Origin of the sequence: Lysobacter hankyongensis (assembly GCF_039543145.1) — a bacterium.
Classification (GTDB): Bacteria; Pseudomonadota; Gammaproteobacteria; order Xanthomonadales; family Xanthomonadaceae; genus Lysobacter_I; species Lysobacter_I hankyongensis.
In genome coordinates this window covers 173015-230218 of sequence record NZ_BAABJE010000014.1, presented here as the reverse complement: position 1 = coordinate 230218, position 57204 = coordinate 173015, and the positions used below count along the sequence as shown (strand labels likewise).

Genomic DNA, 57204 nt, shown 5'->3' with positions numbered 1-57204 from the left:
CCTCCGTCGATGCCGATCCACACGAGGTCGCGAGACTCGCCGAGCGTCTTGGTCGAAAGAAGGATGCGCACCACTGGTTTCGCGTCGCGGCGACCGAGGGCGATATCGAAGCGATGCGGGTGTTGATCGAAGATTACGATCATCGCGACCCCGTCGCCTGCTGGACCTGGCATCACCTCGCACTGAAACTCGGCGAGGACCTCACCGTCGACCGTCATGTCGCGATCAACGAGGATGGATCGCTCTGGGATGATGATATCGGCGGACCGGCCTATGTCGGTGGCGTGGATGGGGTGCGGTTGCCGAAAATCGAGGAGGCGGCGCACGCACTGGCGATCCGCGAGGCGGACAGGCTCTACGCCGCGATCCCGGAAGATGATCCCGATATGGGCCGTCTCAGTTCCTGAGACGGCACTGGCGTACATCGTGGCCCCTCGCTGCCGGGAGCCACGATGTATCCGCTGATCCATTCCGAAGTCTCCGACACCGGCGTGATGCCACATGCCGGTGCGGGGCTCGCCGCACGTCTCTCGGCCAAATACCCCGACCGCATCACCGGGGCGTTGAAGATTCCCGGGCGGGCCGGGCGTTACGCCGAATTCCCCGACGATCTGCCGGCGCGTCTGGCCGATGCGCTGCGCGCGCGCGGGCTGACCCGTCTTTACAGTCATCAGGCCGAAGCCTGGGCGGCGACGCAGCGCGGCGAGGATGTCGTCGTGGTCACGCCCACCGCATCGGGCAAGACCCTGTGCTACACGTTGCCGGTGATCGCCGCGGCATTGAACGATCGCGCCAGGGCGCTCTATCTGTTTCCGACCAAGGCGCTGGCGCAGGATCAGGTGGCCGAACTGCTGGAACTCACGAAGGCCGGCGAACTCGGCATCCGCGCCGCGACCTTCGATGGCGACACGCCCGGCGACCAGCGCCAGGCCATCCGGCTCAACGGCGACATCGTCGTCACCAATCCCGACATGCTGCATCAGGGCATCCTGCCGCACCACACGAAATGGGCGCAGTTGTTCGAGAACCTGCGCTACGTCGTCATCGACGAGATCCACAGTTATCGCGGCGTGTTCGGTTCGCATCTGGCGAACCTGTTGCGGCGGTTGAAGCGGGTCTGCGCGTTCTACGGTGCGCAGCCGCAGTTCATCCTCTGCTCGGCCACCATCGGCAATCCGAAGCAGCACGCCGAAGCGCTGATCGAACGCGAGGTCGTCGCGATCACCGAGTCCGGCGCGCCCACCGGCGACAAGCACGTGCTGCTGTGGAATCCGCCGGTGACGAATCCCGATCTCGGCCTGCGCGCCTCCGCGCGCTCGCAGAGCACGCGGATCGCGCGCATGGCGATCAAGGCCGGCCTGAAGACGCTGATCTTCGCGCAGTCGCGCACGATGGTCGAAGTGCTCACCAAATATCTCAAGGACGTGTTCGATCACGATCCGCGCAAGCCGGCGCGCATCCGGGCCTATCGCGGCGGCTATCTGCCGACCGAGCGTCGCGACGCGGAACGCGCGATGCGCGCGGGCCGCATCGACGGCATCGTCTCCACCTCCGCGCTGGAGCTGGGCGTCGACATCGGCAGTCTCGATGTGGTCGTGCTCAACGGTTATCCGGGCAGCATCGCGGCCACCTGGCAGCGCATCGGTCGCGCCGGTCGCCGGCAACAGCCGTCGCTCGGCGTGCTCATCGCCAGCTCCGATCCGCTCGACCAGTACGTCGTCCGCCATCCGGAATTCTTCACCGGCGCATCGCCCGAGCATGCGCGGATCGCGCCGGACCAGCCGGTGATCCTGCTCGATCACATCCGCTGCGCCGCGTTCGAGCTGCCGTTCCGCGAAGGCGATGGCTTCGGCCCGATCGAACCGCGCATGTATCTCGACCTGCTGACCGAGGACGGCGTGCTGCACGCCGAAGGCGCGGTATGGGAATGGATCGCCGACAGCTATCCCGCCAATGCGGTCAGCCTGCGATCGGTCGCGGACGGCAATTTCGTGGTCGTCGATCGCAGCGACGGCCGCCAGACCATCATCGCCGAAGTCGATTTCAGCTCGGCCCCGCTGATGCTGTACGAAGGCGCGATCCACATGGTCCAGTCCACGCCCTACCAGGTCGAACGGCTGGACTGGGATGGCCGCAAGGCCTATGTGACCCGCACCCACGCCGACTACTACACCGACGCCATCGACTACACGCGGCTGAAGGTGCTGGAGCAGTTCGACGGCGCGGTCGCCGGCACCGGCGCCAGCCATCACGGCGAAGTCCACGTCGTGCGCCGCGTCGCCGGTTACAAGAAGATCCGCTATTACACCCACGAGAACATCGGCTACGGGCCGGTGAGCCTGCCCGATCTCGAAATGCACACCACCTCGGTGTGGTGGCAGTTGTCGCAGCCGGTGCTCGACGGCCTGTTCGCATCGAAGCAGGACGCGCTCGACGGCTTCCTCGGCGCGGCGTACGCGTTGCACGTGGTCGCGCGGATCGCGGTGATGGCCGACGGTAGCGATCTGCAGAAAGCGGTCGGCAGCGGAGACGGCGCATGGTTCGCGGTCGCGGATGCGCGCGGACGCGGGCAACTGCGACGCGGCGAAGCCGCCGCCGAACGTGCGGGCGAGCATCCCGACGACATCGCCGCATTCACGCCGACCATCTTCCTCTACGACAATTTCCCGGGCGGCGTGGGCCTGGCCGAACCGCTGTGGACGCGACAGGCCGAACTGGTGCATCGCGCGACCGCGCTGATCGACGGCTGCGACTGCAGCGGCGGTTGCCCGGCCTGCGTCGGCCCGGTGTCGCCGCTGATCGAGCCGACGCGCGAAGCGTCGGCGAAGACGCACGCGCGCCGCGTGCTGGTGGCGCTGTCGGCCGCGCCGGAGCCGGCATGACCCTCGCCATCGAACGCCTGCGCACGCTGCGTCGACAGGCCGGGCAGGGCGCTGCGTCGCCTGTCGCGTCGCCGGCGACGACCGCGATGCCGGTGCGACCCGCGGCGCAGACCGTCGACGATCTGCGTCGATTGTTGCGCGTGCGTGCGCCCGAGCGTGTGGCGCAGGCGCACATTGCTGCGGATCGCGCACTGCCGGGTGTCGAGATCGCGCCGGGTCTGCGCCTGATCGAAACGCGGTTTCCGCGAGAACCGGTGCCGCACGCGTTCTGCGCCGCGTTCGATCGCCGCGACGCACCGATCGCGACAAGCGATCTGCTGTTCTTCGATACCGAAACCACCGGCCTCGCCGGCGGCACCGGTACCCGCGCCTTCATGATCGGCGCCGCGCAATGGTGCGCGGCCGGCCTGCACCTGCGGCAATGGCTGATCACCACGTTGTCGGCAGAACGCGATCTGCTCGCGGCGTTCGCCGGGGCGGTGTCGCCGGACGCCGTGCTCGTCAGCTACAACGGCAAGAGCTACGACGCGCCGCTGCTGGCGACGCGCTATCGCCTCGCGCGAATGACGAATCCGCTGGCCGGCCGCGACCATGTCGACCTGTTGTATCCGACCCGCCGCCGCTGGCGCGGACGCTGGGAGAACTGCCGTCTCGCCACCATCGAACGCCGTGCGCTCGGTATCGTCCGCGAGGACGACCTGCCGGGCAGCGAAGCGCCCGCGGCGTGGCTCGGCTATCTGCGCGGCGGTTCGGCGCGCAACCTGCGGCGCGTGGCGGACCACAACCGTCAGGATCTGGTGTCGTTGTCGGTGTTGCTCGCGACGCTGGCGGGCGAGCGCAGTGGATGACGAGGTTGCGGGGCGTCACGCCTGGCCGGTCATCGCCAGCGCCACCGCCTGCGCCACTTCGATGCCGTCGATCGCCGCGGAATAGATGCCGCCCGCGTAGCTCGCGCCTTCGCCGGCGGGATACAGGCCGCGGGTGTTGATGCTCTGATAATCGGCGCCACGGGTGATGCGGATCGGCGACGAGGTTCGGGTTTCGACGCCGGTCAGCACCGCATCGTGCATCGCGAAGCCCTTCAACTGGCGATCCAGTGCCGGAATCGCTTCGCGGATCGCTGCGATGGCGTAATCGGGCAGGGCGGTGGACAGATCGCCGGGACGCACGCCGGGCTTGTACGACGGCAATACCTCGCCGAAATCCTTCGACGGCCGGCCGCGCAGGAAATCGCCGACCCGTTGCCCCGGTGCCCAGTAATCGCCGCCGCCGAGTTCGAACGCACGGCGTTCGAGCGCGCGCTGGAAATCGAGGCCGGCCAGCGGGCCGCCGGGATAATCCGCGGGGCTGATGCCGACCACCAGGCCCGCATTGGCGTTGCGCTCGTTGCGCGAATACTGGCTCATGCCGTTGGTGACGACCTGGCCGGGTTCCGAGGTCGCCGCGACCACGGTGCCGCCGGGGCACATGCAGAAACTGTAGACGCCGCGGCCGTTGCTCGCGTGATGCACGAGACGATAGTCGGCCGCGCCGAGCAGCGGATGGCCGGCGAAGGGACCGAAGCGCGCCTGGTCGATCAGCGACTGCGGATGCTCGATGCGGAAGCCGATCGAGAAGGGCTTGGCTTCGATATGCACGCCGCGCGCGTGCAGCATCGCGAAAGTGTCGCGGGCGCTGTGGCCGATGGCGAGCACGACGTGTTCGCACGGCAGTTCTTCGCCGTCGGCCAGTACCAGTCCACGCAGGCGGCCATCGACGATGCGCACGTCCTCCACCCGCGCGCCGAAGCGGATCTCGCCGCCCAGCGATTCGATCGTGCCGCGCATCTTCTCGATCATGCTCACGAGTCGGAAGGTGCCGATGTGCGGCTTGCTGACGTACAGGATTTCCTCCGGCGCGCCGGCCAGCACGAATTCCTCCAGCACTTTGCGGCCGTAATGGTGCGGGTCCTTGATCTGGCTCCAGAGCTTGCCATCGGAGAAGGTGCCGGCGCCGCCTTCGCCGAACTGCACGTTCGATTCCGGGTCCAGCACGCTGCCGCGCCACAAGCCCCAGGTGTCGCGGGTGCGCTCGCGCACGGCCCGGCCGCGTTCCAGCACGATCGGGCGGAAGCCCATCTGCGCCAGGATCAGGGCCGCGAACAGCCCGCAGGGCCCGAAACCGATCACCACCGGACGCGACGCGAGTGTGGCCGGCGCCCGGGCGACGAAGCGATAGCGCATGTCCGGGCTGGGTGCGACATGGGCGATGGCGCGGGCCATCACCGCTGGCTCGGCCGCGTCGCGCAGGGTGACGTCGACCGTATAGATGAGGGTGATGACGCCGCGTTTGCGCGCGTCGTAACTGCGCTTGTGCACCGTGAACCCGGCGATGTCGTCCGCATCCACCCCCAACCGCTGCGCGATCGCCTTCGGCAGATCGGCCTCGGGGTGGTCCAGCGGCAGTTTCAGTTCGGTCAGGCGCAGCATCCGCGGGCTCGGATCGGGAAGACCGCACATGCTCGGCGAGGTCGCGGGCGGGCGCAAGCGCCGCCGCCTACAATGGCCGGCCGCCACCCGCCCCAGCCCACAGCCCCACAGCCCCATGCCGCCTGCGCAATCGCCATCGCCATCGCCATCGCCATCGCCATCGCCATCGCCATCGCCGGACGCCCGCGCCGATACCCGGGTCGATGTCGTCGTCATCGGCGGCGGCGCCGCGGGCCTGATGTGCGCCCGGGTCGCGGGTCTGCGCGGACGCCGCGTGCGCGTGATCGAGCACGCCAACCGCTGCGGCAAGAAGATCCTGATGTCCGGCGGCGGCCGCTGCAATTTCACCAACACCGGAACCACCGCCGCCAATTTCATTTCGCGCAATCCGCATTTCTGCAAATCGGCGCTGGCGCGGTTCACCTCGCAGCACTTCATCGATCTGGTCGAGCGCCACGGCATCGCGTATCACGAGAAGGAACTCGGCCAGCTGTTCTGCGACGACTCGTCGAAGTTGATCGTGAAGATGCTGATCGACGAATGCGCCGATGCCGGCGTGCGCATCGACACCGGGTGCAGCGTCGAGGCCGTGGAGAAGAGCGGCGAGGGCTTCCGCGTGCGCACCACGCAGGGCACGCTGCAGGCGACGTCGCTGGTGGTGGCCACCGGCGGGCTGTCGATTCCGAGCATGGGCGCCACCGGCTTCGGCTACGAGCTCGCGCGCAGTTTCGGCCACACCGTGCTGCCGACTCGCGCCGGCCTGGTGCCGCTGACCCTGACCGGCAAGCATCAGGAACGGCTGGCCGATCTCAGCGGCGTCGCGTTTCCGGTCACCGCCGAATGCAACGGACGACGTTTCACCAATGCCATGCTGATCACCCATCGCGGCGTCAGCGGCCCGGCGATCCTGCAGATCTCGTCGTACTGGAATGTCGGCGACGGGCTGCATCTCGACCTGTTGCCGCACGGCGACGCATTCGAATCGCTGAAGGCGCTGCGCACGCGTCGACCGGCGGCCGAGTTGCGCACCATGCTCGGCGACCTGTTTCCGAAGCGCTTCGCCGATCGGCTGTGCGACCTGTGGTTTCCCAGTCGCCCGATGCGTCAGTTCAACGATCCCGAGTTGCGCGCCATCGCCGCGCAGCTGCAGCGCTTTCCGGTGATCGCCAGTGGTACCGAAGGCTATCGCACCGCCGAAGTCACGCTCGGCGGTGTCGACACCGATGAATTATCGTCGTCGACCATGCAGTCGAAACGCGTTGCCGGTCTGTATTTCATCGGCGAAGTCGTCGATGTCACCGGATGGCTCGGCGGCTACAACTTCCAGTGGGCCTGGGCTTCGGGACACGCGGCAGGCTCGGTCGCATAAGAACGTACGTCGCCGGGATCGATCCGGTCGCCGTCGAATACCTGCGGCGGTGACCCTTCACTCGCATGGCGCTGTCCGTGCGGGTGCGTATGGGGAATGACGCGCATTGAACAAGGGGCGTGACCTGCGCGACGCCCACAACCTGTGCGGTGACGGTGTCGGTGTCGGTGTCGTTGGATCGCATGTCGTCATGAAGAAAAGACATGATTTCGATGTTGTACTTTCGTCCAAGTCGGGAGGTGCAGGCGCCGCGCCGCGCGAGGATCGATGACTGCGAATGGACATGCGATTCACCGCTGCATCGCCGACGTTGCGATGCGAACGCTTCACGCCGGAATGGAAAATCACGCCATGCAGACCGCTATTTTCGGCAAATACGCGATCAAACCGGCACGAACAATGCGATTGATCGAAACAAGCTTTTTTTGTGTCGGCAACTTCGGTGATCGGAATCCAGGGCCGCGTTGGCGCACGTGCGGACGCAGAAGAGAACGATCATTTTTTTGATTTGCAATCGCGTAATTTCGTGATTATAGTCGGTGCGAGTCGACATCCCGATGATTGCAAAGCACAGAGCGCGGATATCTCGGGAAAATAAAGCCGTATATACAGTTGTGCATTCGTTGCGTGTGGTTCGCGCGACGGAAACGGGTGCGTCGAGGTCGAATTTCCGGCGTATTTCGGGAATACCGATCCTGGATGCGCATGCATCGGACGGCAAAGCGGTCGGCGTTGATCCAGATCAAAGCACGCCCGGCGTCGGGTGCCATATGATCGGCCTGCCATCGAAGCTCGCGAATTGACGGTCGCCTGTCGAAATGCGCGTGCAGTACGCTGCAGTATCTTGCAAGGCAATGGACTTGGAGTGGTTTTTTGGATCCAGCGTCGAATGGCAGCGCGTTCATGCCTGCCCGGATCGTCGCCAAGAAAGGAATGCACAGGGGAAATGGAGAATTTGAATATCGCATCGTCCTTGTCCCGCCGAAGGGGCAAATGTCGATCCCGTATCGGACATGGGGATTCGCCGCGCCACGAATGGCCGATCGCTTTTCCGACGGGCAAAGATCCGGCGACACGGCGCTGTCACGCGCGACAATGACAATGACCCGCCATCGCGTGAAGTAATCGCGCACTCGCGCGCGCGGATCGAGGGGATTCCATTTCGCTGATTCGAGCCGGCTTCGACGCCGGATCGATGGTGCCGCGCGTCTTCGTGCAAGGGTCTCGATGATGTCGCGCGCGATGCGGACGATCTCGATAGGGGATCCTGCGTCGGTCTTCGTCATCAATCGTGGCGGAACGATCGGCGACAGAACGGAAAGCATTTCGAACAAGGAGAAGTGAATGTCGAAACGACCTTGCCTGGTGGTCGGAGCAAGCGGAAACATCGGCGAAGCCATCGCGCTTCGCCTGCTGCAGGATGGCCGTCGCGTCGCGCTGACCCATTCGCCGCGATCCCGCCCCTCGGAGCGCGTTCCCGCGGACGATGCGAACGTTCGCTGGTACGGCGTCGATGTCTGCGACAGCGCGGATGTCGTGCGTCTGGTGCAGGCGGTCGAAAAGGATTTCGGGAGCGCGCCGGATCTCGTCTACAGCGCCGGCATCGTCAAGGACGGATCGATCGCGCTGATCACCGACGAGGCATGGAATGCGGTGATCCAGACCAATCTCACCGGCGCCTTCAATTTCGTGCGCGCGCTGTCGAAATCCCTGATGGTCGCGGGCGACGGTCGCATCGTCCTGATCGGTTCGGTGACCGCGACGAAGGGCAATCCCGGGCAGCTCAGCTATGCCGCCGCGAAGGCCGGCATGGAAGGCATGTGTCGAGTGATCGCCGTGGAGATGGGCAGGTTCGGCGTGACCTGCAACGTGGTCTCGCCGGGCGTCATCGAGAGCCGGATGATCGAGGAAACGCCGGCGGCGTCCGTCCAGCGCCTGCTCAAGAGCACACCGCTGCGTTCGCTTGGAAAACCTTCCGACGTGGCGGGCCTGGTCGGTTTCCTGCTCGGGCCGGATGGGCGTTACATCACGGGACAAACGCTACAAATCGACGGCGGCATGACCGCACTCTGAACTCTGACAAGGAAAGGTGGAAGATCGTGACTGACATCAGCATCGGTGAAATCAAGGAAATCGTTGAAATCGCCCTGGATCGGGAACTCGACGAGTTCGCCATGGACGCCAATTTCTACGAGGCCTATTCGATGGACTCCCTCGGCGCGGTGGCGCTGGTCGTGGAGGTCCAGAAACGCTTCGACGTGCGCATCCCGGACGACAGGATGCCCGAGGTGAGGACCGGCGAGCAGCTCAAGACGATCGTCGCCGAGCTGATCCAGGCGAAGGAAGAAGAGAGCGTGCCCGCATGACGGACGCCGAAGTCGAATACCCGCAGACGCTCGATTACCACCAGATCGTCCGGCTGGTGCCGTATCGCTCGCCATGGCTGTTGCTGGACAGGGTGATCAGCTGGGACAAGAAGCGCATCGTGGTGCAGAAGGCGATCTCCGGCGCCGACCCGATGATGGCGGCGCATCTCGCCGACGGCCCGTCGATCATGCCGGGCGTGCTTTACATCGAGTTCGTCGGACAGGCGACGATGCTGTTGGATGTGCTGTCCAGCGGCGGCAAGCGCGGTTCCGGCGGCGTCGGTGTTCTGGCGCGCTGCAAGGGCGAATTCGTGTCTCCCGCGTTCATCGGCGAAACCATCACGGCCGAAGTGACCGTCAGCGACGTCATCGCCGGAAAAACCATCTACGAAGGTGTCGTGCATGCGGGCGAACGGCTGATCTGCCGGGTCTCGGGCATGGGCGCACTGATCAACACGCCGGTCGTTTCCGGCGCGCTTTGATTCCACCCCATTCGGACGGTGCCATGATAGAGCCATACAAGAAACCGATTTCCATCTCCAGACACTGCTGCGCGATCGCGAACATCGGCAGCAGCTGGGAGGAATGCTGGCAGTCGCTGCTGGAAGGCAAGCGGGTCTTCTCGAACGGAGCGGACCTGATTCCCAACTGGCCGGACAGTCCGCCGTTGTCCGCGATTCTCGATTTTCCGGGCATCGATGGGCAGCCGCCGTTCAACTGCCGGACCGGCGTGCTCGCGAAGATCGTGGGCACGCAGATGCGCGCAGCCGTCGACGATCTCCTCGATGCCAACCCGCAGACCCGGCTGTCGCTGATGATCGCGACCTCGCACGGCGATCCCGGCCCGTTGTCCGAGGTCGTCGATCATCGTCAGGCGAGCATTCCCGACGAGACGATCTCCATGTCCACCTGGGAAGGCGTGGTGGTCGACAACCTGATCAGGGAAGTCAATGCGGGTCTCGGCCGTTCGCTGCCGGGAACGACCACGTCCGCGGCGTGCGCGTCCTGTCTGGTCGCGCTGTCCTACGCGGCAGACCGGATCAATGCCGGTCTGAGCGATGCGGTGCTGCTGGTCGCCATCGACACGCTGTCGCGGGTCGCGTCCGTGGGCTTCAACAACATCGGCGCGATGTCCAAAAACGGATGTCGTCCGTACGATGCCGAGCGCGACGGAACGACCGTCGGTGAAGGCGCCGTGGCCATGCTGTTGACGCGCGACGGTCTGATCGCCGCGCAGGATGTCCTGGGCTTGATCACGGGCACGTCCGTCTTCTGCGATGCCGCGCACATGGTCGAGCCCAATCCGGTCGGCGTGGCCAGCGTCGTGCAGACCGCGATCCAGCAGGCGGGTCTGGAACCTCCCGACGTGAGAGGCATTTTCTGGCACGGCACCGGGACGCGTCAGAACGACAAGACCGAGGCCGCGGTCGCGCAGATCGTCTTCGGCGACAAGTCGCCGCTGTGCACGTCGACGAAGGGCTCGCTGGGACACACCATGGGCGCATCCGGCGGTTTCAACGTTCTCGCCGCCTGCGAGGCCAACAAGCGGGGCATCTTCCCCCACGTCGTCGGCACCAGAAATCCCGAATACGCGAACATGACTCTGGCGTTGGACCGGCCGCATGCCGTCGAACCCGGCCCCATGCTCGTCACCGCGCTCGGATTCGGCGGCATCAATGCCGCTGCGGTCATCCTGCCTCCGGAGACAGTCCAATGAGCATCGTCATGCTTGAGAATGGGCCATACATCAATTCGATCGGCTGGACGCGCAAGCCGGACCATGCCGCCGTCGCCGCGACCCATGCGGCGTATTCGGCCATGGCGAACCCGGTCGAATTCGACGGCGCCGGCGGCTATCGACTGAAGAATTCCGATGCGGTGTGCACGCCGACCGATCTGTCGCTGCCGCTGATGCGCAGCAGCGGCGTCGCCCGCGCGCGATCGGCCGCGAAAAGCACCATCCTCGCCGCGCTGCTGGGAAGGGAGCTGATCGCGACGGTGTCCGCACGCGACGACTACGACGGAAACCGCACAGGGGTCGCCGTCGCATCGTGTACCGCGATCACCCCCATCGCCTGGGAGTTCGAGACCGTCGGCATGCGCAACGGCTGGCTGAAGACCGACACGATGCTGCTGCCCAGTTCGATCCCCAGTGCGATCACGACCCAGACCTCCGCCGTCTTCGATACGCACGCCACGGCGATCGCGTTCCAGGACGGTGCGTTCGGGTTGTGCGCAGCGCTCGAACACGCGTATCTCTCCTTCGCGCACAACCGGTCCGATCACTTCCTGGTGATCGGATCCGAGGAAATCTGCGGTGTCCAGTGCGACGCGCTGGATGCGTTGAACGACGATCGGCCGCGCATCGATGGCGCTTCGGGGCTGGTGCTCGGCAAGTCGCCGTGCTCGCCCGACGACTGGCGGCTCGCGTTCTGCTCGAACATCGCCGGCGACGCTGATTTCGAACTGCCCGAAGGCTGGAGCGGTGCGGAAGTCCTGGCGTTGGCGCTCGCCGGCGGCCCGACGGTCTTCACCGCGCCGCTGGTGCCGTACGCGCTCCATCACCTCTTCGAGCGTGCGGGCGGACAGGCGGTGCTGGTGTGTTCGATGCCCGAGCGCGGGACGTACGTCGTCGGATTCGAGCGGCCGAGACACTGACGCCGACCGCCAACGGACGCGTCGCCGGCCAGCAACGCGCTGCCGGTGACCGTCGCCCGATGCGCGATCGATCGTGCCGTCCCGACGATCGCGGCCGCGGCGGCGACTGCGGTCGTGGCGCATGCGCGCGACCGCCGGCATGCGACCGATGCGGGAGAGGCGCGCGCCACGCGGTCGCCGCAGCGCATCGGCGGAATGGAATTGAATGGATCTGTCTGGAAGAAACGCAGAATGGCCAGTGCCGAAGAGATCGCAGCGAATGTGGAAAAGGACGAGAAGGAGACGCTGTTTCCGGTGCTCTTCATGTTCCTGTCCTTCGGGAGCATGATCGTCGGCCTGGGTCTGATCTCGCTGTTCCAGGATTACTACGCGTACGCCATGTGCGCGTTGCTTTACGTCGCGGTGGTCGCGATCGAGTTCCGATTCCAGATCAGGTCGCCCGTTTCGATCTCGATGCTCGTGCTCTATACGGGGTTGGCGATCCTCGACTACGTGACCAAGGACTACACGGGCTACGCCGGCATCATCATTTTCGCCTGGTTGACGGCGCTTTCGACCGTCCTGCTTCTGTTCGGAAAGCCGTTCACGGCGTTCTATTCCAACGGCAAGGGGCTGCGGTCGCTCCATATCGTGTCCTCGCTGATCTGGACCGCCGCCTATGCGCTTTCGCTGCTCGCCAGCGTGCTGCTGATGCCGGACGTGCTGTACCTGATCATTCCGTATGTCCTGTGCATTTCCTTGGGGCTGCTGACGATTTTCCTGAACCTCGTCTGGTTCGGTCGGGGTAATGGCCGCCAGGAACGCTTCTCGATCCAGGAGTTCGAGTTTCATCGCCTCCTTGTCGACTCGCCGGAATTTCCAACGTTCTGCGATTTCTTCGCGCGGCAGATCTACCGTCCGGGCGATGATGGCAACATGAAGACGGTCGCCGAGATCGCCGAGATCGTCTCCAAGACGGAAAAGGAGCTCGCCGCCGATTCCTACATTTTCGTCGCCAAGGACGCGGGTCGCATCGTCGGCTGCATGCGCTGCATCCTCGACCGGAAGGGCCGGCCGTTTCCGCTCGAAATCGAGATGGGCTCCTCGCTCGATCGGCTGAGACAGGTCGGCAGACTGATGCACGTCGGCCGTCTGGCGGTCGACGATCATTATCGCGAGCGTCCGGCGGTGCTCAACGGACTGTTCAAATGCTTCCTCGATCTGTCGCTGAGCCGGGATGTGTCCTTCGTCGTCGCCGAAGGTTATCGGCATCGGCTGCCGACGTATCTCAAGCTCGGATTCGAGATCATGTTCGATCGATCCGACCGACGGCATGCGGTCAAGATGGCCTACGGTTACGTCTGCTATCCGATGTTCATGAATTTTTCGTTCCTGGTGTTCAACCGCGGCGACGCGTCGCTGAAGCGCTATCACTTCTCGGACTTCATCAATCCGTATCTGGCCGAGCGGTGGTACAAGCGCGCGGGGCTGCGCTATTACTTCAGGCCGCGACGGCTCTGGCCGTGGCGCTTCACGCTGCGGCAGGTCAAGGAATTGGTTTAGACAGTTGTTGGAGGACGCGCCATCAGGCGTTCGGGCCGGCGCGTTCGAGTCGCGAATCGGGGATCGCCCGGATCGCATCCGACGGATCGGCCGCTCGCGCGTCCGGTTCGTCGCCGCTGCCATCTCCGGCGGCGGCAGCACACCGTGACCGGCAGCCTGCCGGCAACGGAATCGAAGGAGAGGTTCGGTGGGACATTCGCGATACTCAGTGTGTCTTGCGGTCGCCATGCTGGTGGCGTCGTTCGTCGCGTCCGCGCAGCAGATTCCCTATGGCGTCGTGGACCGGCAGAAGCTTGAGGCGGTGCTGCGGCAGGCCAGAACGCAGCTTGCGTCCAACGCCGATCATGCCGGCTGGCTGAAGGCGGCCGGCATCGCCAGCCATCAACTCGCCTGGCTGCGGGTGGATTCGGCTTCGGAAGACGCGGTGAAATATCTGAAGCGCGCTTCCGCGATGAATCCGGCGGACGCGGAACTGCTGGCGTATCTGGGAAGCGCCCATGCGATGCTCGCCAGGGACAGCAGCCTGACGGTCAACAAGGTCGGCAACACGAACAAGGGCCTGGCCCTGCTCGATCGCGCGGTCAGACGGGCGCCGGACAATCTGACCGTGCGCATCATTCGCGGCAGCGTCGCCTACGAGCTGCCGCCGATGTTTTCCCGGGAGAAGACCGCGCAGGACGACTATCTGTTCGTGGTGAAGGCGGCGCAGGCGGGTGCGCGCGTCGCGCCGGAGCGGCTCTCCGAGATCTACTTCAAGCTGGGGCAACTGGTCGCGAAGCGCGGCCAGGTCGATGTGGCGAACAAGTTCTACGCCAAGGCCCGCAGCGTCGCTCCACGCTCCGTCTGGGCCGAGAAGGCGAGAAAGGCCGTTCGATGATCGAGCTTGACGGCGTTTCGCACACCTATCGGATCGGCGAGCAGCGCACCAGCGCGATTCGCGAGGTGGATTTCCGCGTGGACCAGGGCGAGATCGTTTCGATCGTCGGGCCGTCCGGCAGCGGCAAGTCGACCCTGCTGAACGTGATGGGCTGCCTGCTGACGCCCGACAGCGGTGCCGTCAGGATCATGGGCAAGGACATGTCGCGCCTGAGCGACGCGGCGAAGGCCGAGATCCGGCGTCTCCACATCGGCTTCATTTTCCAGTCCTTCAATCTGATTCCGGTCCTGAACGCGTTCGAGAATATCGAATACCCGCTGATCATCGGCGGAGCCGCCGCTGGCGAGCGGAAACGTCGCGTCGGCGCGATCCTCGAACGGGTCGGGCTCGCGCAGCATCAGCACAAGCGTCCGGATCAATTGTCGGGTGGACAGAAGCAACGGGTCGCGATCGCACGCGCGCTCATCACCAATCCCGGGTTCGTCCTCGCCGATGAGCCGACCGCGAACCTGGACAGCCATACGGCGACCGAGATCCTCGCGCTGATGTCGGAGTTGAACCGCGAACTGAAGACCGCGCTGATCTTCTCGACCCACGATCCGAAGGTCTCCGCATTCGCCCACAAGCAGGTTCGCATCGAAGACGGGACGCTGGTCGCATGAATACGTGGAAGCTCGCGCTCCGGAACGTGTTCCGGAACAAACGACGGACAGCGATCACGTTCCTGTCGATCGTCTCGGCGGCGTCCGCGATCATCGTGTTCGGCGGATTCATCGACTTCTCGTTCGAGGGATTGCGCGAAACCACGATCAGGACCCAGTTGGGCCACTTCCAGATCGCGAAGAAAGGTTACTTCGAACAGGGGGCAGGGCTTTCGGAGCAGTATCTGATCGACGATCCCGCGGCGATCGAAGCGGACATCCGGCGCTCCCCGCTGGTCAGCGCGACGACCTGGCGTTTGTCCGGTTCCGGCTTGATCAGCAACGGCGAGACCACGCTTTCCGCCCGTCTCATCGGCGTCATGCCCGAGCGGGAAGAGGAATTCTCGGCCTTCGAGATCGTGCTGGAAGGCCGGCAGCTGGACGAGGATACGCCCGACGGCTGCGTGATCGGGTCTGGGCTCGCGAAAGGACTGCACGCCAGCGAAGACGCGTCGCTCACCATCCTCAGTACGACGCTGGATGGCGTGGTCAATGCGATCGACTGCAGGGTGGTCGGCATCATCCGCACCGCATCGAAAGAATACGACAACGTCTACGTGAAGGTCCCGCTGCCGCTGCTGCAGCGCCTGGTCGATACGCAGAAGGTCGAGAAGATCCTGGTGCTGGCCAACGAGACCCGGCAGACGCCCGAACTGCAGACGGTCATCGAAACGTCGCTGAGGAATCGGCCGGGACTGGAATACCGCACCTGGCTGCAGCTCGCCGAGTTCTATCGCGGCGTCGTCAACCTGTACACCAGCATCTTCGGCCTGACTTCGATCGTGCTCGGGATCGTGGTCTTCCTCAGCATCGCCAACACGATGGGCATGTCCGCGTTCGAGCGGTTCCGCGAAATCGGCACGCTGCGGGCCATCGGCCAGACGCGCGCCGGCATCGTGAAGATGTTCGTCTTCGAAGGCGTCCTGATCGGCATCATCGGCGGGCTTCTCGGTCTGACCGCTGGCGCTTTGTTGGCCTACGGCATCAACGCCCTCGGCGGCATCGATGTCGCGGCACCGCCGGGCATGTCCTCGGGGTACACCGCATTCATCAATCTGAGCCCGAAAGCCTTCCTCTACGCGTTCCTCACCTCGGTCGCGGCTTCCACCCTGTCGTCGTTCTATCCCGGGTATCTCGCGTCCCGGATGGACATCATCAAGGCGCTGCATCACTCATGACATTCATCAAGATCGTTTCCGTCTGCCTTGCGATCGGCCTCTGCGCCGCAAGCGTGCGCGCACAGGACATGGATGCGGCGGACATCCTCCGGAAGACGGATGCCGTCCGCTCGCCCTCGCCGAATTTCGCCTTCACCGTGCAGTTGCAGTCCAGGACGCGGAGCGGGCAGAGCGAGAGCGAATTCGAGGTGTCGGTCCGCGAAAGCACGAAGAGCCTGGTGCTGTACCGCCAACCGCTCAAGCAGCGTGGGCGCGCGTTGCTTCTGGACGGACCGAACATGTGGATCCATATCCCCGGAACCAATCGCCCGATCCGCATTTCGGCGCAGCAGCAGCTGGTCGGCGCGGTGTCCAACGCCGACGTGGCGCGCGTGGTCTTCAGCATCGACTACGGCACCGAGCGCATCGAAAAGGTGCGCGTGGGCGAGACGCCGGCGCTGAAGCTGTCCCTTCGCGCGAAGCAAGGCACTTCGAGCTATCAGACGATCCAGCTCTGGGTCGGCGAGCAGGACTATCGACCGCTGAAGGCGGAGTTCTTTTCGTTGTCCGGCAAGCTGGTCAGAACGATCCAGTACGGCGGCTACAAGTCCGTGCTGGGTCGACAGCGGCCGACCGTGCTGGAGATCACCGATGCGATCAATCCTTCGGTCAGCGCGACGCTGACGTTCTCCAATTTCAAGATCAAGGAAACGCCTGCCGAGTACTACCAGCCGTCGTATCTCGGGAGACTGTCGCATTAACCGCTTCGGATGCCTCTGCCTGCTCGTCGCCTGCCTGCATGCAGGCGTTTGCGTGGCCGCGCAGCAAGAGGCGCCTGCGCCGGCTCCGATGGCGTCCGATGAGTCGGGCGTCGAAGCGGAGAAGAGCGACGAGGCAGGCGACGCTGCAGGGTCCGGCCTCGATCTGTCCGGGTATGCCAGCGTGCGCGCCCGGCACGATCTGGAAGAGCATGGCGACAATGCCAGCCGGGCGTCCGTCGTCGCGGTGATCCGGGCGAATCTCGCTCTCGATGTCGGCAAACTCTCTGCGCAGCTGCGCCCGGAGTTCGTGCGGTCCTCGCGCTCTGGCGACCGGGTCGCGCAGGTCCGCGTGGACGAGGCGAACTGGGAAAAGGAGATCGCGGCGTCCTCCTTCGTGTTCGCGGGTCGCAGGCGGATCGTGAATGGCGTGGCGCTCGGACGGAATCCCACCGATTTCCTCAACCTCGACAAGCCGGAAGACCGCACGCTCGCCGACGAGGATCGTCGTGCGGAAAAGAAGGGGGACGATCTCGTCGGCTGGTCGCATTTCGGTCAGGCCTACAGCGTGCAGGCGGCGGTGGTTTCGCCCGAGGACGGGAGCGATCGCGTCCGTGCGCTCGTGCAGTTGACCGGAAGAATCGACGCGGTTTCGACCGATTACTCGCTCATCGGCTATTACGCCGAAAACCCGGGCGTGGGGCTCAATCTGTCGACGGTCATCGGCGACAAGATGACGGCCTATGCGGAAATGGCCCTGCGCAGCGACCGCGATCGGCCGCGGCCCGTTGCGGATGCGCAGAATGCATTGGTCGGGACGGCGGAAGATCGGGACGGATGGTTCGCGGACGTCGTCGTCGGCGGCCAGTACACCTCGGATGCGGGGTGGACGTTCACGGCCGAGTACTGGCGCAACGCCAACGGCTATTCGGATGCAGAGTTCTCGAGTCTCGAGCGCTCGCTGCGCACCGGGCTGGGCGATCCCGGGTTGGCCGGCAGCCTGATCGCGACGCCCGAACTTCGGCGGGAAAAGATGTTCTTCAGGATCAGCGACGTCAAGCTGCGCGACAACGTCGAGCTGGAAACCACGATGATCCATGGCTTCGACGACGACAGCCGATTCGTCCGCGGCGCCGTCATCTGGGATGTCGCGGACGCCGATGCCATCAAGGCGGGCGTGGACGTCTTGTCCGGGTCGGCATTCAGCGAATACGGCGCGAGCCCTGTCGAGACCAGGATTTTCCTCATCTACAAACGATACTTCTGACCCCCATGTCCAACATCCAGAGCGTGCCCGACGACGGGCTGATGTCGTTTCCGATTTCCGAGCGTTACTCCGCGGAGCACGATGCGTCGCTGCATCTCCTGTGGTCCACCTGGCGCGCCTGCGGGAAGCCATGCTTCAGCCGCGAGTTGCTGCAGGACATGGGCTACGGTGTCTCCACCCTGATCGACGGCACTTCTCCGGCCTCGCATGCGCTGCGCTATTTCGTGATGCGTTCCCGCTGGGATGGGGTGTTCACGCTTGGCGCGGATCTCGGGTATTTCCAGGAGATGATCCTGACCCTGGACCGCGACGCGTTGATGGCGTATGCGCGGCAGTCGGCGGACATGATGTACGCGCTGCATTCCGGTTTCGGGAAAGGCGTGGCTTCCATCGCGCTGGTGCAGGGTCGCTGCATCGGCGGTGGATTCGAGGTCGCGGTCGCCTGCGACTATCTGTTCGCCGAGCGGCAGTCGGAATTCGGTTTTCCGGAAATCCAGCTCGGCATCTTTCCCGGCATGGGCGCGCTTCCGATCCTGGCACGGCGCTTGTCGCGTAGCGATTACGAGGCGGTCTGCCACACCGGCAAAACCTTCAGCGCCGACGAACTGAAGGCCATGGGGATCGTCGATGTCGTCGTCGAGACCGGCGAAGGCGAGGGCGCCGTCGTCGACTTCGTGAAGAAGCGCCATGGCGCGTTCCGGTCCCACCAGGCGATGGCGGACATCCGCAGGCGCGCTTCACCGCTGTCGCGCGCGGATTTCCATGCCGACCTCGATGCCTGGGTGGACATCGTGATGTCTCTCGACAGGAGACGGCTGGCCCTGCTGTCCTTGGCGGCGCAGAAGCAGCAGACCGCATGACCGGCAAGCCGACAGCCTCGCCCCTCGTCGGGCTTGCGTCCCATCTGCTGCAGTTCCTCCCCCTGAGCGGCTTCCTGTTGGTCGCGTTCCGGCACGGAGCGCCCGGCCTGGAGGATTGGCTGATCGCCTTCATGGCCGGCGGCGCGATCGCCGTGCTGCAGGTCCTGCTCACGCTGGCGTTCGCGCGCGGTCGCCCACTCAATCGCATGCTCCTCGGCGTGAATGCGTATCTCGTCGTCGGCGGCTTTTCCGCGCTCACGAACCAGCTCTGGATACTGCAGTCGCTCAACGATCTGCGGGAGAGCGGCCTGTTCCTCTGCATCCTCGCGGTGGGCGTTCTCACCACGCTCGGCACGCCCGCCGGTTTCGTCGGGCGCGAGGATCGTTCCGGCGCCGGGCGGACCGCCCGCTATTCCTGGGTACTGCTGGCGCTCGCTGCGATCGCCACGATCCCTTCCTTTCTGCTCAGGGAGCAACTGCTGTATTCGGCGGTGATTCCCCTGACCGTCCTGAGCATGCTGCACCGGCGGTTGGGGAATCGCATCGAGACATCGTGAATGCCGCCGCCTCCGGTCGCGATGGCATCGATCGTCGGCAGGCGATGGCGAAGACGAGGAGGACGAGGCGGAAGTCTTCCGCACCGATCGCGCTTCGTGGCCGGGCCCGCGAAAGACGCGGGCCCGGGATGACACGAATGCGAACCATCGCATTCCTTTCGTGCGCACGCCTGGTCGCGACGACCTGCGTGGGGTTTACTTGCCGTCGCGATCGAAATCGCCCGGCATGGCGCGCTCGACACGGTCCCACGCGGCACGCGCCGCCGTGCGTGCACGATCCCACGACAGCGTGGATTGGCCACGCTGCGCGTCGTATTCGCGCTGCAGATCCGTTTCCACATCCTCGAAACGGCGGTCCGCATATCGCGCGCGGGCTTCATAGCCGGTGCGATAGGCCGGCGCGTAGTCGTCGTAGCTGTGCTCCTTCGCGTAGTAGGGTTCGTTGGGATACTGATTGCGCCAGTAGGCGTCTTCGGCGGTCGGATTCACGACTTCGCCGATGCCCTTGCCGGCCAGGCCGCCGACGACCGCGCCGATGGCCGCGCCCGCGAGCGCGCCCGCAGGGCCGGCCACAGCGCCGATGGCCGCGCCGGTGGCGCCGGCCGCGGCTGCGCCGATGCCGGTGCCGACCGGATGCGAGCCGGGCGTACCGGTGATCGGATCGCGGTTGAGATCCTTGTCCAGGGTCTTGTCGATGTTCTTCTCGTGTTCGTTCATGGGGATACCTGCGTCGGGGGAAACCACGGCGAAGTGCCGCAGCCATGGAAATAGGTGCAAGTTCCATGCCATCGGCGAATCCACCGCGCCATGCGCTTCCGCGGCGATCGCAACGAAACCTTCACGCGCATTTCGCATCGTCCGATCACGCGTTCGTGCAATACGCGGGCTGCGCATGTGCAAGCGCGCGTGCGCGACTCGATGCGAAGACGATGGCCTCATGTGCGCAGGCGTGTGCGTACGTGCGTGAATGCGTGTGCATGCGATGGGGTCGGCCTGCAGCATCGCCCTGCGGATCGCGCACGCAGGATCCGCCGCGGTGCGGCGGACGGACGTCATTCGTGTGCGGAACCGTCCGTGTCGTCGCCCTGTCGCGTCTTGAGCCTCGCCGAAATCCTGCGTTCGATCCGATCGAGCGCGGTCAGGACCAGCAACGTCAGCGCCGCGGCGCCGATGCCCAGGACGTAGTAGCGGAAGGCGATCGCGATGCCGATCACGGCGACGATGAGCAGCGACGCGGCGGTGGTGATGCCGATGACGGTGTTGCGCTCGCGGCTGGCGAAAATCGTGCCGGCGCCGATGAAGGCGACGCCCGCGACGACCGCCTCGACCAGACGGAGCGGATCCACAACGACATTCGACATGTGCGAGAAGCGCGCGTCGGCGAGTACCGATTGGCCGATGCAGACGAGCAGCGCGGCACTGCCCGCGACGAGGGTGTGGGTGCGGAATCCCGCTGGACGATCCTTGATTTCACGCTCGAGACCGACGATGCCGCCCAGCGACATCGCCAGGGCCAGGTCGACGATCATCCACAGCGGAGATGCGGCCATCAGGCGCCGGCCTCCTGCGGCGATGCCTGCAGCATCCGCGCGCCGCCACTGGCGGCGTGCCCGCATCCCGCCCTCATCGTGGCATCGCCGAGACACGCCACACGGCGTTGCCCACGTCGTCGGCCACCAGCACGCCACCGCGCGCATCGATGGCGACACCGGCCGGCCTGCCGCGCGCGTTGCCGGCATCGTCGACGAATCCGGTCAGGATGTCCTGCATCGCGCCCTGCGGCCTGCCGGCGGAAAACGGCACGAAGACGACCTTGTAGCCATTGAGCGGTGTCCGGTTCCACGACCCGTGCAGGCCGATGTAAGCGCCGCTCGCATCGAATGCCAAGCCCAGCGGCGCCACGTGCGATCCGAGCGCGAAGTCCGGAAGGATGGCGGGCGGCGGTGCGCCGCCTTGCGGCGGTGCCGGCGCGCGCGGATCGGGACGACCGTAGTAGCGATAGGGCCAACCGTAGAACGCGCCTTCGCGCACTTCGGTCAAGTAATCGGGCACGAGGTCGCTGCCCAGTTCGTCGCGTTCGTTCACCACCGTCCACAGCGCGCCGCTGGCCGGTTGCCATGCCAGCCCCACGGGATTGCGCAGGCCGGAAGCGAACACGCGTCCCTTGCCGCTGCGGAGATCGAATTCCCAGATCGACGCGCGACCCGCCTCGGCGGCCATGCCGTTCTCGCCGACATTGCTGTTCGAACCGACACCGATGTACAGCCGCGAGCCGTCGGCGCTGGCGAGCAGACTCTTGGTCCAGTGATGATTGAGATCATCGCCCTTGCCCGGCAGGTCGAACAGCTTCACAGGCGCCGCGTCGATGCGTGTGTCGCCGACGGCATAGGGCACCCGCACCAGCGCATCGGCATTCGCGATGTACAGCGTGTCCTCGACCAGCGCCATCCCGAAGGGCGAATGCAGGCCGTCGAGGAGCACGCTGCGCGTCTCGGCCCGGCCATCGCCATCGGCGTCGCGCAACAGGGTGATCCGGTCGGCGCTCGACACACCGGCGCCCGCCCGCTTCATCACCGATCCCATGATCGCGCCCCGCAGCCCGCGGATGCCGGACTTGCCCGGGGGCGCATTGCTTTCCGCCACCAGCACGTCGCCGTTGGGGAGCACATGGAGCCAGCGCGGATGCGACAGATCGCGCGCGAAGGCGGTGACCTTCCAGCCGTCCGCCGCGACCGGCAGCGACGATGCGGACCAGCCGACGGCGGGGGCGATATCGATGGTAGGGATGAGGCGTTGCTCCGGCGCGACGATCTTGGGTGTGGCTCCGGAGTCCTCGTTGGCCAGGAGTTGCGCCCGTTCACCGCACGCGGACAGCGCGATGGCGAACGCAGCCGCGGAGGCGATGCGCCATGGCCGCGCGCGCGATCGGAGCGTTCCGGGGCAAGCGGGGGTGGCGTCGTCGATCGGCATGGCGATTCCGATACGGGGCAGAGGGAAGGTATCCGAGGCTAACACCGCACACGGCGGCGGGAGATCCGCGCGTGTACGCGCTCGGCGCCGCTTCAGAAATGCGCATGACGACGTGCAAAACGCGCGATCGCTGTGCAAAACGCGCTGTGGAATCGCCATTCGTCGCGCGTTGCCGGACGCGCTCGCGGATAGGTATAGCATCTCCGGCCAACGCGCTCCGCGCGCCTCCGCACCGCAACGGGGCGCGAGGGCCGCGAGCGGCATCGTCGAAGAGGTGAGACTTGGCCTGGAGCAAAGGACGGATGCTGACCGTCATCATCACCATCGCCATCACGATCGTCATCGCCGCCATCGCGATGAATTTCGCCACGCCCGAAAAGCGCATCGAGCGCCGACTCGACCATCGCCATGCGATCGCGGACCCGCAGTTCCGCCGCGAGATGGGCGTCATGCTCGGTCCCGGCATCCTGCCCGGAAACCGCGTGACCGAATTGAACAACGGCGACGAAATCTTCCCGGCGATGCTCGATGCGATCCGCGGCGCGCGGCGCACCATCAATTTCGAGACCTACATCTACTGGTCGGGCGACACCGGGAAGGCGTTCGCCGAAGCGCTGTCGGAGCGCGCCCGCGCCGGCGTCAAGGTCAATGTCCTGCTGGATTGGGTCGGCAGCATCAAGATGGAGGACGCGCTGATCGAGCGCATGAAGGCGGCGGGCGTCGTCGTCGAGAAGTACCGGCCGCTGAAGTGGTACAACCTGGGCCGGCTCAACAACCGGACGCATCGCAAGATCCTCGTGATCGACGGTCGCGTGGGCTTCACCGGCGGGGTCGGCGTCGCGGATCAGTGGACCGGGCACGCCCAGGATCCGGAGCACTGGCGCGATCTGCATTTCAAGGTCGAGGGGCCCGTGGTGCTGCAGTTCCAGGCCGCGTTCAACGACAACTGGATCAAGACCACCGGCGAAGTGCTCAACGGCGAGGACTATTTCCCGCCGCTCGCCGAGGTCGGCGACATGCCGGCGCACATGTTCGTCGCATCGCCCTCCGGGGGCAGCGAAAGCATGCACCTGATGTATCTGATGACGATCGCCGCATCCACGAAAACCATCGATCTGCATGCGGCCTATTTCGTCCCCGATCCGCTGATCATCAAGGCGCTGCTCGCGGCGCGCGCGCGCGGCGTGCGCGTCAGGATCATGGTGCCCGGCAAGCACATCGATTCGGAAACCGTGCGTCTCGCCTCCAAGGCGCACTGGGGCGAACTGCTGCTCGGCGGCGTCGAGATCCACGAGTACCAGCCGACGATGATGCACAACAAGATGCTGATCGTGGACGAGGAACTGGTGTCGGTCGGATCGACCAATTTCGACGTCCGGTCGTTCCAGCTCAACGACGAGGCCAGCATGAACGTCTACGATCGGGCGTTCGCCACCGAAATGACCGCGGTCTTCGAAGCCGACATGGCGCATGCGAAGTCCTACACGTATGCGATGTGGGAAGCGCGCCCGTTCCGGGAGAAGTTCTTCGAGAAGCTGGTGCTGCCGATCAAGTCGCAGTTGTAGGTGCGTCGCCCGCGAACGAAGCGACCGCTTCGGATTCGACGCAGGCCACGAAGCGTTCGCCGTCCGCGATCTCGATCTCGCAGCCGCCCGTGAACAGCGAGAAGGCGGGCAGCACGGTCCGTTCGGGCCCGAGCCAGAAGATCGGCCAGCGCCCCGGAAGCGACGGCAGCCGCGACACCGGATGCACATGGCCGCAGACGACATGATGCGCAGCGACTGTCTCTGGCGCATGCCGGAAGGCGAGGCCGTCTTCGTCCACCGCAGGTCCCAGCAGCCCGACGCCGAGGCGTGCCGTCGCGAGCGCGGCATCGTGGTTGCCGGTCAGCACGCGGATGTCGAGCGTCGCATGGGCGTCGCGCCAGGCATGCCATCGGCTGCGCCAGGACGCCGCTTCGACCGCGCCATGCAGGAAGTCGCCGAGAATCCAGAGCTCGCGCGCGCCGGTGCGCGCCGCGAGAGCCGACAGGCGTTCGAGATCGAGCGCCGTTCCGCCCGTGGGCATCGCGATGCCGAAGCGACGGAACGCGTCGGCCTTGCCCAAATGCAGGTCGGACAGGATCAATCGCGAACGCGCGGGCCAGAACAGGGCGCGTTCGGCCAGCGCGCGCATCGGGTGCCCGCCGACCCGTACGCCGATGTCAGCGGGCATGGCGTTTCTCCAGTTGCGCCGCGGCGCGGCGGACGCGCGCCTGCCAGTCCTCGGTGCTGAGCCGCCCGCGGAACCCGTCGGTCCACAGCGGGAACGACAGCGGGGTGAAGCCGGACGGCGCGTGCAGCGCGATGGTGCGCCGCGCGCAGTCGTCCAGCGCCGCCTCGATGCGCTGCAGATCGAGCTGCACCTCCAGCACCTCGCGTTCCGCCTGGGCGAGCAGGACGTGGTCCGGGTCGAAGCGTCGCAACACGTCGAAGATCAGCCCGCTCGATGCCTGCACCGCGCGCATGGATTTCGGCGCGCCGCCGGGCAGCGACGGCACCAGCAGGCCGGCGATGCGCGCGATCTCGCGGAACTGGCGGCGCGACAGCTCGCCGAGATTCATGCCCTCGCGCAGATCGTCGAGCAGATGCGCCGGCGCCAGCATCGCGCGCACGGCGTCGACATCGAGCGCGACCGGATCGGCCGGCGAGAGCATGAAGCCGTAGTCGTTCGCGGCGTAGCGGAAGCTGTTCTTGCGTGATCGCCCCAGGCGCAGCGCGCACAGCGCCGCCAATCCTTCGTGTACGAGGCGACCCGCGAACGGATACACGAAGACGTGCTCGCCGTCGCGGGCGCGGATGCATTCCACCAGCAGCCGGCCCGGCGCGGGAAGATCGGAGAGGCGTCGCTGCAGCGCGAGCAGCCGCGCGATGGCGGACAGCTCCGGCACCCGCGGCGCGCCGTCGCGCGCGAGGCCGAACAGCGCCTCGGCTTCGTGCGCGAGCCGGTTCGACAGCGGCATCCGTCCGCCCTGCCACTGCGGCACGTCGCCGCCCGCGCCCTTCGCGATCTTCACGAATGCGGTCATGTCCTCCAGCCGGAACAGTTCGAGCATGCGGCCGGCGAACTGGAAGCGATCGCCGGGACGCAGGCGACCGACGAAACTTTCCTCGATCGATCCCAGGCGCGCGCCGCGCAGCAGCTTCACCGACACCGAGCCGTCGCTGGTGATGGTGCCGATCGAAAGCCGATGGCGCAGCGCGATGCGGCGATCGTGGACGCGGTACATGCCGTCGTCGTCGCGCACCACCCGATGATGGTCCGGGTACGCCTCCAGCGCCTGGCCGCCGCGAACGATGAAGTCGAGCACGGCCTGCCAGCGCCCGGCGTCCAGCGCCGCGTACGCATGGGTGCCGCGCACTTCGGCGAAGAGCGCATCCGCCGAGAATCCGCCGCCCAGTGCGAGGGTGACGCAGTGCTGCGCCAGCACGTCCTCGCACAGCGTCGGCGGCGGTCGCGGCTCGATGTCGCCGCGTCCCAGCGCGATCCGCGCGGCCGCGTATTCGACGAGTTCGAGCGCGTGGGTGGGCACGCAGATCACGTGGCCCGATTCGCCCGGGCGATGGCGCGAACGCCCGGCGCGCTGCTGCAGCCGCGCGATGCCCTTGGGGCTGCCGATCTGGAACACCTGGTCGACCGTGGGATAGTCCACGCCCAGATCGAGACTGGACGTGGCGACGACGCAGCGGATGCGACCGTCGCGCAGGCCCTGTTCGGCATCGGCGCGCAGTGATGCGTCGAGCGACCCGTGGTGCAGGGCCAGCGTCGACGGATCCTCCGGCCAGACCACGGACAGCGCCTGATGCCACAGCTCCGCCTGCGCGCGGGTGTTGGTGAACAACAGGCTCGTGCGCGCGGCGAAGATCCGCTCGACCACGCGCGGCAGTTGCCCCAGCCCGAGATGGCCGGCCCAGACGAAGCGCTCGCCGGCGTCCGGCAGCAGCGTCTCCACCGCCACCGCGCGCGGCAGCGGCGACGACACGATCGCGCCGTGCGGCGCATGCGGCAGCAGAACGTCGCGGGCTTCCTCGAGGTTGCCGAGCGTCGCCGACAAGCCCCACAGGCGCAGTACCGGCGACAGCGCGCGCAGCCGCGCCAGCCCCAGTTGCAGCAGCACGCCGCGCTTGTTGCCGACCAGTTCGTGCCATTCGTCGACGACGACCGCGCGCAGATGCGCGAAATTCTCCGCCGCCTCCGGATAGGACAGCAGCAGGGCGAGCGACTCGGGCGTGGTCACCAGCACATCGACCCGGCCGTTTCTGGCCAGACGTTTGTCGCGGGCGCCCGCATCGCCGGTGCGCAGGGCCACCTGCCAGTCCAGGCCGAGTTCGTCGATGGGCGCGCGCAGGGCGCGCAGCGTGTCCATCGCCAGCGCGCGCAGCGGCGTGATCCACAGCACCGCGAGTCGCCTCGGGTTCGCCGCGCGCCTGCGCGATGTGGATGCGGACGCCGCGCGCTGCGCTGCGCGTTGGCGCCGCAGCGCCTCGATCAGCGGGCCGCCGATCGCCGCGAGCGTCTTGCCGCTGCCGGTCGGCGTATGGATGAGACCGGATTCGCCGCGCGCGTAGCGTCGCCAGACCTCGCGCTGGAATCGCGCGGGCGTCCAGCCGCGCGCGGCGAACCATGCGGCGAGCGCCTTGCCTGCGGCGTCGCGCTCCACAGGCTCGCGATCGGCGCTCATTGCGCCAGCGCCCGCAGCGTGTCGAGGCGATCCGCCTCGGCGGCGGGCTTGTCGTGGCGCCAGCGCAGGATCCGCGGAAAGCGCACGGCGATCCCGGATTTGTGCCGGCGGCTGCGGTTCACGCCTTCGAAGCCGAGTTCGAACACCTGCTCGGCGCGCACCGACCGCACCGGCCCGAAGCGTTCGAGGGTGTTCGCCCGGATCCATTTGTCGAGCGCGAGGATTTCGCGGTCGTCGAGCCCCGAATAGGCTTTCGCGACCGGCACCAGCGCATCGCCATCCCAGACCGCGAAGGTGTAGTCGGTGTAGAGGGTGCTGCGGCGGCCATGACCCGACTGCGCGTAGATCATCACCGCGTCGATCGTGAGCGGATCGATCTTCCATTTCCACCAGTCGCCGCGCCGGCGCCCGGATTGATACGGCGAGGAGCGGCGCTTGAGCATCAGGCCTTCGACGCCGCGCGCACGCGCCTGCAGGCGCAGGCCGGCCGCGGACGCCCAGTCCGGCGCGCCGAGCACGGGCGACGGACGGATGCGGCCGTCGGGTGCTTCGCGCAGCAGCGCCGCCAACGCCGCCTGCCGTTCCGACAGCGGTCGCGGCCGCCAGTCTTCGCCGTCGAGCTCCATCAGGTCGTAGGCGAGCATCCGTACCGGGGTCGCGGCGAGCGTCTTCGGACCGGGTTTGAGGCGCTGGATGCGCGTCTGCAGCGCGGTGAACGGCAGCGGCGCATCGTCGTCGTCGCCCCACGCCAGCAGCTCGCCGTCGATCACGCAATCGCGGGGCAGGGCGGCGATCGCGCCTTCGATTTCCGGAAAGCGACCGTCGAGACGCTCTTCGCCGCGCGACCACAGCGCGACGCCGCCGTTGCGGCGGATCGCCTGCAGCCGGATGCCGTCCCATTTCCATTCCAGCGACCAGTCGGCGATGTCGCCGAGATCGGCCACGTCGGCGTCGAGCGGAGAGGCGAGGAAGAACGGATACGGCTGCTCGCGGTCGCTGGCGAGCGCCTCCGGATTGAGCAGGTCGGCGAGGAAGGTCGCGGTCGGCGTCCAGTCGCCGAGCATGCGCTGCGCGATCCGCGCGATCTCGATGCCGGACAGCGTCGACAGCGCCTGCTGCACGAGGCGCTGCGACACGCCGACGCGCAGCGCCCCGGTGAGCAGCTTGTTGAACAGCAGGCGTTCGTCGAAGGGCAGGCGCCGCCAGGCATCGACGACCACGGCGCGCCTGGCTTCGACCGGGGCGCCGGCCAGCGGCAGCAGCCGATCCTCGATCCAGTCGGCGAGGGATCGCGGTTCGCGGTCGGCCGCGACCGGATCGTCCAGCAGCAGCGCCAGCGTTTCGGCGAGATCGCCGACCTGGTCGTAGCAGTCGTCGACCAGCCAGTCGGCATTGCCGCTTTCTTCCGCGATCCACTGCCGCAGTTCGCGCGTGTCCGCGATCTTGCCGGCTTTGCCGCCGCCGGCCTTGCCGCCGCCGATCTTGCCGCCCGCCAGCAGCCACAGCGCCCATGCGGCATCGCGCGACGGCGCTTCGCCGAAATAGCCGACCAGCGCGGCGCGCTTGTCGAGCGTCGCGGTGCTGCGGTCGAGATCGCGATACAGCGCGGCGAAGCGTTTCATGCGTCGTCGTCGCCGAACCGGGTCGGAAACGCCTCCGCCGCGATGCCGCGTTCGTTGAGCGCGCGGATCAGCGCATCGGTATTGCCGTGGGTCGCGATCACCCGGGACGCGCCGGTGGCGACGATCGTGCGCAGCAGATCCGGCCAGTCCGCGTGATCGGAGATCACGAAGCCGCGGTCGTAGCCGCGCCGGCGCCGGTTTCCGCGCAGGCGCATCCAGCCGGAGGCGAATCCCAGCTGCGCGCGCCGGAATCGCCGCAGCCACGGGCTGCCGGCGGCGGACGGCGGCGCCAGCACGAGCGCACCGGCGAAATCCGCGCCGGCTGCGGACTCCGCGACGGTCCGCGTTTCCAGCATCGCGATGCCCTCGGCGCGATAGACATCGACGCCGGCCGCGATCGCGCCGTGGAGATGCGCCGGTCGATCGGTCAGCGCGCCCAGCTCGGCGAGAATGCGCTGCGCCTTGCCGAGCGCGTAGCACAGCAGCACCGCGGCATCGCCTTCGCGCGCGCAGTGATCGCACCATTCGAGGATCTCGCGCGCCACGTCCGTCGTCGCGGGCCAGCGGTAGACCGGCAGGCCGAACGTCGCTTCGGTGATGAACACATCGCAGGGCACGACCTCGAACGGCGCGCAGGTCGGGTCCGGCTGGCGCTTGTAGTCGCCGGACGCGACCCAGACCTCGCCGTCGCATTCGACCCGCACCTGCGCCGAGCCGAGCACATGCCCGGCCGGATGCAGCGACACCGTGGCCCGGCCGAGACGGAAGCGTTCGCCGTAGGCGTAGGCGTGGAAGCGCTGCTCGCCCAGACGCCATCGCAGGATCGGCAGGCCGTCGCGCGTGCCGTGATACTCGCCCATGCCGCCGCGCGCATGATCGCCGTGGCCGTGGGTGATCACGGCGCGCGCCACCGGCATCCAGGGGTCGATGTGGAAATCGCCGGCCGGACAATACAGGCCTTCGCGGCGGAGGACGATCAGATCGGGGCCGTGGGACGATCGCTGCATCGATCCAGTATAGCGACGCGCACGCGCATGCCGGCGGTCGTGCGAACCTCGTGGAATGCAGTGCAATGCGCACGGCCATGCCGCGCAGGATCGCGCTGCAGCGCACCTTGACGCCCGCCTGCGACCGCGCGACAGTCGATCGGTCCCGACAGGGGGACGCATGGAACACTCAACGGAGGAGTCGTGATGGGCCGGAGCAGCACAGGGGACGAACGCATCGCGTACGCGAAGATCCATCCGTCGATCGGCATCGCCCGGGTCGGCAATTCGAAGAAGGAAGACGGCTATTACATCGGCCCGCAGGTCGTCGATCCCGCGCCGAAACCGCCCGGCGCCTATCGCGACAAGGCCGGCGCGCTGAAGCGGGAGGTCGCGGAGTTCCGGATCTACGGTTACGACGCCGACGGCCGGGTGGTGCGCGAACTGCAGATGGGCGAGGGCATCGAGATCGAATGGACGGTCGAACTCGCGAACCACAAGGCCGCCTGGTACAACTTCGAACTCGCGCTGGACATCCCCGAAGCCGCGACCGCGCCGCCATCGACGCGCCGCAACGCCTCGATCAAGCTGCCGGAGCGCCACAAACTCGCGATCGAACCCGGCGCGCGCACCATCGCCAAGCCGGATGCGCAGGGCAAGGCGTATCGGTTCGACGGCGGCAAGTTCATGAACATTGCGGTGCCGCTGGGCGAACTGCGCACCGATGCGCAGGGCCGGCTGCTGGTGTTCGGCGGACACGGGAAATCCGCGTCGATCGACAAGAAGGCGCCGACCACCTTCGCCAACAACGATGGCTGGTACGACGACACCGGCGACGGCCCGGTCACCGCGCGGGTGAGGCTGGGCGGCCGCGAACTGAAGGTCGCGCCGGCGTGGGTGGTCGTAGCGCCGCCGAATTACGGCCCGCAGCAGAAATCCGTGCGCACCATGTACGCGCTGATGACCGACGTCGCGATCCAGGCCGGGCAGTTGCCGGCGCCGACCCGGCCGTCGTTCCAGCACGATCTGCTGCCGATCTTCCGCGCGATGTGCGACCTGCAGTGGATGAACGCAGGCTTCGCCGCAGGCTTCGGCCACGGCATGCCGCAGCACTTCCTCGCGCCCGATTATCTGCGCAAACTCGCGGCGCCGGGCGAGACCTGGGCCGAGCTGCGGCGCACGGTCGCGAACGCGTTCCGCAATCCCGACGACGGCGATGTTTCGATGAAGCCGTGGCCGTGGGTGTACGGCGATGCGATGGATGTCCCGATGCCGCCGGTACCGCGGGCGATGACCGCGTTGACCACCACGCAGCTGGCGATGCTGGACCGCTGGGCGAACGGCGACTTCATCGCCGATTACGATCCGGCGTTCCGGTCGCCGGGATCGATCGACGAGGTGCCGCTGGCCGAACAGCCGGCGATGCTGGATCGCGCCGCGCTGGAATTCTGCCTGGCCGACGCCTTCCATCCCGGATGCGAAATGACCTGGCCGGTGCGCCACGCGACGATGTATCTCGAACCGTATCGCTGGCGCCACCGCGCCAAGGACGATCCCGAACCCGATTACGGCACCACGCTGACCTCGCAGGAAGCGCTGTCGTACAACGGTCCGATGTACGGCCAGTCGCCGGGTTCGATCACGCGCTGGATGGCGATTCCGTGGCAGACCGACACCGCGAGCTGCCGTTCCGGCTATGAGCCGCAGTACGACCCGTATCTGCCGACCTTCTGGCCGGCCCGCGTGCCGAATCAGGTGCTGAGCGACGAGAACTACCGCAAGGTGATGAACAGGAAACTGTCGCGAGAACAGCGCCTCGCCGCGTTCAACGATCGTTCGGACTGGGATCGCACCCTGGGCGTGGGCTACGAGCAGCAGTTGCAGACGATGATCGACCACTTCGATCGCCAGGGCATCGTCGAGGTGCGTCCGGGCATTCCCGACGACCCGGATTTCCCGGCGGTGATGCAGGTCGAAGACCGCGGTGGCAAGGACATGACCGAGACCGAGCGCTATCTCACCGACAGCCGCATGCGCCGGGTGGCCATGCTCGGAACGCCGAAGCCGCGCGAATGACGTATGGCTGATCGTTGCGTGGCGATGACGGACTGGGATGCGATCGTCGTCGGCGCCGGGCCCGCGGGCTCGGCGCTGGCCTGCCGTCTGCGACCGCACGGCCGCGTGCTGCTGCTGGAACGCGATGCGGCCGTTGCGCCCGCATCGCGGCGCATCGGCGAATCGCTGCCGGGCGCGGCGCGCGTGCTGCTGCAGCGAATGGGCGCATTCGAACGCTTCCTCGCCGACGGTCACGCCGAACGCGGCGCGACCGTCTCGGCGTGGGATCGCGAGGAACCGGTGTGGTTCGATCACCTGCGCGATCCGAACGGACCCGGCTGGCATCTGGATCGCGCGCGCTTCGATGCGGGCCTGCGCGAAACCGCGGTCGCGGCGGGTGCGGTACTGATCGAGGACTGCGGTCGCCTGCGGGTGTCGCGCTCCGCGGACGCCTGGTGCGTCGATGTCGAAGCGCAGGGCACGCAGCACCGCGCGCCCGTGCTGGTCGATGCCAGCGGTCGCGGCGCGACCGTCGCCCGTCAGCTCGGTCTGGCGCGACGCAGCGACGACGCGCTGATCTGCCTGTACGCCCATCTGCCGGCGGATGCCGACGACGAGGACCAATGCACCCGCATCTGCGCCGATCGCGACGGCTGGTGGTACAGCGTGCGCATCCCGTCCGGGCAGCGCGTGCTCGCGTTACATCTCGACGCCGACGATCCTGCGCTGAAAACGCTGCGCGATCCGGAACGTTTCCTCGCGAAGGCGAAGCGGCAGCCGCTGCTCGCCGATGCGCTGCAATCAGCCGTCGCGGTCGAAGTGCATGCGCGCCCCGCCGGCAGCGCCACGCTCGACGTCGAAGCCTTGGCCGACACGCCGCCCGGATTCTTCGCCATCGGCGATGCGATGCTGGCGTTCGACCCGATCGCATCGCAGGGCATTTTCCACGCGCTGGCGTCGGCCGAAAGTGCGGCCAGTGCGATCGAACGACCCTCCGGCAACGCCGCATCGGCGCGCAAGTCCTACCTGGACGAAATGCAGTCCGTGCATGCGCGATACCGCGAACACCTGCACGCGACCTATGCCGGCGTCGTGCGGTATCGGCATGCGTCGTTCTGGGTCAGGCGAATCGAAGGATGACGTACGAACGAAAAGCCCGCTAGGCATACGGCACATCGGTGCCGATCCCCAGCCGTCGTTGCTGTCATGCACGACTCGAAGGTCTCTGCCGAATGGGGGCGATTCGCTTTTGCACGCGTTGCCGCGAAGTGACGCGTCATTGGCGTGGTCGGTGCGTTCCCAACGCCGCTTCGGCATCGGCAAGTTCTTCGTAGCGACGGCCGTAGCCGAGGGTGCGGATGAGTTGGGCGGCTAGGGCGAGTTCTGCGTTGTCGCGGAACATGCGAGCGCGGTGCAGGTGGATATCGGCGAGGAAGAGCGGCATGGGGCCGCGCTCGGCGATCTGCTGAGCTTCGGCCAGGTGCTTCAGGGCGAGGGCGTGCTCGCCGCGGACGAAGTGGTAGAGCGAGGCGGTGAGCAGGCCGCGCGGAAGGTGATTCATCAATCCTGCGGCGCGAAGGCCGCTGACGGCGGCGGCGACGTGCGGCAGGTCGAGCGTCGGTTGCGGGAGCGGGTTCGCCAGGAGCGCCCGGATCAGCCCGACGCGGGCGAGGGTCAGGTGATCTAGGGCGATGTCGAGGAGCAAGTTTCTTGGGGTCGACCAACTCAACGTCGTCATCGCCCGACGTTCGACCTCGGCAAGGTACTCTGAGATTTGAGATTTCGAATTGGAGATGGGCTGATTGAGCAAGTGCTGCCACGCGGCCTGTTCGGCCGGGGCCAGCAGCCAGTCGCAGTAGCGGAAGCCTTGCACCGAATAGAGCAGGTCGAACTCCGGCTGCCTTTCCTGCTGCATCCGTTCCGCCTCGGCGAAGAGGGTGCCGGCTTCGGCCCGCTGGCCGGAGTGGTGCAAGGCATCCGCCGCCGTGACGCGGTTGATCATCCGCTGGAACTCATCGCCACTTTGGTCGGCGTGGCGGATCGACTGGCGGGCGTCGGTCACGGCGTCCGGCAAGCGGCCCAGCGTTAACTCCAACTCGCTCATGTTGCTGGCAACAGTGGCTGCGTTCCTCCAACGGCCGCTTGCCGCGTTGAGTTCAAGAGTCGCACGCATCGGTTGCAGTGCGTCGGTCAAGCGGCCGAGGGCACGGAGGCGGAACGCAGCCTCGTTCAGCAGCCAGGCCTGATCGGCCGCGGTCAGGTTCGGCGACACCTGGCGCCACGGCTCGTCGAAGAAGGCGGCCACCGCCGCGAGGTCGGCCCCGATCGCCCCAAGTTTGAAGGTGCTGTAGTTGCCGCTGCTCCCCGTACCACGGAGGATGCGGTCGACGTAGACCTTATCGCACGCCTCCTGATGTCGTCCTGCGAGGCAGCCGTGGGCGACGGCTTCGTAGAGCGGGGCCAGCCCGTCGATGCCGTCCGGGCGGTGCGGCGTGTTCTCGCACAGGTCATCGAACAGCCGCGAGTGGGCCGCCCGGAACGCTGCCGGCTGGTCCTTCTTCAACTGGGCCGCGAAGTACTCGCGGATCAGCGGGTGGGCGTCGAGCGCGTCGGCCGAGACGGAGAGCAGTTCCACCTCACTCAGCCGTTTCACCGCGATGTTCCACTGCTGCGGCGTCAGCGTCACCAGCGCGTCGGTCAGCCCGGGAATCGGCGGCTCCGCCCGCAGGGCCTGCAGGCAACCCTTCGCCATCGGCCGCTCGAACAGGCCGGTCAGCCGCAGCACGGCCAGTTCGCGCTGGCGCTCCAGACCAGCGCTTTGCAGCCACCGCTCGTAGGCGATCATGACCTTGAACGCCGAGCGGCCCTGGTGCTCCTGGTCGGCCGCTTCGAACTTCACCTCGCGGTAGTGGCGGATGTCGCGGTCTTCATAGGCGTCGGCGATGAAGCGTCCGAGCAGGCTGAGGGTCAGCGCGTGGCCGCCGGTGCCTTGCCTCGCCGCGTGCAATTCCTCGTCCGTGCCTACGATGTTCAGGTCCCGCAGCAGCGCGACTGCCGCTTCCTTGCTCAACTTGTCGAGCTTCTGCGCTTCGGTGTTGGCGAGTTTGCCGATGTCCGTCAGGTGTTCGCGGGTGGTGACGACGACCAGGCCGGGGTTGTCGGCGGCCAGTTCCCGCAGCAGCGCGTCGAGCGCCTGGTCTTTCAGCCGCCCGGCCTGCGGATCGTTCGGCGGGTATTGCAGCGGTTCGATGCCGTCGAGGATCAGCAGCGTGCGGTGCTGGCGAATCAGCCCGGCCAGTCGCTCGCCGCGTTCATGCGCGCTGCCTTGGGTTGGATCGGTGTCGCCGAAGAATGCGAGCGCCTTGGCGATGAACAGGTCGGCTGAGGTCTGCCGACTTTCGCCGGTCCCTTGGCTGTAAAAGCTCCAGTCGAAGTACCGTTCGACGCCGGGCCAGCCTGTCGCCGCGAACCGAGTCTGCACCCAGTGGAACACCAGCGACGTCTTCCCCGCACCGCCCCAGGCGACCAGCGTGTAAACGTTCAGCGTCCCCTTCGCCCACGCTGCATCGAGTGCCGCCAATTCCGTCTCGCGGCCGAACAGCACGCGCGGCGCGTGTTTGTCCAACTGCGTGCCGGAGATCTTGACCCTTTCGCCGCGACCCTGGCGAAGTTCGATGACATCGCGACCATCGAAGCTGGTTGGGAGCCGGCAGTCGTCGATGCGGATCGGAACGACTTTCCTGCCGAGCTGCCGTGCGAACCGAACTTCCTGATCGACCCAATACGACCCGACCGATGCATGAGACAGGACGACGACGAAGGCGTCGCAATCACGGATTCCCTGTTCGATTCGAGGCCAGAACTCAGCGTCGGGTTCGATGGTGTGACTATCGTTGAAGATCTCGTCGTAGCCCAGCGAGCGAACAAGCTGAATCAATTCGGCGACGTATCGATCATCGGGACTGCTGTGGCTGATGAAGGCATTTTTCATCGGCTGCCCCCAATCGCCGCTTCGGCATCGGCGAGTTCTTCGTGGCGACGGCCGTAGCCAAGGGTGCGGATGAGTTGGGCGGCTAGGGCGAGTTCTGCGTTGTCGCGGAACATGCGAGCACGGTGCAGGTGGATATCGGCGAGGAAGAGCGGCATGGGGCCACGTTCGGCGATCTGCTGGGCTTCGGCCAGGTGCTTCAGGGCGAAGTCGTGCTCGCCGCGGACGAAGTGGTAGAGCGACGCGGTGAACAGACCGTGGGGAAGGTAATCAATTTGCCCTGCCTCGCGGAGGCCGTTGACGGCGGCGGCGACGTGCGGCAGGTCGAGCGTCGGTTGCGGCAGCGAGTTCGCCAGGATCGCCCGGATCAGACCGACGCGGGCGAGGGTCAGGTGATCGAAGGCGATAGTGAGTAGGCTCATTTCGTTGTCGATCATCCATTTCAGCGTGATCGTCGCCCGGCGTTCGACTTCGGCAAGGCACTCTGAGATTTGAGATTCCAAATTTGAGAGGGGCTGATTGAGAAGTTGCCGCCATGCGGCCTGTTCGGCGGGGCCCAGCAGCCAGTCGCAGTAGCGGAAGCCTGGCAGCGAATAGAGCAGGTCGAACTGCGGCTGCCATTCCAGCTGCAGCCGTTCGGCCTCGGCGAAGAGGGTGCCGGCCTCCATCCGCTGGCCGGACTGGTGCAAGGCATCCGCCGCCGTGGTGTGGTTGACCATTTGCAGGAACACATCGCCACTTTCGTCGGCGTGGGCGATCGACTGGCGGGCGTCGGTCACGGCGTCCGGCAAGCGGCCCAGGGTCACCTCCAACGCGCTCAGGTTGTTGGCATTGATCGCCGCGTTCTTCCAGTTCTGCTGCTGAACTCGCATCGCAAACCCGGCACGCATCGTTTGCAGCGCTTCGGTCAAGCGGCCGAGGGCACGGAGGCGGAATGCGGCCTCGTTCAGCAGCCAGGCCTGATCGCCTTCGGTCAGATTCGGCGACACCTGGCACCACGGCGCGTCGAAGAACGCCGCCACAGCCGCGAGGTCGGCCCCGATTGCCCCAAGTTTCTTCGTGCTGTAGAAGCCGTCGCCGTCCGTGCCGCGGAGGATGCGGTCGGCGTAGACCTTGTCGCACGCCTCCGGCTGTCGACCGGCGAGGCAGCCGTGGGTCACGGCTTCGTAGAGTGGGGCCAGTCCGTCGATGCCGTCCGGGCGGTGCGGCGTGTTCTCGCACAGATAATCGAACAGCCGCGAGTGCGCCGCCCGGAACGCCTCCGGCTGCTCCCGCTTCAACTGGGCCGCGAAGTACTCGCGGATCAGCGGGTGGGCGTCGATCGCGTCGGCCGAGACCGAGAGCAGTTCCACCTCGCTCAGCCGTGTCATCGCGATGTTCCACTGCTGCGGTGTCAGCGTCACCAGCGCGTCGGTCAGCCCCGGAATCGCCGGCTCCGCCCGCAGGGCCTGCAGGCAAGGCTTCGCCATCGGCCGGTCGAACAGGCCGGTCAGCCGCAGCACGGCCAGTTCCCGCTGGCGCTCGGGTCCACCGCTGTGCAGCCAGCGCTCGTAGGCGATCATCACCTTGAACGCCGAGCGGCCCTGGTGCTCCTGGTCGGCCGTCTCGAACTTCACCTCGCGGTAGTGGTGGATGTCGCGGTCTTCATAGGCGTCGGCGATGAAGCGCCCCAGCAGGCTGAGGGTCAGTGCGTGGCCGCCGGCGTCCTGCCACGCCGCGTGCAACTCCTCGTCCGTGCCGACGATCTGCAGGTCCCGAAGTAGGGCGACCGCCGCTTCCTTCGCCAGCTTGTCGAGCTTCTGCTCCTCGGTGGTGGCGTATCCCTCGACGTTGGTCAGGTGTTCGCGGGTGGTGATGACGACCAGGCCGGGGTTGTCGGCGGCGAGTTCGCGCAGCAGGGCTTCGAGCGCCGGGTCTTTCAGCCGCCCGGCCTGCGGATCGTTCGGCGGGTATTGCAGCGGTTCGATGCCGTCGAGGATCAGCAGCGTGCGGTGCCGGCGAATCAGCCCGGCCAGCCGTTCCCCGCGTTCATGCGGGCCGCCGACGGTCGGATCGGGGTCGCCGAAGAATTCGAGCGCCTTGGCGATGAACAGGTCGGCGGAGGTCTGCCGGCTTTCGCCGGTCCCCTGGCTGTAGAAGCTCCAGTCGAAGTAGCGCTCGACGCCAGTCCAGCCGTTCGCCGCGAAGCGAGTCTGCACCCAGTGGAACGCCAGCGAGGTCTTGCCCGCACCGCCCCAGGCCACCAGCGTGTAGACGTTCAGTGTCCCCTTCGCCCAAGCCGCATCGAGTGCCGCCAATTCCGTCTCGCGGCCGAACAGCACGCGCGGCGCGTGTTTGTCCAACTGCGTGCCGGAGATCTTGCGCGTGAGCTTCGGCACAACGGGAAGGATCGCGTGCAGATCGCCGATGAGCTGGCCGAGCAGGTCGGTGTCGTTCTTGATCGGGATGGCGTATCGCCTGCACAGCAGCAGTCGGTCGAGGTGCGTCTGTTGGGCGGACGCTTTGTCGGTGGCGTAGACGAGCAGCGGAATGTCGTGGTGCAGCGCGATGAACGCTTCCCACTGCGTGTAACTGATGCCGGAGAAGTCACCGAGGGCGGCCCGCAGCTCAGGATATTTGGCGAGAAAGTCGGGCTCGGCGTTGAGGTACTCGGCGACCGCAGCGGAATGGGCGATCGCGCCGGGCTTCTCTCCGACCAGGTGAATGACGACGGCCCGCGGGCGGATCTCGTCGGCCAGCTTCTTGACCGTATCGACGGCCGTCTGCGGGAAGTCTTCCTGCACCCGCACGTTGCTCCGCGTGCGGGCGAGGTATCCGCGCAGTTGCTTTCGCAGGCCGGGGAATGGTGCGCCGTCTTTCTCGAACTCGTCGGAGACACACGAGATGAAGATGCCATCAGGTTTCGGTTGGTCAGTCATCTTGTTTCTCTGATCCGACTTCGGTATCCGAGAGTTCTTCGGTGCGACGGCCGTCACCGAGGGCGCGGATGAGGATGGCGGCTCGGGCGCGTTCGGCTTTCGCATCGACATTCATTCTTCCGCCTTCCTCCTTGAAACTTCCGGCGAACTTCCCTCGCGTCGGGTGGATGTCGGCGAAGAAGAGCGGCATGGGGCCGCGTATGGGACGTTCAAACGTCCTTTTCGAAGAGTCTGGCGAGTGCGCGGCGGCCGCGCAAGCGCCGGTGGGGGCTCGGATTGGAGATCCGCGCGCGGGATTTCGGCTGCGCGGGGCCGCGCAGCGGCACGAGCCGGATGCGCAGACCCGCGTCGATCCCGCTCGGATCGCAACCGCCGCGGCGACTCAGTACGAGCGTCGCCGGCAGGAGGTCGAGGTCGATCCGGGATGACGACCGGCGACGCAACGAAAAAGCCCGAGGCTGTCGCCCCGGGCTTTTCGTTTCGATTGGTGGAGGTGGGGGGAATCGAACCCCCGTCCGAAAGCGCGCGATCTCCGGTACTACATGCTTAGCTCGTTGTTGATTCTCGTACGACGGCAACACAACGTGCGAGGCACACCGTCGTCCACACCCGCTAAGTTCACTGCCGGTTGGCGGGTCGCCGCCGGAAGCTGTTCCGTGATAATGACCCTACATCCACGAGCACGGGCACAAGTGGGTTCGGGGCTTACGCCTTAAGCGGCGAGAGCGTAGTTGTCGTCGTTGGCAACTAGAGTTTGCAGCTGGATTAACGAGGAAAGCTACCCCCTCGGCATGCACCAGTGGATGTTGCTACTCCCGTCGAAGCCAGGTGCACCCCCGGAAGATCGACAGCGGTGAAGCGATCTCACTGACGGTGAAGAGTATGGGGGCGGGGCGGGGCGGGTTCAAGCGCGCTGATGCCGCGCCCGGGGAATGTCCGTTCAGGCGTCCCGGCCCTTCAGGCATCTTTGTTGTGCCGGCGCATGGTGCGCTGTTTCTCGCGCGCCCAGTCGCGGTCTTTGGAGGCCTGGCGCTTGTCGTGATCCTGCTTGCCCTTCGCGAGCGCGATCTCCAGCTTCACCTTGTTGCCCTTCCAGTACATCGCCGTCGGCACGATGGTGTAGCCGTCGCGCTGGACCTTGCCGATCCACTGGTCGATCTCGCGGCGATGCAGCAGCAGCTTGCGCGTGCGGCGATCGTTGGCGATCACGTGGGTGGAGGCGGAGATCAGCGGAGTGATCTGCGCGCCGATCAGGAACAGTTCGCCGCCCTGGACCAGGGCGTAGCCGTCGCCGATGTTGGCGCGGCCGGCGCGGATCGCCTTCAGTTCCCAGCCCTGCAGGGCGAGACCGGCCTCCAGGCGTTGTTCGAGGTGGTATTCGTGCCGCGACCGTTTGTTCAAGGCGATGGTCTTCACCGCCGGGGCGGACTTGCCCGCCTTGTCGCCGCCCTTTGCCTTATCCTTTCCGACTTTCTGCTTGCTCATTCGCCGTATTGTCCCCGATGCGGGGCGGGCTGGCGAGTCGTGCGGCCGATCATCACCGATACTCTCCCGACATCACCCCGCGTATCGCCCACGAGTCCCGCCACATGCCGGTCATCCAACGCTCCGCCCTGGTCGAACATTCCGCCGCCAAGATGTTCTCGCTGGTCAACGACATCGCCGCCTATCCCCGGCGTTTCGACTGGTGCGAGCGGGCGCAGGTGCTGGAGACGTGCGAGACCCGGCTGGTGGCACGACTGGATCTGGGCCTCGGCGGGCTGAGCACCTGGTTCACCACCGAGAATACGCTCGCGCCGCCGCATCACATCGACATGGTGCTGCGCGACGGGCCGTTCAAGAAACTCGTCGGACGCTGGCAGTTCCATGCGCTGGACGAGTCCGCCTGCAAGGTCACGCTGACCCTGGATTTCGAACCCCAGACCCGGCTGCTGGGTCCGGCGTTCGTGCTCGGGTTCCAGACCCTGGCGGACCGGATGGTGGACGACTTCGTGCGCGTGGCCGACCGCGGAGACGAGTGAGGCATGGCCGGGCGCATCCGCGTGGAGGTGCTGTGGGCCTGGCCGCGGCGGCATGCGGCGAAGATGCTCGAACTGCCGGAAGGCGCGACCGTCGCCGATGCTATCGCGGCCGCGGAGCCCCCGACCGAGTTCGATGCCGGGCGGGCCGTGGCGGTGTTCGGGGAGATCGTCGAGGCGACGCAGCCGCTGCGCGACGGCGATCGGGTCGAACTGCTGCGGCCGCTGCTGATCGACCCGAAGGAAGCACGCCGGCGCCGCGCGCGCAAACCGGCGCGGGAGTAGACGACCGGGGCTCCGCAAAGAAAAACGCCGGCTCAACGCCGGCGTTTTTTCTTGTCGTCCTTGGCCAGGTTCGGGCCGAACTGGCGGCGTGCGTTCTGGGCGAGGACGTCGTCCTGTTCCGGGAAGTAGTCGCCTTCCCACTTCGTGACCGTGCCGTTCTCGAAGAACACCGTGAAATTCTTCACTTCGGTGGTGCCGCGGCGGTCGATGCGCTGTGTGGCCGTGTAATCCCAGCGGTTTTCGTTGAAGGAGTCGGTGATCGAGGGGGTGCCGAGCAGGCTGACCACGTCCTGTTTGCTCATCCCGGCCTGCAACTGGTCGACGGCGTTCTTTTCGATCAGGTTGCCCTGGTAGATCGGCTGCTTGTAGAAGATGCCGCAGCCGCTGGTGACGAGTGCGACGGCAAGCAGGAGCAGGGGGGCGCGGAACGAGCGGCGGGTGATCGTGGGCATGAGGCGGCCGGCTGGGAAAGGGGTGTCGCGAGCGCCGATGATACACTGACGCCCGGCAAGCCCGGCAGTCGCGCTGCACGCCGCCGTTCATCGCGGGTTGGATGCCGCCCTCCGCCCACCGGAACGCGTTCATGGAAACGTTCATGGAAACCAGAGACCTCCGCAAACTCGGCCTGAAAGTCACCCATCCCCGCATGCGGATCCTGGAGTTGCTGGAACAGGCCCGTCCGCGACACATGACCGCCGAGGACATCTACCGCAAATTGGTGGAGGAGGGCGACGAGATCGGTCTGGCCACGGTCTACCGGGTCCTGACCCAGTTCGAGGCCGCAGGTCTGGTACTGAAGCACAACTTCGAGGGCGGCCACGCCGTCTACGAACTGGATCGCGGCGAACACCACGACCATATGGTCGATATCGACACCGGCAAGATCATCGAATTCGAGAGCACCGAGATCGAGGCGCTGCAGCACAAGATCGCGGCCGAATACGGCTACGAGATCGAAGCGCATGCGCTGGTGCTGTACGTGCGCAAGAAGACCTGACGCAGTACGAGTCGCATGTAGAGCGGACTGCAGTCCGCTGTTTCCCATCGCCACGACAAAAGCGGCGGACTGAAGTCCGCCCTACCGATTGCAACGCGAGTGAAGACGCTGGGCTTGCTCGGCGCCAGTCTGCGGTCGCGGGATCACGCAACGCTGTCCAGCAACCGCTTCGCCGCCGCACGCGCTTCCCGGCTGACTTCCACGCCGCCGAGCATGCGCGCCAGCTCTTCCTGACGCTCCTTGGGGCCCAGCTTCTGCACCGCGCTCTGGGTCATGCCGGCGGCTTCGGCCTTGCTGACGCGATAGTGGGCGTGGCCCTGGGCGGCGACCTGCGGCTGGTGGGTCACGCACAGCACCTGGCGCTTTTCGCCGAGGGCGCGCAGTTTCTGGCCGACGATTTCCGCGACCGCGCCGCCGATGCCGGAGTCGACCTCGTCGAACACCATCGTCGGCACCGCGTCCAGGCCGAGGGCCGCGACTTCGATCGCCAGCGAAACCCGCGACAGTTCGCCGCCGGAGGCGACCTTGCGCAGCGGGCGGGGCGGCTGCCCGGCGTTGGCCGAGACCAGGAATTCGACCCGTTCGGCGCCCTGCGGGTCCGGGCGGCCGGCGTCGACCGGTTCCAGCGCGATCTCGAAGCGCCCGCCGCCCATGCCGAGCTCGGCGATGAGTGCGCTGGCCGCCTGCGACAGCGTCGCGGCGGCTGCCCGGCGGGCGGCGGTCAGATCGGCCGCAGCATCCGACCATCGATCCGCGGCGCGGGCGATCTCGCCGTCCAGCGTGGTCAGCCGCGTGCCGGCGTTGCGCAGCGATTCCAGTTCGGTCGCGAGCCGTTCGCGGACGTCCAGCAGCGCTTCGGGCAGGACCCGGTGTTTGCGGCCCAGTTCGTGCAGGCGTCCGAGTCGCTCTTCCAGTGCCTCGAACTGGTCGGGGTCGAGGTCGAGGTCGTCGCGAATCCGCTGCAGCAGCCGGGTGGCTTCGTCGATCTGGATCGCAGCGGCGTCGAGCATGCCGTCCACTTCGCCCAGTCGCGGTTCGTCGCTGCGGGCGCGGGCCAGATCGCCGCGCAGGGATTGCAGGGTCTGCAGCAACGATGGCGCGTCGTCGCCTTCCAGCGTGGTCAAGGCGCGCTCGCAGGTGTCGATCAGTCCGGCGGCGTTGGCGTGGCGGCGGTGCTGGGCCACGAGATCGACGATCGATGCCGGCTCCAGGGTCTCGCGGTCGAGTTCGCGCCACTGGTGGTCCAGCAGTTCGATCCGGTCGGAGACATCGCCGGCGCGGGAGAGGATGTCGCGTTCGCGTTGCAGCGCCGACCAGGCCGCGGCGGCGTCGCGCACGGCCGCCAGCGGTGCGGCATGGCGGCCGAAAGCGTCGAGCAGATCGAGCTGGCTGGCCTTCGACAGCAGCGCCTGGTGTTCGTGCTGGCCGTGGATTTCGACCAGCAGCCCGGCGAGTTCGGCCAGTTGCGCGACCGTGACCGGTCGGCCGTTGATCCAGGCCCGCGAGCCGCCGTCCGAGCGCAGGGTGCGGCGCAGATGACAGGCGGCACTGGCGTCGCCGTCGTCGAGCATGTCCTGCTCGCGCAGCCACTCGAGCGCTTCGGCGCGGTCGGCGAGATCGAATTCGGCGCTCAATTCGGCGCGTTCGGCGCCATGGCGGACCATGCCGCTGTCGGCGCGCAGCCCGGAGAGGAAGCCCAGCGCGTCCACCAGCAGCGATTTGCCGGCGCCGGTTTCGCCGGAAATCACGGTCATGCCGCGGCCGAATTCGAGCTCGGCGGCGGAGACGACGGCGAAATCGCGAAGAGTCAGATGAGTCAGCATGGGGCGGAATTGTGCATCAAAAGATCGACATGCAGACCCCGGCCGGCTTGACCAGGCGCCATCCGCGTTGGGGATTCCGTGGACGGTGCCTGGCAAGCGCAAGCCGGGGTCGACGGCCCTATTCGAAAGAAGGGGCGTCTCACGGACAGAGATCGGCGCGCTTGCGTCTCCCGCCATCTGCGCCTATACCGCTCAGCATGAGCCGTACCCCCGATGCCAACCTCGACCCCCGCGCCCGTCTGCTGCTGCGCACGCTGATCTCGCGCTACATCCGCGACGGCGAGCCGGTGGGCTCGCAGACGCTGGCCCGACACGCGGGCCTGGACGTCAGCGCGGCCACGATCCGCAACATCCTGGCCGAGCTGGAAGACGTGGGCCTGCTGTCGGCGCCGCATACCTCCGCCGGGCGCGTGCCGACCGCGCAGGGCTACCGGGTGTTCGTCGACAGCCTGCTGCAGATCCAGCCGCTGGCCGACATCGAATTGAATCGCCTGCGGACCGAGCTTTCGGCCGGCGCCGGCACCCAGAGCCTGCTGGGCAGCGCGTCCGAACTGGTCTCGGCGATGACCCACTTCGTCGGTGTGGTCAGCGTTCCGAAACGCGAGCAGTTCGCGTTCAAGCACGTCGACTTCGTGCCGCTGGACGGCCAGCGGGTGCTGGCCATTCTGGTCTTCGCGGACAACGACGTGCAGAACCGCATCCTGCAGACCCGGCGCGGTTACGACCCTGGCGAACTGGAGCGGATCGCGAACTATCTCAACGCGCACTACGCTGGCCGCCCACTGGCCGAGGCCCGCGCGCTGCTGCTGGCCGAACTGCGCAGTGCGCGGCAGGAGATGGAAACCCTGATGACCCAGGCGCTGGAACTGGCCGACCAGGCGCTCGCCAGCGATGCAGAGGACATGCTGGTGGCCGGTCAGACCCGGCTGATCGGCGTGCAGGACCTGTCGAACCTGGAGCGGCTGCGTGAGTTGTTCGAGGCCTTCGCCAGCAAGCGCGAGATTCTGCAGGTGCTGGAACGCACCCTGCGCGCGCCGGGCGTGCGGATCTTCATCGGCGAGGAAACCGGCATGGCGCCGCTGGACAGCGTGTCGCTGGTCACCGCGCCGTACGGAGCCGGCGGCCGTACCCTGGGCGTGCTGGGCGTGATCGGCCCGACCCGCATGGCCTATGAGCGGGTCATCCCGGTGGTGCAGGCGGCGGCGTCGGTGCTGAGCGAGGCGCTGGGGCCGGACGAGACGCGGTAAGGCGATGGCGCAACGCGGCAACCGGGTCGCACCTGCGGGCGTGGTGGAAGCGAACCGAGCCTGACAGCCATCGTTTCAGTGTCTTCAGCCGTGGGCACGGCCTCGTTCGCGTCGCGCGCCGGGTTCTGCCTGGGCCCCTTGATTCCCCCGCGCCCGGCCCCATTGCAGGGCGGTCGGCGGGTTCTCCCGCCTCCGCCTGCCACCGGATGCCAGATGAATCAAGAACATAGCCAACAGGACGAATCCACTTCCGCGCACGCCGACGCGGCCGCCGCGGACAGCCCGGAAGCCGTCATCGAAAGCCTCCGCGCGGAACTCGAACAACTGCGGGCCGACGGCCTGCGCGAGCGCGCCGATCTGGAAAACCAGCGCAAGCGCATGGCGCGCGAAGTCGAAATGGCGCGCAAATTCGCCAACGAACGCCTGCTCGGCGACCTGCTGCCGCTGTTCGACAGCATGGAAGCGGGGCTCGCCGCCGCGGCCGAGGGCGACCCGCTGCGCGCCGGCATGGAACTGACCCTGCGCCAGTTGCAGCGCATCGCCGGGGCCAACGGCCTGGTGGCGGTCGCGCCGGCGCCAGGCGATGTCTTCAATCCAGACCAGCATCAGGCGATGAGCATGATCGACGCCGAGGGCATCGCCCCGGGCGCGGTCGCGCAGACCTTCCAGAAGGGCTGGCTGCTCAACGAGCGTCTGCTACGTCCGGCGCTGGTCGTGGTGGCGAAGCAGGACTGAGCGCGTCTCGCGCCATTCACGTGGCGGTGATGCGCGGCGCTTGAAACGCGCACCGGACCACCCCACACACAGATCATCGGCGGCGCGGCCGCCCCAAATATCGAATTACAGAGGACACCGTCATGGGCAAGATCATCGGCATCGATCTGGGCACGACCAATTCGTGCGTCGCGATCATGGAAGGCGGCAAGGCAAAAGTCATCGAGAACAGCGAGGGCGACCGCACCACGCCGTCGATCATCGCCTACACGAAGGATGGCGAAGTGCTGGCCGGCGCCAGCGCCAAGCGTCAGGCCGTCACCAATCCCAAGAACACCTTCTACGCGGTGAAGCGCCTCATCGGCCGCAAGTTCACCGACGCCGAAGTGAAGAAGGATCTGGACCTGGTGCCCTACGGCATCATCCAGCACAGCAACGGCGACGCCTGGGTCGAAACCAGCGACGGCCGCAAGATGGCGCCGCCGGAAATCTCGGCGCGCGTGCTCGAGAAAATGAAGAAGACCGCCGAAGCCTATCTGGGCGAAGCGGTGACCGAAGCGGTGATCACCGTGCCGGCCTACTTCAACGACAGCCAGCGTCAGGCGACCAAGGACGCCGGCCGCATCGCCGGTCTGGAAGTGAAGCGCATCATCAACGAGCCGACCGCGGCCGCGCTGGCCTATGGCCTGGACAAGGGCGACGGCGGCGCCGATCGCAAGATCGCCGTGTACGACCTCGGCGGCGGCACCTTCGACGTGTCGATCATCGAGATCGCGAACGTCGACGGCGAGAAGCAGTTCGAAGTGCTCGCCACCAACGGCGACACCTTCCTGGGCGGCGAAGACTTCGACAAGCGCGTCATCGACTATCTCGTCGAGGAATTCCAGAAGGACCAGGGCATCGACCTGCGCAAGGATCCGCTGGCCCTGCAGCGCCTGAAGGACGCGGCCGAGCGCGCGAAGATCGAGCTGTCCAGCTCGCAGCAGACCGAAGTGAACCTGCCGTACGTCACCGCCGATGCGTCCGGTCCGAAGCACCTCAACATCAAGCTCACTCGTGCCAAGCTCGAAGCGCTGGTCGACGAACTGATCCGCAAGTCGATCGAACCCTGCCGCACCGCGCTGAACGACGCCGGCCTGCGCGCCAGCGACATCAGCGAAGTGATCCTCGTCGGTGGCCAGACCCGCATGCCGAAGGTGCAGGCGGCGGTGGCCGAGTTCTTCGGCAAGGAACCGCGCAAGGACGTGAACCCGGACGAGGCCGTCGCCATCGGCGCCGCGATCCAGGGCGGCGTGCTGGCCGGCGACGTGAAGGACGTGCTGCTGCTCGACGTGACCCCGCTGTCGCTGGGCATCGAAGTGCTGGGCGGCGAGTTCAACAAGGTGATCGAGAAGAACACCACCATCCCGACCAAGGCGACGCAGACCTATTCGACCGCCGCCGACAACCAGACCGCCGTGACCGTGCACGTGCTGCAGGGCGAACGTGCGCAGGCGATGTACAACAAGTCGCTGGCGCGCTTCGATCTGGCCGGCATCGACCCGGCGCGTCGCGGCGAACCGCAGATCGAAGTCACCTTCGACATCGACGCCAACGGCATCCTGCACGTGTCGGCGAAGGACAAGAAGACCGGCAAGGAACAGAAGGTCGAGATCAAGGCCGGTTCGGGCCTGTCGGACGACGAGATCCAGCGGATGGTGCAGGACGCCGAGGCCCATCGCGAGGACGACAAGCGCTTCCATGAGCTCGTGCAGGCCCGCAACCATGCCGATGCCCTGATCCACGCCACCCGCACCGCGATCACCGAGCACGGCGACAAGGTGCCGGGCGAAGTCATCGGCCGCGCCGAAGGCGCCATCGCCGAAGTCGAGACCGCGATGAAGGGCGACGACAAGGGCCAGATCGAGGCCAAGTCGAAGGCGCTGGAAGAGGTCATGCAGTCGCTGATGGGGGCGGCCAACGCCGGCCAGCAGCCGTCCGGCGACGCCGGTGCGGGCCCGTCCGCGTCGTCGCGCAACGACGACGTGGTCGACGCCGAGTTCACCGAGGTGAAGGACGACAACAAGTAATCCCGCCCATCGGGATGCAGGCAACGGGAGACGCGGTTCGCCGCGATCTCCCGTTTCCGTGTTGAAGGCCACCGCTTTTTCCGATTGAACCGTATCTCTTCCTCAGTCTGATCGCCGCCGGATTCCATGAGCAAACGCGACTATTACGAAGTTCTGGGCGTGGCCCGCAACGCCAGCGACGAAGAGCTGAAAAAGGCCTATCGCCGACTTGCGATGAAGCTGCATCCGGACCGCAATCCCGACGACGCCAGCGCCGAGGCCGCGTTCAAGGAAGCGAAGGAAGCCTACGAAGTGCTGTCCGACGCCAACAAGCGCCGCGCCTACGACGCGCACGGCCATGCGGCCTTCGAGCACGGCATGGGCGGCGGTGGCGGTGGGCAGGGGTACGCCGACATCAACGATGTCTTCGGCGACATCTTCGGCAATATTTTCGGCGGAGGCGGCGGCGCGCGCGCGCCGCGACGCGGTGCCGACATCGGCTACGTGATCGAGCTCGATCTGGAAGACGCCGTCGCCGGCATCGACCGCCGCATCGAAGTGCCGACCATGGTCGGCTGCAAGCCCTGCAAGGGCAGCGGTTCGGAAGACGGCAAGCTCGAAACCTGCGCCAGTTGCCAGGGCCGCGGCCAGGTGCGTTTCCAGCGCGGCATCTTCTCCATGCAGCAGCCTTGCCCGACCTGCGGCGGCCGCGGCCAGAAGCTGAGCAATCCCTGCAAGATCTGCCACGGCGCCGGGCGCGTCGAGGAAGAAAAAGTCCTGTCGGTGAAGATCCCCGCGGGCGTGGACAACGGCGACCGCATCCGCCTCTCCGGCGAAGGCGAGGCCGGGCCTGCCGGTGCACCGCCGGGCGATCTCTATGTCGAGATCCGCGTGCGCGAGCACGAGATTTTCCAGCGCGACGGCGACGATCTGCACTGCGAAGTGCCGATCCGGTTCTCGCAGGCCGCGCTGGGCGACAGCGTGCGCGTGCCGACCCTGGGCGGCGAGGCCGAAATCCGCGTGCCCGCGGAGACTCAGACCGGCAAGGTGTTCCGCCTGCGCGAGAAGGGCGTGAAGTCGGTGCGCAGCCGCAGCACCGGCGATCTCTACTGCAGGGTCGTGGTCGAAACGCCGGTCAATCTCACCTCGCACCAGCGCGAACTGCTGCAGCAGTTCGAAGCGACCTTCACCGGCGAGAACGCGCGCCGCCATTCGCCGCGGTCCAGCACGTTCATCGATGGCGTGAAGAGCTTCTGGGCGCGGATGACGTCCTGAGGCGGCTGGCCGCGCCGGCGACATGCCGATGCCGGCCCGCGAAGATCCTGAACATTTTCGCCGGCGTTCGCAGCGGCAGCCTCAGGCCGCCAGCGGTTGCTTTGCCGCGGCTCTGCCGCGATTCGCCGGTTCCAGCCAGTTCTGCGCCCGCGAGGAATAACGATCGATCACGGCCTCCGCCAGCGCGGCATCGTCGAGCTGCGACGGGTGGAACGACGGGCGTGCGTACGCAATCATGTGTTTCAGCGTACGCAGCAGCATATGGTTTCGAGGGCCCAGATGATCCAGGAACTGGCGCCAGATCGACCATCGGAACAACCGCTTGTCCTGCAGCAGGAAGCGCATCATCCCGAAGGTCATCAGCCCGTAGAACAGCGGCAGGGTCATCGCCAGGCCGGCGAAGCGCACGGCATACGAAGGCGTGACCGCCTGCATCACGTCGAACGAAACCCGCTTGTGTTCGATCTCTTCCGCGAAGTGCCATTCCACCAGCGCGCGCACCTCGGGATGCGCGCCCTCCAGAATGCGCTGAGAAAGGAACTCGTGCGCGAAATACGCGTTCACGTGCTCGACGCAGCTGACCATCGACACCCGCAGCGACAGCGGCGCGATCCGCTCGATGGCGCGGAAGGTCAGCTTGTCCACCCAGCGCTCGAAGGTGCGGAAGCGATAGCCCTGCCGATCGAGATTCCGCCAGTAACGCTTGTGGGCGACCCCGTGCTCGGCTTCCTGGTGGATGAAGGCGATCGCGGTCGCGCGCAGCGCGGGGTCGGCGATGCGCGGCAGGCACGCATTGATCGTGCGCATGTAGAAGGCTTCGTTGGCGGGCACCAGCACGGTGTAGGTATTGAGCAATGCGGCGATCGCCGGTGAGGACGGCAACCAGTCGCGGGGAATGTCCGCGGGCAACCTGGCGGTGAAACGACGTGCGAAAAGATCTCTGGTCATATGGGACCCCCCTGTCCCCGATCCAAAATCGAGGGCCAAGAGTACTCCCAATGCCGGCGTCTGCACGTTGGGCAGGCGCAATCCCGCCGCTTGCGGCGCCTGAATTTGCGGTCAAAATGAGACTTTCCCCACGTTTCGGAGCGACGGCAGGATGAATCCACGCCCGGTGATCGGACTTGTCGGCAGCGAAGGCGCCTATGGCCGCTGGCTGCGGCGTTTTTTCGCGGAACGGATGGGGTTGCGGGTGCTTGGATACGACCCCGTATCGTCGGCGTCCGACCCGGTCTACTCGGTGCTGGCGCAGGCCGATGTCCTCGTTTTCTCGGCGCCGATCCGCGACACGGTGGCGGTGATCGATCACTGGCGCGAGCGCTCGGAAGGACGCGAACGCGGTCGGCTGTGGCTGGACATCACGTCGATCAAGCAGGCGCCGCTGGCGGCGATGCTGCGCTCGCAGGCTGAAGTCGTCGGCCTGCACCCGATGACCGCGCCGCCGAAGACGCCGACGCTCAAGGGCCGCGTGCTCGCGATCTGCGAAGCCCGCCTCGATGTCTGGCGACCCTGGCTGACGCAGTTGTTCGATGCGCTGCAGGCGGAGTGCGTGCGGGTCTCGCCCGAGCACCACGATCGCGCGATGGCGCTGGTGCAGGCGATGGTGCACGCCACCCATCTCGCCCAGGCCGGCGTGCTGCGCGGCTATGTCTCGACGCTCGGCCCGCCATCGGCGCTGCTGCCGCTGCGGACCGCGTCGTTCGAACTCGACGTGGCGATGATGACCCGCATCCTGTCGCTGAATCCGCAGATCTACGAGGACATCCAGTTCGGCAATCCGCACACCGCGGAGATGCTGGATCGGCTGCTCGCGGAGCTGCAATCGCTGCGCGCGCTGGTGGGGCAGGGCGATGAAGCGGCGCGTGCCGCGTTCCGCGCCCGCCATCTGCACGACAACCGTGCAGCCTTCGACGGACGCGCGCTCGCCGAGGGCAACTACACCTTCGAGCGCGTGGGCTATCTGCTCGCCGATCTGGTCGAAGCGCCGTCGCTGAGCGTGCATCTGCCCGATGATCGTGCCGGTTCGCTGCGCGCGTTGCTGGACGTGTTCGAACGCCATGGCATCAGCCTGTCCTCGATCCATTCCTCGCGCACGCCGTCGGGCGACGTGCATTTCCGTTTCGGGTTCGGCCCGGACGTGGCCGCTGCGGCATTGTCGGCCGCCGCCGTGGAGATCGACGCCACCGGGACCGGGCGGGTGCTCGAATCCGTGCCCGCGCCCGCGGGCTGACGCGTCGCCGGCGCCGTTCGGCAGCGCGGCGCGGATGGTACGCTGAACGCATGTCCGAGCCCCAGCACGCCCCCCTCCGTCTCCTCATCCACGGCGCCAGCGGGCGCATGGGCCAGACCCTGTTGCGGTTGGCCGCCGAACGCGACGACCTGCGCGTCGTCTCGGCGGTGGCGCCGACCACGGCCGACGCCGGCCTGCTCGGCCAGCCCTTCCATCCGGTGACGGATCTGGAAAACGCGCCGGATTTCGACGTCGCGGTGGATTTCAGCCTCCCGGCCGCATTCGAAGCCATCCTGTCCCTGTGCGCGCAGCGCGGTGCGGCCTTCGTGTCCGGAACCACCGGCCTCGCCGCGCAGCAGCAGCGCGCATTGCAGGCGGCGTCCCGCTTCGTTCCGGTGCTGTGGTCGGCGAATTTCAGTCTCGGCGTGGCCGTGCTGGACGACCTGGTGGAACGCGCGGCGGCGGCGCTGAAGGCCTGGGACTGCGACATCGTCGAGGCCCATCACACCCGCAAGCTCGATGCGCCGTCGGGCACCGCACTGGCGCTGGGCGCGGCCGCCCAGCGAGGCGGCGCCGATCCGCGCTACGCCAGCCTGCGCGCCGGCGACATCGTCGGCGAGCATCTGGTCCAGTTCGCCGGGCCGGGCGAGCGGATCGAACTGATCCACCGCGCGACCAACCGCGACATCTTCGCCCGCGGCGCCCTGCATGCCGCCGCCGCGCTTCCCGGACGGGCGGCGGGCAGCTACCGGCTGCGCGATCTGCTCGGCAACGGTTGACGCAGCGCAGCAGATTTCGCTGGCGGATGCGGCCTGCCGCCGGTAGAATTCCGGCTCGCCTCACATCAGAAGCCACGGGCCGGTGACAGACCGCGCCCGGGGCTTTGTGCAACCTGAAGCAGCCCAAGCAAAGGCGAACTCCGTGACCGAAACCGCAATCCTTGTCCTCGAAGACGGCACCGTATTCGAGGGCGAATCCGTAGGCGCGCCCGGCCTGTCCGTGGGCGAGGTCGTGTTCAACACCGCGATCACCGGATACCAGGAAGTCCTGACCGATCCCTCCTACGCCCGCCAGCTGGTCACCCTGACCTATCCCCACATCGGCAACACCGGTTGCACCGACCTCGACGACGAGGCCGGCAAGGTCTGGGCGTCCGGGCTGATCGTGCGCAACGTGCCGCGCCGACCCAGCAACTGGCGCAGCCGGATCGCGCTGCCGGAATGGCTCCGGGCCCGCGGCATCGTCGCGATTTCCGAGATCGACACCCGCAAGCTCACGCGCCTGCTGCGCGATCGCGGCGCCCAGAACGGCGCGCTGATGGCCGGGGAGATCGATGTCGACAGGGCGCTGGAAGCCGCGCGCAAATTCCCCGGCCTCAAGGGCATGGATCTGGCGAAGGTGGTCACCACCGATGCCGCCTATCCGTGGACCGAAGGCCAGCTCGATCTCGACCGCAACGCGTTCGTGTCCGCGACGCCGAAGTTCAGGGTCGTGGCCTACGACTTCGGCGTGAAGCGCAACATCCTGCGCATGCTCGCGGAGCGCGGCTGCGACGTGACCGTGGTCCCGGCGCAGACGCCCGTCGCCGATGTGCTGGCGATGCGGCCCGACGGCGTGTTCCTCTCCAATGGCCCCGGCGATCCCGCACCCTGCGATTACGCCATCGCCGCGATCCGCGAATGCATCGACCGCAAGATTCCGACCTTCGGCATCTGCCTCGGTCATCAACTGCTCGGCCTTGCCGCCGGCGCGCAGACGCTGAAGATGAAATTCGGCCATCACGGCGCGAACCATCCGGTGATCGACATCGACAGCGGCCGGGTCATGATCACTTCGCAGAACCACGGCTTCGCGGTCGACGAAACCACGCTGCCGGCGAACGTGCGCGTGACCCACCGCTCGCTGTTCGACGGCAGCAACCAGGGCATCGCCCTGACCGATGCGCCGGCGTTCAGTTTCCAGGGCCATCCGGAAGCCAGCCCCGGCCCGCACGACGTGTCGCCGCTGTTCGATCGCTTCGTGGCGATGATGGAGAACCCCGCATGAGTCTTTCGCTGCTGGTCCGTCTGGCCTTCGGTAGTGCGATCGCGTTCGCCCTGTCGGCGCCCGTCTCCGCGAATGCGGCCGATGTCGCGTCGGGTGAATCCGTCGCGGTCGAAGCGCCGGCACCCGCGGCGCCGCCGACCGATGCCGATGTCGACCGGTTCGTCGGTTGGATGGGACTCGGCGATGCGATCCCGGCCATCCTCCGCACGGAACTGGCGAAAGTGCCGGAGATGCGGGCGCTGAGCGCGCAGCAGCAGGAATGCATGATCGATGTCCTGCGTCCGCCGATGCGGTCGATGCTGCGGTCGAGCTTCCGCGAACTGCTCGGCGAGCGCGAGATTTTCCTGGCCTGGGCCGAATTCGTCGAGACCGATGCCGGCAGGAAGCTGTTCGCCTTCGTGCGCGCCGGCGTCGAGGCCAAGATCCAGGATCAGGTGGCGCCGGATCCGGCGGCGTTCTTCGCGGACATCGGCGAGCAGGAACAGATGCAGATGGCGCAGTTCATGATGACGCCCGCGGCGGCTGTGATGAACAAACCGTTTCCGGATATGCAGCCGCCGGCGGAGATGTTCGAACAGTTCGAGCAGGAAGCACGGACGCGCTGCGGCATCGATCTTCCGAAAGGCTGATGCGCGGAACCGGGCCGGAACGATGGACGCGGCGCCTGCGACGTCTCCGCAGGTGGCTCGCGCTGGCGGCACTGGCGGGCGCCTATCCGGCGTTCGTGCTCGGCACGGTCTATGCGACCACGCTGCGCTCCGATCTTCCTGGCGGTCGTCATGGCCCGAAGGATGCGTACCGGCACAGTCTCGCCAGCGCGACCGTGGCCTACACCGGGTCGCCGCGCTGGGTGGAATGGGTGACGGCCGTGATGGAGGACGGCGGACGCGGCGATGCCGCGCGTGCGATGGATGCGCACAACAACCGCCTCGGCGCGCGCATCGGCGCCCGGGCGGACAGTTGGACACAGATGCGGGCCGACGTGCTCGCCGCCGTGCAGGCGGGCGGGGCGATGGTCGAAGACGACGACAGGATCACCTGGTTGCCGCCCGAACGCTGGCAGGACAGGTTGTACTGACGCGTCGTACCGATGCACGGAAAGACGCTGCACCCACACGACACCGTACCGAGGAAGCCATGCCCAAGCGCACCGACATCCAGACCATCCTGATCATCGGCGCCGGGCCGATCGTGATCGGCCAGGCCTGCGAGTTCGACTATTCCGGCGCCCAGGCCTGCAAGGCGCTGCGCGACGAGGGGTATCGCGTGGTGCTGGTCAACAGCAATCCGGCGACGATCATGACCGACCCGGAGATGGCCGACGCGGTCTACATCGAGCCGATCAACTGGCGCACGGTCGAGAAGATCATCGCCAAGGAAAAACCCCACGCGCTGCTGCCGACGATGGGCGGCCAGACCGCGCTGAATTGCGCGCTGGACCTCGCCGACAACGGCGTGCTGGAGAAATACGGCGTCGAGCTGATCGGCGCCAAGCGCGACGCGATCCGCATGGCCGAGGATCGCGAACTGTTCCGTGTCGCGATGCAGGAGATCGGCCTCGAATGCCCGAAGGCGGAAGTCGCGCGCACCTTCGAACAGGCGGTGGAGATCCAGGCCAAGGTCGGTTATCCGACCATCATCCGCCCGAGCTTCACCCTCGGCGGCACCGGCGGCGGCATCGCCTACAACAAGGAGGAGTTCGAGGAGATCGCGAAGCGCGGCCTCGACCTTTCGCCGGTGCACGAAGTGCTGATCGAGGAATCGGTGCTCGGCTGGAAGGAATTCGAGATGGAAGTGGTCCGTGACACCGCGGACAACTGCATCATCGTCTGCTCGATCGAGAACCTCGACCCGATGGGCGTGCACACCGGCGACAGCATCACCGTCGCCCCGGCGCAGACGCTCACCGACAAGGAATACCAGCGCCTGCGCGACGCCTCGATCGCGGTGCTGCGCAAGATCGGCGTGGACACCGGCGGCTCCAACGTGCAGTTCGGCATCAATGCGCAGAACGGCCGCGTCGTGGTGATCGAAATGAATCCGCGCGTCTCGCGGTCGTCCGCGCTGGCGTCGAAGGCCACCGGCTTCCCGATCGCCAAGGTCGCGGCCAAGCTCGCGGTCGGCTACACCCTCGACGAGCTGAAGAACGAAATCACCGGCGGCCTGACCCCGGCGTCGTTCGAGCCCAGCATCGATTACGTCGTGACCAAGATTCCGCGCTTCGCGTTCGAGAAGTTCCCGGCCGCCGACGCGCGCCTGACCACGCAGATGAAATCGGTGGGCGAGGTGATGGCGATCGGCCGGACCTTCCAGGAGTCGCTGCAGAAGGCGCTGCGCGGATTGGAGACCGGCAAGGTCGGTCTCGATCCGACCGGCCTGGATCTCGCCAGCGACGAAGGCATGGCGCGTCTGCGCCGCGAAGTGAAGGAAGCCGGCCCCGAGCGCATGTTCTATCTCGCCGATGCGTTCCGCGCCGGGCTGTCGGTGGAAGACGTGCATGCCTTGTCCTTCGTTGACCCGTGGTTCCTCGATCAAATCGAGGAACTGATCGCCTGCGAACGCGAGGTCGCCGCCGCCGGTCTCGAGGGGCTCGATGCGAAGCGCCTGCGCGCGTTGAAGCGCCGCGGCTTCTCCGATGCGCGCCTGGCCCAGCTCGCCGGCACCAACGAAACTGCGGTGCGCGCGCTGCGCAAGGCCTTCGGCGTGCGCCCGGTGTACAAGCGCGTCGATTCCTGCGCCGCCGAGTTCGCCACCACCACCGCGTACCTGTATTCGACCTACGAGGACGAGTGCGAGGCCGCGCCGTCCGCGCGCGACAAGATCATGGTGCTGGGCGGCGGCCCCAACCGCATCGGCCAGGGCATCGAATTCGATTACTGCTGCGTGCACGCGGCGTTGGCGCTGCGAGAAGACGGGTACGAGACCATCATGGTCAACTGCAACCCGGAAACCGTCTCCACCGACTACGACACCTCCGACCGCCTGTACTTCGAACCGCTGACGCTGGAAGACGTGCTGGAGATCGTGGAACTGGAACAGCCGAAGGGCGTGATCGTGCAGTACGGCGGCCAGACCCCGCTGAAACTCGCGCAGGCGCTGGAAGCCAACGGCGTGCCGGTGATCGGCACTTCGCCGGATTCGATCGATCTGGCCGAGGACCGCGAACGTTTCCAGAAGCTGGTCGAAGACCTCGGCCTGAAGCAGCCGGCGAACCGCACCGCGCGCAACGCCGACGAGGCCATCGCGCTGGCGCGCGAGATCGGTTATCCGCTGGTGGTGCGCCCGAGCTACGTGCTGGGCGGCCGCGCGATGGAAGTGGTGTATTCCGACGCCGACCTGTCGCGTTACATCCGCGACGCGGTGAAGGTCTCGAACGATTCGCCGGTACTGCTGGACCGCTTCCTCGACCATGCGGTCGAGGTCGACGTGGACATCATCGCCGACAAGGACGGCAACGTGCTGATCGGTGGCGTGATGGAACACATCGAGGAAGCCGGCGTGCATTCGGGCGACTCGTCGTGCTCGCTGCCGCCTTACTCGCTGTCGGCCGAGACCCAGAATCGCCTGCGCGATCAGGTCGTGGCGCTGGCCAAGGCGCTGAAGGTCGTCGGCCTGATGAACACCCAGTTCGCCATTCAGACCGAGGCGGACGGCACCGACACCATCTTCCTGCTGGAAGTGAATCCGCGCGCCTCGCGCACCGTGCCGTTCGTGTCCAAGGCCACGGGCATGCCGCTGGCCAAGATCGCCGCGCGCTGCATGGCCGGCAAGACCCTGGCCGAGCAGGGCGCGACGAAGGA

The 57204-nt window shown here is 66.8% G+C and carries 49 protein-coding genes and 1 other RNA gene (2 of these 50 only partly in view); 33 read left to right on the top strand and 17 right to left on the bottom strand.

Annotated elements, in window-relative coordinates:
• The 3 genes in view from ABD974_RS13055 to ABD974_RS13045 are tightly spaced (at most 45 nt apart) and all read left to right on the top strand, a layout consistent with a single transcriptional unit that may run on beyond the window.
• Window positions 1–407, top strand: partial view of a hypothetical protein gene (locus ABD974_RS13055; RefSeq protein WP_345303774.1) — the end only. The gene continues 733 nt to the left of window position 1, outside the view; the window shows 407 of its 1140 coding nt (coding positions 734–1140); the start codon falls outside the window, past its left edge; its stop codon occupies window positions 405–407.
• Between the two features lie 45 nt (window positions 408–452).
• The gene (locus ABD974_RS13050; RefSeq protein ID WP_425562687.1) at window positions 453–2882 is read left to right on the top strand and encodes a DEAD/DEAH box helicase; all 2430 of its coding nucleotides are present in this window, start codon (window positions 453–455) and stop codon (window positions 2880–2882) included.
• Window positions 2879–3730 carry a ribonuclease H-like domain-containing protein gene (locus ABD974_RS13045; RefSeq protein WP_345303773.1) on the top strand — a complete coding sequence of 284 codons (852 nt, stop codon included), beginning with the start codon at window positions 2879–2881 and terminating at the stop codon, window positions 3728–3730. Before ABD974_RS13050 ends, ABD974_RS13045 begins: the two co-directional genes overlap by 4 nt.
• A gap of 15 nt (window positions 3731–3745) precedes the next feature.
• Here ABD974_RS13045 and ABD974_RS13040 read toward each other — a convergent pair whose 3' ends face one another.
• Window positions 3746–5350, bottom strand: coding sequence for an NAD(P)/FAD-dependent oxidoreductase (locus ABD974_RS13040; protein ID WP_345303772.1), 1605 nt, complete (start codon window positions 5348–5350; stop codon window positions 3746–3748).
• A 115-nt stretch (window positions 5351–5465) separates the two neighbouring features.
• Between ABD974_RS13040 and ABD974_RS13035 the strand changes: the two genes are divergently transcribed.
• On the top strand, window positions 5466–6719 hold the full coding sequence (locus ABD974_RS13035) for a BaiN/RdsA family NAD(P)/FAD-dependent oxidoreductase (protein ID WP_345303771.1): 1254 nt from the start codon (window positions 5466–5468) through the stop codon (window positions 6717–6719).
• 530 nt (window positions 6720–7249) lie between these two features.
• Here the strand turns inward: ABD974_RS13035 and ABD974_RS13030 are convergent.
• The gene (locus ABD974_RS13030; RefSeq protein ID WP_345303770.1) at window positions 7250–8005 is read right to left on the bottom strand and encodes a hypothetical protein; all 756 of its coding nucleotides are present in this window, start codon (window positions 8003–8005) and stop codon (window positions 7250–7252) included.
• Between the two features lie 58 nt (window positions 8006–8063).
• On the opposite strand from ABD974_RS13030, the gene ABD974_RS13025 reads away from it, so the two are divergent.
• The 13 genes from ABD974_RS13025 (at window position 8064) to ABD974_RS12965 (ending at window position 19462) form a co-directional block, all read left to right on the top strand.
• Window positions 8064–8792, top strand: coding sequence for an SDR family oxidoreductase (locus ABD974_RS13025; protein WP_345303769.1), 729 nt, complete (start codon window positions 8064–8066; stop codon window positions 8790–8792).
• Window positions 8793–8818: 26 nt separating this feature from the next.
• The gene (locus tag ABD974_RS13020) at window positions 8819–9085 is read left to right on the top strand and encodes an acyl carrier protein (RefSeq protein WP_345303768.1); all 267 of its coding nucleotides are present in this window, start codon (window positions 8819–8821) and stop codon (window positions 9083–9085) included.
• Window positions 9082–9567 carry a 3-hydroxyacyl-ACP dehydratase FabZ family protein gene (locus ABD974_RS13015; RefSeq protein WP_345303767.1) on the top strand — a complete coding sequence of 162 codons (486 nt, stop codon included), beginning with the start codon at window positions 9082–9084 and terminating at the stop codon, window positions 9565–9567. Before ABD974_RS13020 ends, ABD974_RS13015 begins: the two co-directional genes overlap by 4 nt.
• Before the next feature lie 23 nt (window positions 9568–9590).
• Window positions 9591–10802 carry a beta-ketoacyl synthase N-terminal-like domain-containing protein gene (locus ABD974_RS13010; RefSeq protein WP_345303766.1) on the top strand — a complete coding sequence of 404 codons (1212 nt, stop codon included), beginning with the start codon at window positions 9591–9593 and terminating at the stop codon, window positions 10800–10802.
• Complete coding sequence (locus tag ABD974_RS13005; protein WP_345303765.1) at window positions 10799–11743, top strand: beta-ketoacyl-[acyl-carrier-protein] synthase family protein; 945 nt, start codon at window positions 10799–10801, stop codon at window positions 11741–11743. The genes ABD974_RS13010 and ABD974_RS13005 overlap by 4 nt, the downstream gene beginning before the upstream one ends.
• 231 nt (window positions 11744–11974) lie before the next feature.
• Window positions 11975–13285, top strand: a complete 1311-nt coding sequence (locus ABD974_RS13000; RefSeq protein WP_345303764.1) for an N-acyl amino acid synthase FeeM domain-containing protein — start codon at window positions 11975–11977, stop codon at window positions 13283–13285.
• A gap of 187 nt (window positions 13286–13472) precedes the next feature.
• Window positions 13473–14162, top strand: a complete 690-nt coding sequence (locus ABD974_RS12995; RefSeq protein WP_345303763.1) for a tetratricopeptide repeat protein — start codon at window positions 13473–13475, stop codon at window positions 14160–14162.
• Complete coding sequence (locus ABD974_RS12990) at window positions 14159–14824, top strand: ABC transporter ATP-binding protein (RefSeq protein ID WP_345303762.1); 666 nt, start codon at window positions 14159–14161, stop codon at window positions 14822–14824. The genes ABD974_RS12995 and ABD974_RS12990 overlap by 4 nt, the downstream gene beginning before the upstream one ends.
• Window positions 14821–16041, top strand: a complete 1221-nt coding sequence (locus ABD974_RS12985) for an ABC transporter permease (RefSeq protein WP_345303761.1) — start codon at window positions 14821–14823, stop codon at window positions 16039–16041. Before ABD974_RS12990 ends, ABD974_RS12985 begins: the two co-directional genes overlap by 4 nt.
• On the top strand, window positions 16038–16781 hold the full coding sequence (locus tag ABD974_RS12980) for an outer membrane lipoprotein-sorting protein (RefSeq protein ID WP_345303760.1): 744 nt from the start codon (window positions 16038–16040) through the stop codon (window positions 16779–16781). The genes ABD974_RS12985 and ABD974_RS12980 overlap by 4 nt, the downstream gene beginning before the upstream one ends.
• Before the next feature lie 52 nt (window positions 16782–16833).
• Window positions 16834–18045, top strand: coding sequence for a hypothetical protein (locus tag ABD974_RS12975; RefSeq protein WP_345303759.1), 1212 nt, complete (start codon window positions 16834–16836; stop codon window positions 18043–18045).
• A 5-nt stretch (window positions 18046–18050) separates the two neighbouring features.
• On the top strand, window positions 18051–18905 hold the full coding sequence (locus ABD974_RS12970; RefSeq protein ID WP_345303758.1) for a crotonase/enoyl-CoA hydratase family protein: 855 nt from the start codon (window positions 18051–18053) through the stop codon (window positions 18903–18905).
• A complete protein-coding gene (locus ABD974_RS12965) occupies window positions 18902–19462 on the top strand; it encodes a hypothetical protein (RefSeq protein WP_345303757.1) in 561 nt (186 codons plus the stop codon). Before ABD974_RS12970 ends, ABD974_RS12965 begins: the two co-directional genes overlap by 4 nt.
• A gap of 195 nt (window positions 19463–19657) precedes the next feature.
• Here ABD974_RS12965 and ABD974_RS12960 read toward each other — a convergent pair whose 3' ends face one another.
• From ABD974_RS12960 to ABD974_RS12950, 3 genes are all read right to left on the bottom strand, one after another.
• Window positions 19658–20179 carry a hypothetical protein gene (locus ABD974_RS12960; protein WP_345303756.1) on the bottom strand — a complete coding sequence of 174 codons (522 nt, stop codon included), beginning with the start codon at window positions 20177–20179 and terminating at the stop codon, window positions 19658–19660.
• Between the two features lie 335 nt (window positions 20180–20514).
• The gene (locus tag ABD974_RS12955; protein WP_345303755.1) at window positions 20515–21012 is read right to left on the bottom strand and encodes an MgtC/SapB family protein; all 498 of its coding nucleotides are present in this window, start codon (window positions 21010–21012) and stop codon (window positions 20515–20517) included.
• 73 nt (window positions 21013–21085) lie between these two features.
• Entirely contained in the window at window positions 21086–22696 is a 1611-nt protein-coding gene (locus ABD974_RS12950) for a PQQ-dependent sugar dehydrogenase (RefSeq protein ID WP_345303754.1), read from the bottom strand.
• Between the two features lie 38 nt (window positions 22697–22734).
• Between ABD974_RS12950 and ABD974_RS12945 the strand changes: the two genes are divergently transcribed.
• Window positions 22735–23997, top strand: a complete 1263-nt coding sequence (locus ABD974_RS12945; protein ID WP_345303753.1) for a phospholipase D-like domain-containing protein — start codon at window positions 22735–22737, stop codon at window positions 23995–23997.
• Here ABD974_RS12945 and pdeM read toward each other — a convergent pair.
• The 4 genes from pdeM to ABD974_RS12925 are packed head-to-tail and all read right to left on the bottom strand — an operon-like array spanning window position 23981 to window position 29781.
• A complete protein-coding gene (gene pdeM, locus ABD974_RS12940; protein ID WP_345303752.1) occupies window positions 23981–24646 on the bottom strand; it encodes a ligase-associated DNA damage response endonuclease PdeM in 666 nt (221 codons plus the stop codon). The genes ABD974_RS12945 and pdeM overlap by 17 nt on opposite strands.
• Entirely contained in the window at window positions 24636–27152 is a 2517-nt protein-coding gene (locus ABD974_RS12935; protein WP_345303751.1) for a ligase-associated DNA damage response DEXH box helicase, read from the bottom strand. The genes pdeM and ABD974_RS12935 overlap by 11 nt, the downstream gene beginning before the upstream one ends.
• On the bottom strand, window positions 27149–28774 hold the full coding sequence (locus ABD974_RS12930) for an ATP-dependent DNA ligase (RefSeq protein ID WP_345303750.1): 1626 nt from the start codon (window positions 28772–28774) through the stop codon (window positions 27149–27151). Before ABD974_RS12930 ends, ABD974_RS12935 begins: the two co-directional genes overlap by 4 nt.
• Window positions 28771–29781 carry a ligase-associated DNA damage response exonuclease gene (locus ABD974_RS12925; protein WP_345303749.1) on the bottom strand — a complete coding sequence of 337 codons (1011 nt, stop codon included), beginning with the start codon at window positions 29779–29781 and terminating at the stop codon, window positions 28771–28773. Before ABD974_RS12925 ends, ABD974_RS12930 begins: the two co-directional genes overlap by 4 nt.
• 186 nt (window positions 29782–29967) lie before the next feature.
• On the opposite strand from ABD974_RS12925, the gene ABD974_RS12920 reads away from it, so the two are divergent.
• Both ABD974_RS12920 and ABD974_RS12915 read left to right on the top strand, forming a co-directional pair.
• On the top strand, window positions 29968–31836 hold the full coding sequence (locus ABD974_RS12920; protein WP_345303748.1) for a LodA/GoxA family CTQ-dependent oxidase: 1869 nt from the start codon (window positions 29968–29970) through the stop codon (window positions 31834–31836).
• A 3-nt stretch (window positions 31837–31839) separates the two neighbouring features.
• Complete coding sequence (locus ABD974_RS12915) at window positions 31840–32955, top strand: NAD(P)/FAD-dependent oxidoreductase (protein WP_345303747.1); 1116 nt, start codon at window positions 31840–31842, stop codon at window positions 32953–32955.
• Between the two features lie 136 nt (window positions 32956–33091).
• Here ABD974_RS12915 and ABD974_RS12910 read toward each other — a convergent pair whose 3' ends face one another.
• From ABD974_RS12910 to smpB, 5 genes are all read right to left on the bottom strand, one after another.
• A complete protein-coding gene (locus ABD974_RS12910; protein ID WP_345303746.1) occupies window positions 33092–35806 on the bottom strand; it encodes a TIR domain-containing protein in 2715 nt (904 codons plus the stop codon).
• Entirely contained in the window at window positions 35803–38721 is a 2919-nt protein-coding gene (locus ABD974_RS12905; RefSeq protein ID WP_345303745.1) for a hypothetical protein, read from the bottom strand. Before ABD974_RS12905 ends, ABD974_RS12910 begins: the two co-directional genes overlap by 4 nt.
• On the bottom strand, window positions 38714–38911 hold the full coding sequence (locus ABD974_RS12900; protein WP_345303744.1) for a hypothetical protein: 198 nt from the start codon (window positions 38909–38911) through the stop codon (window positions 38714–38716). The genes ABD974_RS12905 and ABD974_RS12900 overlap by 8 nt, the downstream gene beginning before the upstream one ends.
• Window positions 38912–39206: 295 nt before the next feature.
• Window positions 39207–39559: a transfer-messenger RNA gene (gene ssrA / locus ABD974_RS12895) on the bottom strand.
• 119 nt (window positions 39560–39678) lie between these two features.
• The gene (smpB, locus tag ABD974_RS12890) at window positions 39679–40206 is read right to left on the bottom strand and encodes an SsrA-binding protein SmpB (protein ID WP_345303743.1); all 528 of its coding nucleotides are present in this window, start codon (window positions 40204–40206) and stop codon (window positions 39679–39681) included.
• A 104-nt stretch (window positions 40207–40310) separates the two neighbouring features.
• Between smpB and ABD974_RS12885 the strand changes: the two genes are divergently transcribed.
• Window positions 40311–40742, top strand: coding sequence for a type II toxin-antitoxin system RatA family toxin (locus ABD974_RS12885; RefSeq protein ID WP_345303742.1), 432 nt, complete (start codon window positions 40311–40313; stop codon window positions 40740–40742).
• A 15-nt stretch (window positions 40743–40757) separates the two neighbouring features.
• Window positions 40758–41024, top strand: coding sequence for an RnfH family protein (locus tag ABD974_RS12880; protein WP_345303987.1), 267 nt, complete (start codon window positions 40758–40760; stop codon window positions 41022–41024).
• Window positions 41025–41056: 32 nt separating this feature from the next.
• Here ABD974_RS12880 and ABD974_RS12875 read toward each other — a convergent pair whose 3' ends face one another.
• Window positions 41057–41476 (bottom strand): outer membrane protein assembly factor BamE, encoded by a 420-nt coding sequence (locus ABD974_RS12875; RefSeq protein ID WP_345303741.1) that lies wholly within the window; start codon window positions 41474–41476, stop codon window positions 41057–41059.
• Between the two features lie 143 nt (window positions 41477–41619).
• Between ABD974_RS12875 and fur the strand changes: the two genes are divergently transcribed.
• Window positions 41620–42021 carry a ferric iron uptake transcriptional regulator gene (gene fur, locus ABD974_RS12870; protein ID WP_345303740.1) on the top strand — a complete coding sequence of 134 codons (402 nt, stop codon included), beginning with the start codon at window positions 41620–41622 and terminating at the stop codon, window positions 42019–42021.
• Between the two features lie 143 nt (window positions 42022–42164).
• Here the strand turns inward: fur and recN are convergent, their stop codons facing one another.
• Window positions 42165–43844: a DNA repair protein RecN gene (recN, locus tag ABD974_RS12865; RefSeq protein WP_345303739.1), complete on the bottom strand. Its 1680-nt coding sequence runs from the start codon at window positions 43842–43844 to the stop codon at window positions 42165–42167.
• Window positions 43845–44041: 197 nt separating this feature from the next.
• Between recN and hrcA the strand changes: the two genes are divergently transcribed.
• From hrcA to dnaJ, 4 genes are all read left to right on the top strand, one after another.
• Entirely contained in the window at window positions 44042–45091 is a 1050-nt protein-coding gene (hrcA, locus tag ABD974_RS12860) for a heat-inducible transcriptional repressor HrcA (protein ID WP_345303738.1), read from the top strand.
• Between the two features lie 213 nt (window positions 45092–45304).
• Window positions 45305–45826 carry a nucleotide exchange factor GrpE gene (gene grpE, locus ABD974_RS12855; protein ID WP_345303737.1) on the top strand — a complete coding sequence of 174 codons (522 nt, stop codon included), beginning with the start codon at window positions 45305–45307 and terminating at the stop codon, window positions 45824–45826.
• A 122-nt stretch (window positions 45827–45948) separates the two neighbouring features.
• Window positions 45949–47874 (top strand): molecular chaperone DnaK, encoded by a 1926-nt coding sequence (gene dnaK / locus ABD974_RS12850; protein WP_345303736.1) that lies wholly within the window; start codon window positions 45949–45951, stop codon window positions 47872–47874.
• A gap of 126 nt (window positions 47875–48000) precedes the next feature.
• Window positions 48001–49128 (top strand): molecular chaperone DnaJ, encoded by a 1128-nt coding sequence (gene dnaJ, locus ABD974_RS12845; protein ID WP_345303735.1) that lies wholly within the window; start codon window positions 48001–48003, stop codon window positions 49126–49128.
• Window positions 49129–49209: 81 nt separating this feature from the next.
• On the opposite strand, the gene ABD974_RS12840 is transcribed toward dnaJ, so the two are convergent.
• Window positions 49210–50076, bottom strand: a complete 867-nt coding sequence (locus ABD974_RS12840; protein ID WP_345303734.1) for a metal-dependent hydrolase — start codon at window positions 50074–50076, stop codon at window positions 49210–49212.
• A gap of 151 nt (window positions 50077–50227) precedes the next feature.
• On the opposite strand from ABD974_RS12840, the gene ABD974_RS12835 reads away from it, so the two are divergent.
• The 6 genes from ABD974_RS12835 to carB all read left to right on the top strand — a co-directional run.
• Entirely contained in the window at window positions 50228–51358 is a 1131-nt protein-coding gene (locus ABD974_RS12835) for a prephenate dehydrogenase (RefSeq protein ID WP_345303733.1), read from the top strand.
• A 107-nt stretch (window positions 51359–51465) separates the two neighbouring features.
• Entirely contained in the window at window positions 51466–52137 is a 672-nt protein-coding gene (locus tag ABD974_RS12830; RefSeq protein WP_425562702.1) for a 4-hydroxy-tetrahydrodipicolinate reductase, read from the top strand.
• A 142-nt stretch (window positions 52138–52279) separates the two neighbouring features.
• Window positions 52280–53404: a glutamine-hydrolyzing carbamoyl-phosphate synthase small subunit gene (carA, locus tag ABD974_RS12825; RefSeq protein ID WP_345303731.1), complete on the top strand. Its 1125-nt coding sequence runs from the start codon at window positions 52280–52282 to the stop codon at window positions 53402–53404.
• On the top strand, window positions 53401–54033 hold the full coding sequence (locus ABD974_RS12820) for a hypothetical protein (protein WP_345303730.1): 633 nt from the start codon (window positions 53401–53403) through the stop codon (window positions 54031–54033). Before carA ends, ABD974_RS12820 begins: the two co-directional genes overlap by 4 nt.
• A complete protein-coding gene (locus tag ABD974_RS12815; protein ID WP_345303729.1) occupies window positions 54033–54482 on the top strand; it encodes a DUF6973 domain-containing protein in 450 nt (149 codons plus the stop codon). The genes ABD974_RS12820 and ABD974_RS12815 overlap by 1 nt, the downstream gene beginning before the upstream one ends.
• A 59-nt stretch (window positions 54483–54541) precedes the next feature.
• Window positions 54542–57204 carry the 5' portion of a carbamoyl-phosphate synthase large subunit gene (gene carB / locus ABD974_RS12810; protein ID WP_345303728.1) on the top strand. The gene runs 580 nt beyond the window's last position, so 2663 of the gene's 3243 nt are visible here — the first part of the coding sequence; its start codon is at window positions 54542–54544; its stop codon lies beyond the right edge, outside the window.

What these genes read in the sequence shown, in the direction of transcription:
- ABD974_RS13005 (WP_345303765.1), top strand. Translation starts at nt 10,799, where the DNA reads ATGAGCATCGTCATGCTTGAGAATGGGCCATACATCAATTCGATCGGC.
- ABD974_RS13025 (WP_345303769.1), top strand. Translation starts at nt 8,064, where the DNA reads ATGTCGAAACGACCTTGCCTGGTGGTCGGAGCAAGCGGAAACATCGGC.
- ABD974_RS13050 (WP_425562687.1), top strand. Translation starts at nt 453, where the DNA reads ATGTATCCGCTGATCCATTCCGAAGTCTCCGACACCGGCGTGATGCCA.
- ABD974_RS12875 (WP_345303741.1), bottom strand. Translation starts at nt 41,476, where the DNA reads ATGCCCACGATCACCCGCCGCTCGTTCCGCGCCCCCCTGCTCCTGCTT.
- ABD974_RS12830 (WP_425562702.1), top strand. Translation starts at nt 51,466, where the DNA reads ATGGGCCAGACCCTGTTGCGGTTGGCCGCCGAACGCGACGACCTGCGC.
- ABD974_RS13015 (WP_345303767.1), top strand. Translation starts at nt 9,082, where the DNA reads ATGACGGACGCCGAAGTCGAATACCCGCAGACGCTCGATTACCACCAG.
- ABD974_RS12935 (WP_345303751.1), bottom strand. Translation starts at nt 27,152, where the DNA reads ATGAGCGCCGATCGCGAGCCTGTGGAGCGCGACGCCGCAGGCAAGGCG.
- ABD974_RS12840 (WP_345303734.1), bottom strand. Translation starts at nt 50,076, where the DNA reads ATGACCAGAGATCTTTTCGCACGTCGTTTCACCGCCAGGTTGCCCGCG.
- grpE (WP_345303737.1), top strand. Translation starts at nt 45,305, where the DNA reads ATGAATCAAGAACATAGCCAACAGGACGAATCCACTTCCGCGCACGCC.
- ABD974_RS12945 (WP_345303753.1), top strand. Translation starts at nt 22,735, where the DNA reads ATGCTGACCGTCATCATCACCATCGCCATCACGATCGTCATCGCCGCC.
- ABD974_RS12970 (WP_345303758.1), top strand. Translation starts at nt 18,051, where the DNA reads ATGTCCAACATCCAGAGCGTGCCCGACGACGGGCTGATGTCGTTTCCG.
- ABD974_RS12950 (WP_345303754.1), bottom strand. Translation starts at nt 22,696, where the DNA reads ATGCCGCTCGCGGCCCTCGCGCCCCGTTGCGGTGCGGAGGCGCGCGGA.
- ABD974_RS12885 (WP_345303742.1), top strand. Translation starts at nt 40,311, where the DNA reads ATGCCGGTCATCCAACGCTCCGCCCTGGTCGAACATTCCGCCGCCAAG.
- ABD974_RS12900 (WP_345303744.1), bottom strand. Translation starts at nt 38,911, where the DNA reads ATGCCGCTCTTCTTCGCCGACATCCACCCGACGCGAGGGAAGTTCGCC.
- pdeM (WP_345303752.1), bottom strand. Translation starts at nt 24,646, where the DNA reads ATGCCCGCTGACATCGGCGTACGGGTCGGCGGGCACCCGATGCGCGCG.
- hrcA (WP_345303738.1), top strand. Translation starts at nt 44,042, where the DNA reads ATGAGCCGTACCCCCGATGCCAACCTCGACCCCCGCGCCCGTCTGCTG.
- ABD974_RS12930 (WP_345303750.1), bottom strand. Translation starts at nt 28,774, where the DNA reads ATGAAACGCTTCGCCGCGCTGTATCGCGATCTCGACCGCAGCACCGCG.
- ABD974_RS13010 (WP_345303766.1), top strand. Translation starts at nt 9,591, where the DNA reads ATGATAGAGCCATACAAGAAACCGATTTCCATCTCCAGACACTGCTGC.
- ABD974_RS13040 (WP_345303772.1), bottom strand. Translation starts at nt 5,350, where the DNA reads ATGCTGCGCCTGACCGAACTGAAACTGCCGCTGGACCACCCCGAGGCC.
- ABD974_RS12985 (WP_345303761.1), top strand. Translation starts at nt 14,821, where the DNA reads ATGAATACGTGGAAGCTCGCGCTCCGGAACGTGTTCCGGAACAAACGA.
- ABD974_RS13035 (WP_345303771.1), top strand. Translation starts at nt 5,466, where the DNA reads ATGCCGCCTGCGCAATCGCCATCGCCATCGCCATCGCCATCGCCATCG.
- ABD974_RS12905 (WP_345303745.1), bottom strand. Translation starts at nt 38,721, where the DNA reads ATGACTGACCAACCGAAACCTGATGGCATCTTCATCTCGTGTGTCTCC.
- dnaJ (WP_345303735.1), top strand. Translation starts at nt 48,001, where the DNA reads ATGAGCAAACGCGACTATTACGAAGTTCTGGGCGTGGCCCGCAACGCC.
- ABD974_RS12925 (WP_345303749.1), bottom strand. Translation starts at nt 29,781, where the DNA reads ATGCAGCGATCGTCCCACGGCCCCGATCTGATCGTCCTCCGCCGCGAA.
- ABD974_RS13045 (WP_345303773.1), top strand. Translation starts at nt 2,879, where the DNA reads ATGACCCTCGCCATCGAACGCCTGCGCACGCTGCGTCGACAGGCCGGG.
- ABD974_RS12915 (WP_345303747.1), top strand. Translation starts at nt 31,840, where the DNA reads ATGGCTGATCGTTGCGTGGCGATGACGGACTGGGATGCGATCGTCGTC.
- dnaK (WP_345303736.1), top strand. Translation starts at nt 45,949, where the DNA reads ATGGGCAAGATCATCGGCATCGATCTGGGCACGACCAATTCGTGCGTC.
- ABD974_RS12910 (WP_345303746.1), bottom strand. Translation starts at nt 35,806, where the DNA reads ATGAAAAATGCCTTCATCAGCCACAGCAGTCCCGATGATCGATACGTC.
- ABD974_RS13030 (WP_345303770.1), bottom strand. Translation starts at nt 8,005, where the DNA reads ATGACGAAGACCGACGCAGGATCCCCTATCGAGATCGTCCGCATCGCG.
- ABD974_RS12990 (WP_345303762.1), top strand. Translation starts at nt 14,159, where the DNA reads ATGATCGAGCTTGACGGCGTTTCGCACACCTATCGGATCGGCGAGCAG.
- recN (WP_345303739.1), bottom strand. Translation starts at nt 43,844, where the DNA reads ATGCTGACTCATCTGACTCTTCGCGATTTCGCCGTCGTCTCCGCCGCC.
- ABD974_RS12815 (WP_345303729.1), top strand. Translation starts at nt 54,033, where the DNA reads ATGCGCGGAACCGGGCCGGAACGATGGACGCGGCGCCTGCGACGTCTC.
- smpB (WP_345303743.1), bottom strand. Translation starts at nt 40,206, where the DNA reads ATGAGCAAGCAGAAAGTCGGAAAGGATAAGGCAAAGGGCGGCGACAAG.
- ABD974_RS12820 (WP_345303730.1), top strand. Translation starts at nt 53,401, where the DNA reads ATGAGTCTTTCGCTGCTGGTCCGTCTGGCCTTCGGTAGTGCGATCGCG.
- ABD974_RS12835 (WP_345303733.1), top strand. Translation starts at nt 50,228, where the DNA reads ATGAATCCACGCCCGGTGATCGGACTTGTCGGCAGCGAAGGCGCCTAT.
- ABD974_RS12965 (WP_345303757.1), top strand. Translation starts at nt 18,902, where the DNA reads ATGACCGGCAAGCCGACAGCCTCGCCCCTCGTCGGGCTTGCGTCCCAT.
- fur (WP_345303740.1), top strand. Translation starts at nt 41,620, where the DNA reads ATGGAAACCAGAGACCTCCGCAAACTCGGCCTGAAAGTCACCCATCCC.
- ABD974_RS12955 (WP_345303755.1), bottom strand. Translation starts at nt 21,012, where the DNA reads ATGGCCGCATCTCCGCTGTGGATGATCGTCGACCTGGCCCTGGCGATG.
- ABD974_RS12920 (WP_345303748.1), top strand. Translation starts at nt 29,968, where the DNA reads ATGGGCCGGAGCAGCACAGGGGACGAACGCATCGCGTACGCGAAGATC.
- ABD974_RS12960 (WP_345303756.1), bottom strand. Translation starts at nt 20,179, where the DNA reads ATGAACGAACACGAGAAGAACATCGACAAGACCCTGGACAAGGATCTC.
- ABD974_RS12980 (WP_345303760.1), top strand. Translation starts at nt 16,038, where the DNA reads ATGACATTCATCAAGATCGTTTCCGTCTGCCTTGCGATCGGCCTCTGC.
- ABD974_RS13000 (WP_345303764.1), top strand. Translation starts at nt 11,975, where the DNA reads ATGGCCAGTGCCGAAGAGATCGCAGCGAATGTGGAAAAGGACGAGAAG.